This is a genomic window from Pseudomonas sp. PME37.24/025 (assembly GCF_055556615.1).
The window spans coordinates 225421-281048 of the sequence record NZ_JBVHNK010000010.1 but is presented as its reverse complement, the minus strand read 5'-3'; the positions used below and the strand labels follow the sequence as shown (position 1 = coordinate 281048).

The 55628-nt window shown below is 59.4% G+C and carries 56 protein-coding genes (2 of these 56 only partly in view); 29 read left to right on the top strand and 27 right to left on the bottom strand.

What is annotated here, in order from left to right; genetic code table 11:
* The 9 genes from secY to bfr form a co-directional block, all read left to right on the top strand.
* Positions 1-1204, top strand: the 3' portion of a protein-coding gene (secY, locus tag ACZ3HH_RS19775; protein ID WP_003228718.1) for a preprotein translocase subunit SecY. 125 nt of this gene lie to the left of the window's left edge; only the last 1204 of its 1329 coding nucleotides appear in the window; its start codon lies beyond the left edge, outside the window; its stop codon occupies positions 1202-1204.
* 27 nt (positions 1205-1231) lie between these two features.
* Positions 1232-1348 (top strand): 50S ribosomal protein L36, encoded by a 117-nt coding sequence (gene rpmJ, locus ACZ3HH_RS19770; RefSeq protein WP_002555468.1) that lies wholly within the window; start codon positions 1232-1234, stop codon positions 1346-1348.
* 130 nt (positions 1349-1478) lie between these two features.
* Entirely contained in the window at positions 1479-1835 is a 357-nt protein-coding gene (rpsM, locus tag ACZ3HH_RS19765; RefSeq protein ID WP_003186020.1) for a 30S ribosomal protein S13, read from the top strand.
* A 30-nt stretch (positions 1836-1865) separates the two neighbouring features.
* Positions 1866-2255: a 30S ribosomal protein S11 gene (rpsK, locus tag ACZ3HH_RS19760; protein WP_002555466.1), complete on the top strand. Its 390-nt coding sequence runs from the start codon at positions 1866-1868 to the stop codon at positions 2253-2255.
* Positions 2256-2273: 18 nt separating this feature from the next.
* Entirely contained in the window at positions 2274-2894 is a 621-nt protein-coding gene (rpsD, locus tag ACZ3HH_RS19755; RefSeq protein ID WP_003176404.1) for a 30S ribosomal protein S4, read from the top strand.
* A gap of 22 nt (positions 2895-2916) precedes the next feature.
* Positions 2917-3918, top strand: a complete 1002-nt coding sequence (locus tag ACZ3HH_RS19750) for a DNA-directed RNA polymerase subunit alpha (RefSeq protein ID WP_003186012.1) — start codon at positions 2917-2919, stop codon at positions 3916-3918.
* A 42-nt stretch (positions 3919-3960) separates the two neighbouring features.
* The gene (gene rplQ, locus ACZ3HH_RS19745) at positions 3961-4347 is read left to right on the top strand and encodes a 50S ribosomal protein L17 (RefSeq protein ID WP_007924175.1); all 387 of its coding nucleotides are present in this window, start codon (positions 3961-3963) and stop codon (positions 4345-4347) included.
* 239 nt (positions 4348-4586) lie between these two features.
* The gene (locus ACZ3HH_RS19740; RefSeq protein WP_465806924.1) at positions 4587-6035 is read left to right on the top strand and encodes a catalase; all 1449 of its coding nucleotides are present in this window, start codon (positions 4587-4589) and stop codon (positions 6033-6035) included.
* Positions 6036-6190: 155 nt separating this feature from the next.
* Positions 6191-6655, top strand: a complete 465-nt coding sequence (bfr, locus tag ACZ3HH_RS19735) for a bacterioferritin (protein WP_123359019.1) — start codon at positions 6191-6193, stop codon at positions 6653-6655.
* A gap of 141 nt (positions 6656-6796) precedes the next feature.
* Here the strand turns inward: bfr and uvrA are convergent, their stop codons facing one another.
* The gene (uvrA, locus tag ACZ3HH_RS19730; RefSeq protein WP_465806921.1) at positions 6797-9631 is read right to left on the bottom strand and encodes an excinuclease ABC subunit UvrA; all 2835 of its coding nucleotides are present in this window, start codon (positions 9629-9631) and stop codon (positions 6797-6799) included.
* A 180-nt stretch (positions 9632-9811) separates the two neighbouring features.
* On the opposite strand from uvrA, the gene ACZ3HH_RS19725 reads away from it, so the two are divergent.
* Together ACZ3HH_RS19725 and ACZ3HH_RS19720 are read left to right on the top strand one after the other, a co-directional pair.
* On the top strand, positions 9812-11209 hold the full coding sequence (locus ACZ3HH_RS19725; protein WP_465806919.1) for an MFS transporter: 1398 nt from the start codon (positions 9812-9814) through the stop codon (positions 11207-11209).
* A gap of 9 nt (positions 11210-11218) precedes the next feature.
* A complete protein-coding gene (locus ACZ3HH_RS19720; protein ID WP_007896798.1) occupies positions 11219-11743 on the top strand; it encodes a single-stranded DNA-binding protein in 525 nt (174 codons plus the stop codon).
* A 65-nt stretch (positions 11744-11808) separates the two neighbouring features.
* Here the strand turns inward: ACZ3HH_RS19720 and ACZ3HH_RS19715 are convergent, their stop codons facing one another.
* The 10 genes from ACZ3HH_RS19715 to ACZ3HH_RS19670 form a co-directional block, all read right to left on the bottom strand.
* A complete protein-coding gene (locus tag ACZ3HH_RS19715) occupies positions 11809-14013 on the bottom strand; it encodes an OsmC domain/YcaO domain-containing protein (protein ID WP_465806916.1) in 2205 nt (734 codons plus the stop codon).
* A gap of 108 nt (positions 14014-14121) precedes the next feature.
* Positions 14122-15279 carry a glutathionylspermidine synthase family protein gene (locus ACZ3HH_RS19710; RefSeq protein WP_465806914.1) on the bottom strand — a complete coding sequence of 386 codons (1158 nt, stop codon included), beginning with the start codon at positions 15277-15279 and terminating at the stop codon, positions 14122-14124.
* A gap of 12 nt (positions 15280-15291) precedes the next feature.
* Positions 15292-16017, bottom strand: coding sequence for a DUF1190 domain-containing protein (locus tag ACZ3HH_RS19705; protein WP_465806912.1), 726 nt, complete (start codon positions 16015-16017; stop codon positions 15292-15294).
* Positions 16018-16036: 19 nt separating this feature from the next.
* Positions 16037-16465 (bottom strand): DUF350 domain-containing protein, encoded by a 429-nt coding sequence (locus ACZ3HH_RS19700; RefSeq protein ID WP_465806910.1) that lies wholly within the window; start codon positions 16463-16465, stop codon positions 16037-16039.
* A 14-nt stretch (positions 16466-16479) separates the two neighbouring features.
* Positions 16480-17154, bottom strand: a complete 675-nt coding sequence (locus tag ACZ3HH_RS19695) for a DUF2491 family protein (RefSeq protein WP_465806908.1) — start codon at positions 17152-17154, stop codon at positions 16480-16482.
* Positions 17141-18175 (bottom strand): ion channel, encoded by a 1035-nt coding sequence (locus ACZ3HH_RS19690; protein WP_465806907.1) that lies wholly within the window; start codon positions 18173-18175, stop codon positions 17141-17143. Before ACZ3HH_RS19690 ends, ACZ3HH_RS19695 begins: the two co-directional genes overlap by 14 nt.
* 71 nt (positions 18176-18246) lie before the next feature.
* Positions 18247-18810: a rhomboid family intramembrane serine protease gene (locus ACZ3HH_RS19685; RefSeq protein WP_465806905.1), complete on the bottom strand. Its 564-nt coding sequence runs from the start codon at positions 18808-18810 to the stop codon at positions 18247-18249.
* 145 nt (positions 18811-18955) lie between these two features.
* Positions 18956-19654: a PspA/IM30 family protein gene (locus ACZ3HH_RS19680; protein ID WP_465806903.1), complete on the bottom strand. Its 699-nt coding sequence runs from the start codon at positions 19652-19654 to the stop codon at positions 18956-18958.
* A 24-nt stretch (positions 19655-19678) separates the two neighbouring features.
* Complete coding sequence (locus ACZ3HH_RS19675) at positions 19679-20260, bottom strand: YjfI family protein (RefSeq protein WP_465806901.1); 582 nt, start codon at positions 20258-20260, stop codon at positions 19679-19681.
* A 363-nt stretch (positions 20261-20623) separates the two neighbouring features.
* Positions 20624-21172, bottom strand: coding sequence for a cysteine hydrolase family protein (locus ACZ3HH_RS19670; RefSeq protein ID WP_465806899.1), 549 nt, complete (start codon positions 21170-21172; stop codon positions 20624-20626).
* Between the two features lie 102 nt (positions 21173-21274).
* On the opposite strand from ACZ3HH_RS19670, the gene ACZ3HH_RS19665 reads away from it, so the two are divergent.
* The 3 genes from ACZ3HH_RS19665 (at position 21275) to ACZ3HH_RS19655 (ending at position 24436) form a co-directional block, all read left to right on the top strand.
* Positions 21275-22291, top strand: a complete 1017-nt coding sequence (locus ACZ3HH_RS19665) for a GlxA family transcriptional regulator (RefSeq protein WP_465806897.1) — start codon at positions 21275-21277, stop codon at positions 22289-22291.
* 287 nt (positions 22292-22578) lie between these two features.
* Positions 22579-23688, top strand: coding sequence for a DUF3182 family protein (locus tag ACZ3HH_RS19660; protein ID WP_465806895.1), 1110 nt, complete (start codon positions 22579-22581; stop codon positions 23686-23688).
* Positions 23678-24436, top strand: a complete 759-nt coding sequence (locus ACZ3HH_RS19655; RefSeq protein ID WP_465806893.1) for an alpha/beta hydrolase family protein — start codon at positions 23678-23680, stop codon at positions 24434-24436. The genes ACZ3HH_RS19660 and ACZ3HH_RS19655 overlap by 11 nt, the downstream gene beginning before the upstream one ends.
* A 123-nt stretch (positions 24437-24559) precedes the next feature.
* On the opposite strand, the gene ACZ3HH_RS19650 is transcribed toward ACZ3HH_RS19655, so the two are convergent.
* The 5 genes from ACZ3HH_RS19650 to ACZ3HH_RS19630 form a co-directional block, all read right to left on the bottom strand.
* Positions 24560-25546: a lysylphosphatidylglycerol synthase domain-containing protein gene (locus ACZ3HH_RS19650; protein WP_465806891.1), complete on the bottom strand. Its 987-nt coding sequence runs from the start codon at positions 25544-25546 to the stop codon at positions 24560-24562.
* On the bottom strand, positions 25543-26829 hold the full coding sequence (gene clsB, locus ACZ3HH_RS19645; protein ID WP_465806889.1) for a cardiolipin synthase ClsB: 1287 nt from the start codon (positions 26827-26829) through the stop codon (positions 25543-25545). The genes ACZ3HH_RS19650 and clsB overlap by 4 nt, the downstream gene beginning before the upstream one ends.
* Positions 26826-27623: an endonuclease/exonuclease/phosphatase family protein gene (locus ACZ3HH_RS19640; protein WP_460144402.1), complete on the bottom strand. Its 798-nt coding sequence runs from the start codon at positions 27621-27623 to the stop codon at positions 26826-26828. The genes clsB and ACZ3HH_RS19640 overlap by 4 nt, the downstream gene beginning before the upstream one ends.
* Positions 27620-28546, bottom strand: coding sequence for a DUF72 domain-containing protein (locus ACZ3HH_RS19635; protein WP_465806886.1), 927 nt, complete (start codon positions 28544-28546; stop codon positions 27620-27622). Before ACZ3HH_RS19635 ends, ACZ3HH_RS19640 begins: the two co-directional genes overlap by 4 nt.
* Positions 28547-28833: 287 nt before the next feature.
* Positions 28834-33150 (bottom strand): Lhr family helicase, encoded by a 4317-nt coding sequence (locus ACZ3HH_RS19630; RefSeq protein ID WP_465806884.1) that lies wholly within the window; start codon positions 33148-33150, stop codon positions 28834-28836.
* A gap of 340 nt (positions 33151-33490) precedes the next feature.
* Here ACZ3HH_RS19630 and ACZ3HH_RS19625 point away from each other — a divergent pair, with 340 nt between their 5' ends.
* Together ACZ3HH_RS19625 and ACZ3HH_RS19620 are read left to right on the top strand one after the other, a co-directional pair.
* Positions 33491-34375, top strand: coding sequence for a sugar nucleotide-binding protein (locus tag ACZ3HH_RS19625; protein ID WP_465806882.1), 885 nt, complete (start codon positions 33491-33493; stop codon positions 34373-34375).
* Complete coding sequence (locus tag ACZ3HH_RS19620) at positions 34368-35297, top strand: NAD-dependent epimerase/dehydratase family protein (protein ID WP_465806880.1); 930 nt, start codon at positions 34368-34370, stop codon at positions 35295-35297. Before ACZ3HH_RS19625 ends, ACZ3HH_RS19620 begins: the two co-directional genes overlap by 8 nt.
* A gap of 178 nt (positions 35298-35475) precedes the next feature.
* On the opposite strand, the gene ACZ3HH_RS19615 is transcribed toward ACZ3HH_RS19620, so the two are convergent.
* From ACZ3HH_RS19615 to ACZ3HH_RS19595, 5 genes are all read right to left on the bottom strand, one after another.
* Positions 35476-36174, bottom strand: coding sequence for an OmpW/AlkL family protein (locus ACZ3HH_RS19615; RefSeq protein WP_465806878.1), 699 nt, complete (start codon positions 36172-36174; stop codon positions 35476-35478).
* 277 nt (positions 36175-36451) lie between these two features.
* Positions 36452-36970 carry a DUF3299 domain-containing protein gene (locus ACZ3HH_RS19610; RefSeq protein WP_123720598.1) on the bottom strand — a complete coding sequence of 173 codons (519 nt, stop codon included), beginning with the start codon at positions 36968-36970 and terminating at the stop codon, positions 36452-36454.
* 11 nt (positions 36971-36981) lie between these two features.
* On the bottom strand, positions 36982-38247 hold the full coding sequence (locus ACZ3HH_RS19605) for an ABC transporter permease (RefSeq protein ID WP_149630359.1): 1266 nt from the start codon (positions 38245-38247) through the stop codon (positions 36982-36984).
* Between the two features lies 1 nt (position 38248).
* On the bottom strand, positions 38249-38959 hold the full coding sequence (locus ACZ3HH_RS19600; RefSeq protein WP_465806876.1) for an ABC transporter ATP-binding protein: 711 nt from the start codon (positions 38957-38959) through the stop codon (positions 38249-38251).
* Positions 38960-39130: 171 nt separating this feature from the next.
* Complete coding sequence (locus ACZ3HH_RS19595) at positions 39131-39727, bottom strand: DUF2796 domain-containing protein (RefSeq protein ID WP_465806874.1); 597 nt, start codon at positions 39725-39727, stop codon at positions 39131-39133.
* Positions 39728-39861: 134 nt separating this feature from the next.
* Between ACZ3HH_RS19595 and ACZ3HH_RS19590 the strand changes: the two genes are divergently transcribed.
* Positions 39862-40209 carry a hypothetical protein gene (locus ACZ3HH_RS19590; RefSeq protein WP_465806872.1) on the top strand — a complete coding sequence of 116 codons (348 nt, stop codon included), beginning with the start codon at positions 39862-39864 and terminating at the stop codon, positions 40207-40209.
* 119 nt (positions 40210-40328) lie between these two features.
* Here ACZ3HH_RS19590 and trxA read toward each other — a convergent pair whose 3' ends face one another.
* From trxA to ACZ3HH_RS19575, 3 genes are all read right to left on the bottom strand, one after another.
* A complete protein-coding gene (gene trxA / locus ACZ3HH_RS19585) occupies positions 40329-41201 on the bottom strand; it encodes a thioredoxin (protein WP_007906841.1) in 873 nt (290 codons plus the stop codon).
* A 201-nt stretch (positions 41202-41402) separates the two neighbouring features.
* Entirely contained in the window at positions 41403-42056 is a 654-nt protein-coding gene (locus ACZ3HH_RS19580) for a class I SAM-dependent methyltransferase (protein WP_465806869.1), read from the bottom strand.
* The gene (locus ACZ3HH_RS19575; RefSeq protein WP_460144412.1) at positions 42053-42517 is read right to left on the bottom strand and encodes a YbaY family lipoprotein; all 465 of its coding nucleotides are present in this window, start codon (positions 42515-42517) and stop codon (positions 42053-42055) included. The genes ACZ3HH_RS19580 and ACZ3HH_RS19575 overlap by 4 nt, the downstream gene beginning before the upstream one ends.
* 117 nt (positions 42518-42634) lie before the next feature.
* Between ACZ3HH_RS19575 and nrdR the strand changes: the two genes are divergently transcribed.
* From nrdR to ACZ3HH_RS19515, 12 genes are all read left to right on the top strand, one after another.
* Entirely contained in the window at positions 42635-43099 is a 465-nt protein-coding gene (gene nrdR / locus ACZ3HH_RS19570; protein ID WP_007906838.1) for a transcriptional regulator NrdR, read from the top strand.
* On the top strand, positions 43096-44229 hold the full coding sequence (ribD, locus tag ACZ3HH_RS19565) for a bifunctional diaminohydroxyphosphoribosylaminopyrimidine deaminase/5-amino-6-(5-phosphoribosylamino)uracil reductase RibD (protein WP_465806866.1): 1134 nt from the start codon (positions 43096-43098) through the stop codon (positions 44227-44229). The genes nrdR and ribD overlap by 4 nt, the downstream gene beginning before the upstream one ends.
* Positions 44230-44276: 47 nt before the next feature.
* Positions 44277-44939, top strand: coding sequence for a riboflavin synthase (locus ACZ3HH_RS19560; protein ID WP_465806864.1), 663 nt, complete (start codon positions 44277-44279; stop codon positions 44937-44939).
* A gap of 31 nt (positions 44940-44970) precedes the next feature.
* Positions 44971-46062, top strand: a complete 1092-nt coding sequence (ribBA, locus tag ACZ3HH_RS19555) for a bifunctional 3,4-dihydroxy-2-butanone-4-phosphate synthase/GTP cyclohydrolase II (protein ID WP_038981347.1) — start codon at positions 44971-44973, stop codon at positions 46060-46062.
* Positions 46063-46153: 91 nt separating this feature from the next.
* Positions 46154-46630 (top strand): 6,7-dimethyl-8-ribityllumazine synthase, encoded by a 477-nt coding sequence (ribH, locus tag ACZ3HH_RS19550; protein WP_003228649.1) that lies wholly within the window; start codon positions 46154-46156, stop codon positions 46628-46630.
* On the top strand, positions 46627-47127 hold the full coding sequence (gene nusB / locus ACZ3HH_RS19545; protein ID WP_038981348.1) for a transcription antitermination factor NusB: 501 nt from the start codon (positions 46627-46629) through the stop codon (positions 47125-47127). The genes ribH and nusB overlap by 4 nt, the downstream gene beginning before the upstream one ends.
* Before the next feature lie 27 nt (positions 47128-47154).
* Positions 47155-48120: a thiamine-phosphate kinase gene (thiL, locus tag ACZ3HH_RS19540; protein WP_465806860.1), complete on the top strand. Its 966-nt coding sequence runs from the start codon at positions 47155-47157 to the stop codon at positions 48118-48120.
* A complete protein-coding gene (locus ACZ3HH_RS19535; protein WP_008073949.1) occupies positions 48117-48620 on the top strand; it encodes a phosphatidylglycerophosphatase A family protein in 504 nt (167 codons plus the stop codon). The genes thiL and ACZ3HH_RS19535 overlap by 4 nt, the downstream gene beginning before the upstream one ends.
* Before the next feature lie 23 nt (positions 48621-48643).
* Complete coding sequence (locus ACZ3HH_RS19530) at positions 48644-49381, top strand: substrate-binding periplasmic protein (RefSeq protein ID WP_465806858.1); 738 nt, start codon at positions 48644-48646, stop codon at positions 49379-49381.
* A gap of 210 nt (positions 49382-49591) precedes the next feature.
* Entirely contained in the window at positions 49592-50209 is a 618-nt protein-coding gene (gene ribA, locus ACZ3HH_RS19525; RefSeq protein WP_007906827.1) for a GTP cyclohydrolase II, read from the top strand.
* The gene (locus tag ACZ3HH_RS19520; protein WP_367373122.1) at positions 50206-50625 is read left to right on the top strand and encodes an MFS transporter; all 420 of its coding nucleotides are present in this window, start codon (positions 50206-50208) and stop codon (positions 50623-50625) included. The genes ribA and ACZ3HH_RS19520 overlap by 4 nt, the downstream gene beginning before the upstream one ends.
* Positions 50625-51425 (top strand): cobalamin-binding protein, encoded by an 801-nt coding sequence (locus ACZ3HH_RS19515; protein WP_465806855.1) that lies wholly within the window; start codon positions 50625-50627, stop codon positions 51423-51425. The genes ACZ3HH_RS19520 and ACZ3HH_RS19515 overlap by 1 nt, the downstream gene beginning before the upstream one ends.
* Positions 51426-51533: 108 nt before the next feature.
* Here ACZ3HH_RS19515 and ACZ3HH_RS19510 read toward each other — a convergent pair whose 3' ends face one another.
* From ACZ3HH_RS19510 to ispA, 3 genes are all read right to left on the bottom strand, one after another.
* A complete protein-coding gene (locus ACZ3HH_RS19510) occupies positions 51534-53417 on the bottom strand; it encodes a TonB-dependent receptor domain-containing protein (RefSeq protein ID WP_465806853.1) in 1884 nt (627 codons plus the stop codon).
* A 167-nt stretch (positions 53418-53584) separates the two neighbouring features.
* Positions 53585-55483: a 1-deoxy-D-xylulose-5-phosphate synthase gene (dxs, locus tag ACZ3HH_RS19505; protein WP_465806851.1), complete on the bottom strand. Its 1899-nt coding sequence runs from the start codon at positions 55481-55483 to the stop codon at positions 53585-53587.
* A gap of 91 nt (positions 55484-55574) precedes the next feature.
* Positions 55575-55628, bottom strand: the 3' portion of a protein-coding gene (gene ispA / locus ACZ3HH_RS19500; protein ID WP_465806849.1) for a (2E,6E)-farnesyl diphosphate synthase. 834 nt of this gene lie beyond the right edge of the window; only the last 54 of its 888 coding nucleotides appear in the window; its start codon lies beyond the right edge, outside the window — the gene reads right to left on this strand; it ends in the stop codon at positions 55575-55577.

Below are 55628 nucleotides of genomic sequence, written 5' to 3'. Positions count from 1 at the left end.
TATCAACCCGGACCGACTCGCGGACCTGTTTCGACAGAATGAGGGGACCATTCTTAGCTTGTTCAACATGTTTTCCGGCGGCGCGCTGGAACGGATGAGCATCTTTGCACTGGGGATCATGCCGTACATTTCGGCATCGATCATCATGCAGTTGATGACCGCCGTCAGCCCGCAGCTGGAGCAGTTGAAGAAGGAAGGTGAAGCTGGCCGTCGCAAGATCAGCCAGTACACCCGCTACGGCACTGTCGTCCTCGCTCTCGTTCAGGCAATTGGCATGTCCATTGGTCTGGCGGGGCAGGGCGTTGCGTTCACTGGTGACTTTGGCTTCCATTTCGTCGCGGTATCCACTTTTGTGGCTGGTGCGATGTTCATGATGTGGCTGGGTGAGCAGATTACTGAGCGTGGTGTTGGCAACGGTATCTCGATGTTGATTTTTTCGGGTATCGTCGCCGGTCTTCCGAGAGCGATTGGGCAGTCTTTCGAGTCTGCGCGTCAGGGTGATATCAACATCTTCGCCCTGGTTGCCATCGGTTTGCTGGCAGTAGCGATTATCGGTTTCGTGGTGTTCATTGAGCGTGGTCAGCGTCGTATTGCTGTTCACTACGCCAAGCGTCAGCAGGGCCGTAAGGTCTTCGCTGCGCAGACCAGCCACTTGCCGCTGAAGGTGAATATGGCCGGTGTTATTCCGGCTATTTTCGCGAGCAGCATTTTGCTGTTCCCGGCTTCGTTGGGTGCCTGGTTTGGTCAGTCTGAAGGTATGGGCTGGTTGCAGGACATCTCGCAGTCGATCGCTCCTGGTCAGCCGTTGAATATTCTGCTGTTTAGTGCAGGGATTATTTTCTTCTGCTTCTTCTATACGGCGTTGATGTTCAATCCGAAAGACGTAGCGGAAAACCTGAAGAAGTCCGGTGCCTTTATTCCGGGCATCCGTCCAGGTGAGCAGTCTGCGCGCTACATTGATGGCGTTCTGACTCGCTTGACCATGTTCGGTGCTCTTTACATGACGGCCGTCTGCCTGTTGCCCCAGTTCCTGGTGGTTGCAGCAAACGTACCGTTCTACCTTGGCGGGACCTCGTTGCTGATCGTGGTCGTGGTTGTGATGGACTTCATGTCTCAAGTACAATCGCACCTCGTTTCGCACCAGTACGAATCCCTGATGAAGAAAGCCAACCTGAAGGGTTACGGCAGCGGCATGTTGCGCTGAGTACCCATAAGGTTCGAGGAGTTGGTGATGAAAGTTCGTGCATCGGTGAAAAAGCTGTGCCGTAACTGCAAGATTATTCGCCGCGAAGGTGTTGTTCGAGTAATTTGCAGCGCGGAACCGCGTCACAAACAGCGCCAAGGCTGAGTGTGATTGTGCTTCAAGCCCGGCAGCTAGTGCGCTGCCGGGTTGATTATTTGTTATTACAGCGATATTATCTCGCGCCCTATTTCTTGGCTTCCGGGGCGTAGGTAGCTGTCAATTGGAGTCCCACTGAATGGCCCGTATTGCAGGCGTTAACATTCCAGATAACAAGCATACTGTTATCTCGCTGACCTACATCTATGGTGTTGGTCGCACTACTGCACAGAAGATTTGTGCAGTGACTGGGGTAAACCCAGCCGCAAAGATCAAAGATCTGAGCGACGAGCAGATTGAACAGCTGCGTGGCGAAGTGGCGAAGTTCACCACTGAAGGTGACCTGCGTCGCGAAATCAACATGAAAATCAAGCGTTTGATGGACCTCGGTTGCTATCGCGGTCTGCGTCATCGTCGTGGTCTTCCAGTGCGCGGTCAGCGTACCAAGACTAACGCGCGTACCCGTAAAGGTCCGCGTAAGCCGATCCGCAAGTAATCGCCCCAGCGAATCGACAGGAAATTAATCATGGCTAAACCTGCTGCTCGTCCTCGTAAAAAAGTTAAAAAGACAGTGGTTGATGGCATCGCCCACATCCATGCATCTTTTAACAACACAATCGTGACCATCACCGACCGTCAAGGCAACGCTCTTTCCTGGGCTACCTCCGGTGGTTCGGGTTTCCGCGGTTCCCGCAAGTCCACCCCGTTTGCTGCTCAAGTAGCTGCTGAACGTGCTGGTCAAGCTGCGCTGGAATACGGCCTGAAAAACCTCGACGTTAACGTCAAAGGTCCAGGTCCAGGTCGTGAATCTGCAGTCCGCGCTTTGAACGGCTGTGGCTACAAGATCGCCAGCATCACCGACGTGACGCCAATCCCGCACAACGGGTGCCGTCCGCCGAAGAAGCGCCGCGTGTAATCCAGGAGATTGTAAAGAATGGCTCGTTACATTGGTCCAAAATGCAAACTCGCTCGTCGCGAAGGCACCGATCTCTTTCTGAAGAGCGGCGTGCGCGCGATCGAATCGAAGTGCAACATCGAAGCAGCACCTGGTATCCACGGCCAACGCCGCGGTCGCCAGTCCGATTACGGCACCCAACTGCGTGAAAAGCAGAAGGTCCGTCGTATCTACGGCGTTCTCGAGCGTCAATTCAGCGGCTACTACAAAGAAGCTGCTGGCAAGAAAGGCGCAACTGGCGAAAACCTGTTGCAGCTGCTCGAATGCCGTCTGGACAACGTTGTATACCGTATGGGTTTTGGCTCTACTCGTGCCGAATCCCGTCAGCTGGTATCGCACAAGTCGATCAGCGTTAACGGTCAGACCGTAAACGTTCCGTCTTACCAGGTTCGTGCTGGTGACGTGGTCGCAGTTCGCGAGAAAGCAAAGAACCAACTTCGCATTGTCCAAGCTCTCGATCTGTGTGCCCAACGTGGCCGCGTAGAATGGGTAGAAGTAGACACTGAGAAGAAGTCGGGCGTTTTCAAGAACGTTCCTGCTCGCAGTGATCTGTCCGCCGACATCAACGAAAGCCTGATTGTCGAGCTCTACTCCAAGTAAGGGCTAGAAAATAGGTGCATCCATGCAGATTTCGGTAAATGAGTTCCTGACACCCCGCCATATTGATGTGCAGGTTGTCAGTCCAACCCGCGCCAAGATCACTCTCGAGCCTCTCGAGCGTGGTTTCGGCCACACCCTGGGCAACGCGCTGCGCCGCATCCTGTTGTCCTCAATGCCCGGCTGTGCAGTAGTCGAGGCCGAGATTGACGGTGTACTCCATGAGTACAGCGCCATCGAAGGCGTACAGGAAGACGTAATTGAAATCCTGTTGAACCTTAAAGGTCTGGCTATCAAGCTGCACGGTCGTGACGAAGTTACGCTGACCTTGTCGAAGAAGGGTTCGGGGGTGGTTACCGCTGCCGATATTCAGCTGGATCATGATGTCGAGATCGTTAATCCCGATCACGTAATCGCTAACCTGGCGTCTAACGGCGCCCTGAACATGAAGCTCACCGTAGCTCGTGGTCGTGGTTATGAACCGGCAGACTCGCGTCAGAGCGATGAAGACGAAAGCCGCAGCATCGGTCGCTTGCAGCTTGACTCTTCGTTCAGCCCGGTTCGCCGTATCGCATACGTGGTGGAAAACGCCCGTGTCGAACAGCGTACTAACCTGGACAAGCTGGTTATTGATCTGGAAACCAACGGTACCCTGGATCCTGAAGAGGCTATCCGCCGTGCTGCAACCATTCTGCAACAGCAGTTGGCTGCGTTCGTCGACCTCAAAGGTGACAGTGAGCCAGTGGTTGTTGAGCAGGAAGACGAGATCGATCCGATCCTGCTTCGCCCGGTTGACGATCTGGAACTGACTGTACGTTCGGCTAACTGCCTTAAGGCGGAAAACATCTACTACATCGGTGACCTGATTCAGCGTACCGAAGTAGAGCTGTTGAAGACTCCGAACCTTGGCAAGAAATCCTTGACTGAAATCAAGGACGTTCTGGCCTCCCGCGGTCTGTCCCTCGGCATGCGCCTCGACAACTGGCCGCCTGCAAGTCTTAAGAAGGACGACAAGGCGACTGCCTGATCGTCGTAATCACCGAACGTTGTGTTTGGTAAGGAATGAACCATGCGTCATCGTAAAAGTGGTCGTCACCTGAGCCGCACCAGCTCGCACCGCAAGGCCATGTTTCAAAACATGGCGGTGTCGCTGTTCGAGCACGAGCTGATCAAAACTACACTGCCAAAAGCCAAAGAACTGCGTCGCGTTGCTGAGCCGCTGATCACTTTGGCCAAGACAGACAGCCTGGCTAACCGCCGTCTGGCTTTCGACCGTACTCGTTCGAAAGCTATCGTTGGTAAGCTCTTCAACGACCTGGGCAAGCGTTACGCTACCCGTGAGGGTGGCTACCTGCGCATCCTCAAGTGCGGTTTCCGCGCTGGCGACAACGCGCCTATGGCGTATGTCGAGTTGGTTGATCGTGCTGTCGGCGGTGAAGCTGTATCCGCTGAGTAAGACGTCAGTCTGAAACAAGGAACCGGGCCTAGTGCCCGGTTTTTTGTGCGTGTAAGAAATGCACTGTTTGTACAAGCTTCCTTGCGGTTCATGCCTTCAGTATATGAGGGGGATTGTTGGTAGTATTTTTCTATTGATATCTGCAAATTAATGAATTTGTAGGTGTCATGATGGATGGTCAATACTCCCTCCCACGCCGATTAGCCGGCCGTATCAAGACTGACAAAGGATGAGATCGCATGAGCCAGAACAAAACGCTTACGACCGCCAGTGGCGCTCCTGTCGCCGACAACCAGAATTCCCGCTCCGCCGGCCCTCGTGGCCCTTTGCTGCTCGACGATTTCCACCTGATTGAGAAGCTTGCTCATTTCAACCGTGAAAACATCCCTGAGCGTCGTGTACACGCTAAAGGTTCGGGTGCCTACGGTACGTTCACCGTGACTCGCGATATCACTCAGTACACCAGTGCCAAGCTGTTTGAGTCTGTCGGCAAACAAACCCCGACATTCTTGCGATTCTCCACCGTGGGCGGCGAACGCGGTTCGGCCGACACCGAGCGTGATCCACGCGGTTTTGCCCTGAAGTTCTACACCGAAGAAGGCAACTGGGACATCGTCGGTAACAACACGCCAGTGTTTTTCATCCGTGATCCGCTGAAATTCCCTGACTTTATTCATACCCAGAAACGCCTGCCGCAGAGCAACCTGAAAAGTGCGCAGATGATGTGGGATTTCTGGTCACACTCGCCTGAGGCGTTGCACCAGGTCACCATTCTGTTTTCGGACCGCGGCATCCCTGATGGTTATCGTCACATGCACGGCTTTGGTAGCCACACCTACAGCCTGATCAACGCCAATGGCGAGCGTCACTGGGTGAAGTGGCACTACAAAACCAAACAAGGGATCAAGAACCTCGCCCCGGCAGACGCGGCTCGCCTGGCGGGTACCGATCCGGATTACGCACAACGTGATCTGTTCGGCGCCATTGAACGCGGTGATTTCCCGAAATGGAGTGTCAATATCCAGATCATGACCGAGGCCCAAGCCGAGGCTCATTACGAGAACCCGTTTGACGTGACCAAAACCTGGTCGCAGAAAGAATTCCCATTGATCGAAGTGGGCGAGCTTGAACTCAACCGTAATCCGTTGAACTACTTCGCTGAAGTCGAACAGGCGGCGTTCGGTCCGAGCAACATGGTTCCAGGTGTCGGTCTGTCGCCTGACCGCATGCTCCAAGGTCGTGTGTTCGCTTACGCTGATGCTCACCGGTACCGTGTGGGGACCAATCACCAGCAACTGCCGGTGAACGCGCCACGCAGTGCGGTCAATACTTACCAGCGCGATGGCTCCATGGCGTTTGGCGCCAATGGCGGTGCAGCACCGAACTACGAGCCGAACAGCTACGTAGAATCACCGAAACAGGCTCCGCGCTACTCGGAACCTGCTTTGGCCTTGAACGGCGCGGCTGATCGTTATGATCATCGCGAAGATACTGACTACTACAGCCATGCCGGTGCGCTGTTTCGCTTGATGAGTGACGAGCAGAAAAGCCTGCTGGTCAACAACATTGCTGGCGCAATGGCTGGTGTTTCCAGCGATGTGGTTGATCGTCAATTGCAGCATTTCTTCAAGGCCGACCCGGCGTACGGAGAAGCAATCGCAAAGGTACTCAACGTACAGCTTAACTAAGTCTAAACGATAAGCAGAACCGCCCTCATTTGGGCGGTTTTTGCGTTATTTAAACCGCTTTTCTCAGAGTATCTTCGCTTTTGTTGCGTCGGACGAGTGACCTTCCGATCAGGTTGGTTCAAACTGCAGACTTTCAAGCAGGGAGATGTAGGGCGATGCAAGGTCACCCAGACGTAATCGATTACCTCAACACGTTGCTGACAGGCGAACTGGCAGCCCGTGATCAATATTTCATCCATTCGCGGATGTACGAGGACTGGGGTTTCACCGAGCTCTACGAACGTATCAATCACGAGATGGAAGAAGAGGCGCAGCACGCTGATGCTCTGATGCGTCGGATCCTCATGCTCGAAGGCACCCCGCGTATGCGTCCGGACGATCTGGATGTCGGCACCACCGTGCCTGACATGCTCGCCGCTGACCTGCGTCTGGAATACAAAGTTCGTGCAGCTCTGTGCAAAGGCATCGAGCTTTGCGAGCTGCACAAGGATTACGTCAGCCGCGAGATTCTGCGCATTCAGCTGGCCGATACCGAAGAAGATCACACCTACTGGCTCGAGAAGCAGTTGGGTCTGATCAAACTGATTGGTCTGGAAAATTACCTGCAATCGCAGTTCTGATGCTGCTGTTCTGTAGGAACGCGACTTGCCGGCGAAGGCGTCCTTGAGATCGCTATCGCCAGCAAGCTTGGCTCCTACAGGACAGGCACAAAAAAGCCCCTGTCACTGGTGAAGTGACAGGGGCTTTTTCGTGGGCCTGAATCAGGCCCTGTCGCGAGCCAGCAGCGGTTTGAGATAGAAGCCAGTGTGAGACTGCTTCATCTCGGACACTTCCTCCGGTGTACCGACGGCAATGATCTGTCCGCCTTTGGAGCCACCTTCCGGCCCCAGGTCCACCAACCAGTCAGCTGTCTTGATCACGTCCAGGTTGTGCTCGATCACGACCACGGTATTGCCGTGGTCGCGCAGACGATGCAACACGTCGAGCAGTTGCTGGATATCCGCAAAGTGCAGTCCGGTGGTCGGCTCATCGAGGATGTACAGGGTCTTGCCGGTATCGCGCTTGGACAGCTCGCGGGACAGCTTCACCCGCTGGGCTTCACCACCGGACAGCGTCGTCGCCGATTGCCCCAGCTTGATGTACGAGAGGCCTACGTCCATCAGCGTCTGAAGCTTGCGCGCCAAGGCTGGAACGGCGTCGAAGAATACCCGGGCTTCCTCGATGGTCATCTCGAGGGTTTCGTGGATGCTCTTGCCCTTGTACTTGATCTCCAGCGTCTCGCGGTTGTAGCGCTTGCTCTTGCAGACGTCGCACGGGACATAGATGTCTGGCAGGAAGTGCATTTCCACCTTGATCAGGCCATCACCCTGACAGGCTTCGCAGCGTCCGCCCTTCACGTTGAAGGAGAAACGCCCCGGTCCGTAACCGCGGGATCGGGATTCCGGCACACCGGCGAACAACTCGCGAATCGGCGTGAACAGACCGGTGTAGGTCGCCGGGTTAGAGCGCGGAGTGCGACCGATCGGGCTCTGATCAATGTCGACGACCTTGTCCAGATGTTCCAGGCCTTTGATGCTGTCGTGAGCTGCAGCTTCCAGGGTCGTTGCGCCATTGAGTGCCGTAGCGCTCAAAGGAAACAGCGTATTGTTGATCAGCGTCGATTTGCCCGAGCCGGACACGCCGGTGACACAAGTCAGCAGGCCAATCGGAATCTCCAGGTCCACGTTGCGCAAATTGTTGCCGCGAGCGCCTTTGAGGGCCAACGACAACTTCTTGTTACGCGGCGTGCGTTTGGCTGGAACTGCGATCTTTACCCGGCCCGACAAGTACTTGCCGGTCAGCGAATCAGGGTGAGCCATGACCTCGGCCGGCGTGCCTTCGGCGACGATATGCCCGCCGTGCACACCCGCGCCCGGGCCGATATCCACCACATAATCGGCCAGACGAATCGCGTCTTCGTCGTGCTCGACCACGATCACTGTGTTGCCGATGTCGCGCAGGTGCTTGAGGGTGCCCAGCAACCGGTCGTTATCGCGCTGGTGCAGACCGATCGATGGCTCATCGAGAATGTACAGGACCCCCACCAGGCCGGCGCCAATTTGACTGGCCAGGCGAATCCGCTGGGCTTCGCCGCCGGACAGCGTGTCGGCACTGCGATCCAGTGACAGGTAGTCCAGGCCGACGTTGACCAGAAACTGCAGGCGCTCGCGGATTTCCTTGAGAATCTTGTCGGCGATCTCGCCACGGCGGCCGGTCAGTTTCAGCACGCCGAAATATTCACAGGCGTCGCCGATCGGCAGATTGGTCACCGCCGGCAAGGTCTTCTCGCCAACCCACACGTGCCGCGCCTCGCGACGCAGACGGGTGCCGCGGCAATCCGGGCAGGGTTGGGTGCTGAGGAACTTGGCCAGTTCTTCACGGACCGAAGCCGATTCGGTTTCGCGGTAACGGCGTTCCAGGTTCGGCACGATGCCTTCGAACGGGTGCGAACGTTTGACGATGTCGCCACGGTCGTTCAGGTATTTGAAGTCGACGTTCTGCAAGCCACTGCCATGCAGGATGAACTTTTGCTGATCGGCCGGCAGGTCGTTGAACGGCACTTCAAGGCTGAACTTGTAGTGCGAGGCCAGTGATCCGAGCATCTGAAAGTAATAGACGTTACGCCGGTCCCAGCCGCGAATCGCGCCTTCGGCCAGCGTCAGCTCGCCATTCACCAATCGCTTGATGTCGAAAAATTGCTTAACACCCAAGCCATCGCAGGTCGGGCAAGCACCGGCCGGGTTGTTGAAGGAGAACAGCTTGGGTTCCAGCTCGCTGATGGCGTGGCCGCAGATCGGGCAGGCAAAGCGCGCGGAGAAGATGATTTCTTCGCCGGGCTCGTCGTCCATCGGTGCGACCAGTGCAATGCCGTCCGCCAGTTTCAACGCAGTCTCGAACGACTCAGCCAGACGCTGTTGAAGATCGGCGCGGACCTTGAAGCGGTCGACCACGACATCGATCGAGTGCTTCTTCTGTTTATCCAGCTTCGGCAACTCGTCCAGCTCACAGAGCCGGCCGTTGACCCGGGCCCGCACAAAACCCTGAGCGCGCAGTTCTTCGAAGACTGAGAGGTGCTCGCCTTTGCGCTCGCGGATCACCGGGGCCAGCAGCATTAACTTGCTGCCCTCCGGTTGTGCCAGCACCAGGTCGACCATCTGGCTGACGGTCTGGGCTTCCAGCGGAATGTCGTGGTCCGGGCAGCGAGGAATACCAACGCGAGCGTAGAGCAGGCGCAGGTAATCGTAGATTTCGGTGATGGTGCCGACCGTCGAGCGCGGGTTGTGCGAGGTCGACTTCTGTTCGATGGAGATCGCTGGCGACAGACCTTCAATGGTGTCGACGTCGGGTTTTTCCATCATCGACAGGAACTGCCGGGCGTAGGCTGACAGTGATTCGACATAGCGGCGTTGGCCTTCGGCGTACAGCGTGTCGAAGGCCAGGGACGACTTGCCGGATCCGGACAGGCCGGTGATAACGATCAGTTTGTCCCGTGGCAGGGTCAGGTCGATGTTCTTCAGGTTGTGGGTTCGGGCCCCACGAATCAGGATCTTGTCCAAAGTGGCCTCGCTCGGCGGGCGTCGAAAACGTAGGAGTATACGGCCAAATACTGGATGGATGCACACTATCGAATGAGGGCGTTGCAGTCATACATGAAAGCTGCGCGTCAAACCGTCGCGATGTACCCCGTCAATCGATGGGACTGGTAGAATCGCCGCCGGTTCACATGAGGTTTTTCCATGCACGATCCCCACAGCGAACGCATGAGTGGCAGTGAGACCCGCGCAGCAAGCGGTCTGGCCCTGGTGTTCGCCTTCCGTATGCTTGGCATGTTCATGGTGTTGCCGGTTCTGGCGACCTATGGGATGGACCTGGCAGGAGCGACCCCGGCCCTCATCGGGTTGGCGATTGGCGCTTATGGCCTGACCCAGGCGATCTTTCAGATTCCTTTTGGCTTCATTTCCGACCGCATCGGTCGACGTCCGGTGATTTATCTGGGGCTGATCATCTTCGCCTTGGGGAGTGTGCTGGCGGCCAATGCTGATTCGATCTGGGGCGTCATCGCCGGACGCATCCTACAGGGCGCCGGGGCGATTTCCGCGGCGGTCATGGCGTTGCTGTCAGACCTGACTCGGGAACAGCATCGGACCAAAGCCATGGCCATGATCGGCATGACGATTGGTCTGTCGTTCGCTGTCGCCATGGTGGTAGGACCATTGCTGACTCGTGTCTTTGGCCTGTCCGGGTTGTTCTTCGCCACCGGTGGCATGGCGCTGGTCGGCATCGTCATCGTGATGTTCATGGTGCCGCGCGCAACCGGGCCGTTGCAGCACCGCGAGTCGGGCGTCGCGCGTCAGGCGCTGATACCGACACTCAAACATCCGGACCTGCTGCGCCTGGACCTGGGCATTTTTGTGTTGCACGCGATGTTGATGTCGAGCTTCGTTGCATTGCCCTTGGCCCTGGTCGAAAAAGCCGGGCTGCCCAAAGAGCAGCACTGGTGGGTGTACCTGACCGCGCTGCTGATCTCCTTCTTCGCCATGATCCCGTTCATCATCTACGGCGAGAAGAAACGCAAAATGAAACGAGTTTTATTGGGCGCAGTGCTGACGCTGATGCTCACTGAGCTATTCTTTTGGCAGTTCGGCGATAGCTTGCGGGCTCTGGTGATTGGTACGGTGGTGTTCTTCACCGCGTTCAATCTGCTGGAAGCCTCCTTGCCATCGCTGATAAGCAAGGTTTCACCAGCAGGCGGCAAAGGCACGGCAATGGGGGTTTATTCCACCAGCCAATTCCTTGGTTCGGCACTGGGCGGGATCCTCGGCGGCTGGATGTTCCAGCACGGCGGTTTGTCGGTTGTATTCCTCGGATGCGCCGGCCTGGCTGCCCTCTGGCTGGCCTTTGCTGTTACCATGCGCGAACCACCTTACGTCACGAGCCTGCGCTTGCCGTTGTCGCCCGAGGCGATCCGCGAAGCGGGTCTGGTCGAGCGCCTGAAGGCCGTCGTAGGGGTAACAGATGCGGTGATCGTTGCTGATGAAGCGGCGATTTACATCAAATTGGACACAGAACTATTGGATCGCACCACCCTTGAGCGCCTGGTGAACAACCCGGCCGAGGCAGCGTGCGTAGCCTAGGAGAACGTTATGGCCCGTGGGGTTAACAAAGTCATATTGGTCGGCACTTGCGGCCAGGATCCCGAAGTTCGCTACTTGCCTAACGGTAACGCCGTGACCAACCTGAGTCTGGCGACCAGCGAACAGTGGACCGACAAGCAAACCGGTCAGAAGGTCGAGAAGACCGAATGGCACCGTGTGTCGATGTTCGGCAAAGTTGCCGAAATTGCCGGTGAATACCTGCGTAAAGGTTCGCAGGTGTACATCGAAGGCAAGCTGCAGACTCGCGAGTGGGAAAAAGACGGTATCAAGCGTTACACCACTGAAATCGTGGTCGACATGCAAGGCACCATGCAACTGCTGGGCGGCCGTCCGCAACAGGGCGACCAACAAGGCGGGGGCAATAACTACCAGCAGTCCGCCCCGGCCCCACGCCAACAGGCTCCGCGCCCGCAGCAGTCGGCACCGCAACAGTCGCGTCCGGCTCCACAGCAGCAGGCCGCTCCTCAGCCGGCTCCGGATTTCGACAGCTTTGATGACGATATCCCGTTCTAAAAAGCGGCTATCCAGTCAGTAACAAAAAAGCGAAGCCATCTGGCTTCGCTTTTTTGTGGGCGCTGTTAACTGAATAAAGTGGTCACATTGGCCCGTGCCGAGTGCAGTTTCTTGTAGCTATCGATCAACCGCAGGTGCCTGTCGAGCCCCTCCAGTTTCATGCTGGTCGGCGTCAAGCCATGGAAGCGCACGCTGCCGTCCACCGATCCGATCGCTGCATCCATCCGTTCGTTGCCAAACATCCGGCGGAAATTGGCCTCGTAGTCTTCCAGTTCCAGATCTTCGTCCAGCTTCATCTCCAGCACCACATTGACGGCCTGGTAGAACAAGCCACGCTCAACCGTGTTGTCGTTGTACTGCAGGAACATTTCCACCGCCTCTTTCGCCTCTTCAAATTGCTGCAAGGCGAGATAAATCAGCAGCTTCAACTCCAGGATCGTCAGCTGACCCCAAGCCGTATTGTCGTCAAATTCGATGCCAATCAAGGAGGTGATGTCGGTGTAGTCGTCCAGCTCACTTTCCACCAGGCGCTCAACCAGCGCTTGCAGTTCGTCTTCGTCCAGGCGATGCAGGTTGAGGATATCGGCGCGGAAAAACAGCGCTTTGTTGGTGTTATCCCAGATCAGATCGTCTGTCGGATAAATTTCCGAATAGTCCGGCACCAGGATGCGGCAGGCCTTCGCGCCGATGTGCTCGTAGACGGCCATGTACACTTGCTTGCCCATGCCTTCGAGAATGCCGAACAAGGTCGCGGCTTCCTCGGCATTCGAGTTCTCACCCTGGCCAGAGAAGTCCCACTCCACGAATTCGTAATCCGATTTGGCACTGAAGAAGCGCCACGACACCACGCCGCTGGAGTCGATGAAGTGCTCGACGAAATTGTTCGGCTCGGTTACTGCGTGACCTTCAAAAGTCGGCTGCGGCAGATCGTTGAGGCCTTCGAAGCTGCGGCCCTGCAGCAATTCGGTCAGGCTGCGTTCCAGCGCCACTTCCAGGCTCGGATGCGCGCCGAACGAGGCAAACACACCGCCGGTACGAGGGTTCATCAAAGTGACGCACATCACCGGGAATTCACCGCCCAAGGACGCATCTTTAACCAGCACGGGGAAACCTTGCTCTTCCAGCGCCTTGATCCCGGCCAGAATCCCGGGGTACTTCGCCAGCACTTCGGTCGGCACATCCGGTAGTGCAAATTCACCTTCGATGATTTCGCGTTTTACCGCGCGTTCGAATATCTCCGACAGGCACTGCACCTGGGCTTCGGCCAGCGTGTTACCGGCGCTCATGCCGTTGCTGAGGAACAGGTTTTCGACCAGGTTGGACGGGAAATACACCACCTCGCCATCCGACTGGCGCACGTACGGCAGCGAGCAGATGCCGCGCTCTTCATTGCCGGAGTTGGTGTCGATCAGATGGGAGCCGCGCAGCTCGCCGTCACGGTTGTAAATCTTCAGGCAGTATTCGTCGAGAATTTCAGTCGGCAGCTCATCTTTACGGCCAGGCTTGAACCAGCGTTCGTCCGGGTAGTGCACAAACGCTGCGTTGGCGATGTCTTCGCCCCAGAACTGGTCGTTGTAGAAGAAGTTGCAATTGAGTCGCTCGATAAACTCGCCCAGCGCCGACGCCAGCGCGCCTTCTTTGGTCGCGCCCTTGCCGTTGGTAAAGCACATCGGCGAGTGCGCATCGCGGATATGCAGCGACCACACATTCGGCACGATATTGCGCCACGAAGCGATTTCAATCTTCATGCCCAGGTCCGCCAGAATGGCCGACATGTTGGCGATGGTTTGCTCCAGCGGCAGATCCTTGCCCGCGATATAGGTGCCCGTCCCGGAATTCGAAGCGGGCATCAATAACGCCTGGGCATCGGCGTCGAGGTTTTCCACCTCTTCGATCACAAACTCAGGCCCGGCTTGTACCACTTTTTTCACGGTGCAACGGTCGATGGAGCGCAGGATGCCTTGGCGGTCCTTGTCGGAGATATCCGCCGGCAACTCGACCTGGATCTTGAAAATCTGGTTGTAGCGGTTTTCCGGATCAACAATGTTGTTCTGCGACAGGCGGATGTTATCCGTGGGAATACTGCGAGTGTCGCAGTACAACTTCACGAAATAAGCCGCACACAACGCCGACGAAGCCAGGAAATAGTCGAATGGACCAGGTGCCGAGCCATCGCCCTTATAGCGGATAGGTTGATCGGCCACCACCGTGAAGTCATCGAACTTGGCTTCAAGCCGAAGGTTGTCGAGAAAGTTGACCTTGATTTCCATGGGGGGATTACCAGAATAACGGGCTAGACGATTTGGCCGCCATTATCCGGTATTTCAGCCGTAAGTCTTGCGGGCATCTTATTTATGTCCATACCGGCGATGGATGGGTCAGTCGAGTATCAGGTGCGGCAAGAAACGGCTCGAATCCTTGGTGATCAAGCTGTTGTCTTCTCGCACGCCAATACCGGCCGCCTGATCGCCGATCACCCAAGAGCCAACCAGCGTAAAGCTGTCGCCAAACTTCGGCAGTGGGGCGAACTCCTGAAGGATAAAAGGTGCGTCGGTGTAGGGGCCGTCCTCTTTCACGATCAGACCCTCAGCCGTTTGCAGTTCGATGTTGGCACCTTCCCGGGAGAAGAATGGTTTGCGCACCCAACCCTTAGGCACTGCTTTGCTTGGGTCGACATCCAGGTGCGCCGCGAGCAGGTTCGGGTGACCTTTGTTGAACTCCCACAGCAGCGGCAGGATGCCCTTGTTGGAAATGATCGATTTCCAGGCCGGCTCGAAAAACTGTGTGTCGCTCTGAGCAATCGCTGCACCGAAGGGCTCGTGGAAGATAAATTCCCAGGCATGCAGCTTGAACAGGTGAGGAATCCAGCGATCTTCTAAATCGACGAAACGTCCTTCGTTGGTGAGGCCGATGTCCTCGATATCGATGTGTCGCGATTCGATGCCGACCTTTTCCGCGATCAGGCGCAAGTAGTCGGTGGTGCCTTTGTCTTCGACCGAGTCTTTCATCGAGGCGAAATAGAAGGGATGTTTGAGCTGCAGCTGGGCAAAGGCCTGATGCAGCTTGGTGTCGATGCTGTTGAACTGGTCGGCATGTTTGGGCAGCAAGCCGCGTTCGATGCATTGCTCCAGCCAGCCCCACTGAAACGCGGCAGCCTCATACAGGCTGGTCGGCGTGTCGTAGTTGAGTTCCAGCAACTTGGCCGGCCCGCTGCCGTTGTAGGAGAAATCCATGCGCCCATACAGGTGCGGGTGGCCTTCGAGCCATGAAGTGCGAACCATGTCGAAGAAGGGCGCGGGAATGCTCAGGCGCTCCAGCAGCTCCTCGCTCTGAACCACGCGGGCCACCATGTCCATGCACATTTCATGAAGCTCGGTGGTCGGGTCTTCGAGATCGTTCTCGATCTGTTTGAGCGTGAACTGGTAATACGCGCTCTCGTCCCAATAGGGTTCGTCGTCGATGGTATGGAACAAAAAGCCGAGACTTTCGGCGGTCTGTTTCCAGTCATGACGCTCGGCGCAAAGGATTTTCTTCATGGCCCTGTTTCCTTAACTGCTCGAACCGCCAAAACTCTTGCTTGATCCACCCCAACCACTGCGTGCACTGGCCTGGCTGCCGAAGCCGCCGCGAGAGGTGGCCGAGGCAACAGACGCCGCCTTGCTGCGGGTGATGGTGTCGCTATAGCTGCTGGTGCCGTACCGCACCTGATTGGACCTGTTGAAGGTCGAGCCCGTCGAGACCCTCTGGCTGAGTGTCGAGGACGAGTAGCTGCCGCGATCATCGCGATAGCGGTAGACCGGTTCGGAGTAGTAACTGTTGCGGTTGTTACTGAGCATATTGCCGATCAGCAGGCCGGTCAGCAGGCTGCTGCCAGAGAAGCCCGACCCTGCGGCGCTCGCTTCCGACGCGGGCAGTTTGGCCTTGGCCGCGTCCACTTCGGCTTGTGTCACCTCGCCATCGGCGTTCAGTTCGAAACCGCCGAGTTTGGGGATGAACTTGCCGGCGGAGTCCTGCTGGCACCAGTCGGCAACAAAGTCGGCGTCACAATCAGCCTGGCTGTCGTACACCGGCGCAATGCGGCGATGCTCGGCCATGGCCTTCATGTAGGCGTCAGAACAGATATCGACCGGGAGCTTTTCATCCGCGCACTGCTGAACGGACTGGAAGTTGTATTTTTTGTGTATCTCGTAGGTTTTTTCCGTTGGCCCGCAGCCTGAGATCGCCATGGCGACCGACGCGGCCAGGGAGAGCTGAACGTACTTGCTTCGTTTCATCGGGATCTCCGTGGCGCAATCAGTTCTGGGAAGGGGTCATGCACGCGGCGTTCAACATGCCGACGCTGATGGCCACTGCCGCGACATAGATACCCGCAGCGATTTCGCCCTTTTTAATGCGTTCAGAGACGCCTTTGAGCACCAGGCTGGTCATCAGGAACGCCAGCAGTTGTACGAAAGCGGCGATCACTGCCCAGACGACGAAATCCAGAAGGCTGATCGAGTAGGCAATCACATTGCTGGCCGGAATGGCGAAGCCGATGATGGCGCCACTCAGCGCGATCGCGGCCGCAACGTTGCCCGAACGGATCAGTTCGAACTCTTTGTGCGGCGTGATTCGGGTGTAGATGAACTGGAACAGCGCGAACAGCACGGCGGCGCCGAGGATGTACGAAACAAACCCGAGCACAGCGGCTTTATTCAGGGAGATGGAGAGCGCTTCAAGCATGGACTTCTTCCTTTTTAAAAAGTGTTCAGGTCAGTGGTGTACAGCGAAATGCCCAGCGAAGTGCTCAAGCTGATGGTGCCTTCGGCGTCCTCCTCGACGGAAAACAGCAGGAATTCCCGGCGATCGGTCAGGCCGGTTTCGCGGGCGTACAGCATCGAACGGTGCTCGATTCTGTAGGACTCATCCGGGTTTTTCAGGTGTTCGCTCAGTGCAACCAGTTCTGTCTGGCCGTTCTCGGTGCCCCATTCGCGGGTGTATTCGACACCGTTGTGGGTGTAGGTCGGCAGGCCGATCAGGCTTTGAGGACCGGCCAGCCGACGCAGCTCCGATTCACTGTTGATGGTGACGTAACTGAGGTAATTGAACAGGATCACCGATTCGACCTGTCCGGCGATATCGCCGGTGGTGTGCACTTGCAGCCAATAGTCTTCGTCGTTCATGTAATAGCGTGACAGCCAGTTCGACTGCCCGAGATCAACAGTGCCAGCACTCCAGATCTGTTGGGAGCCAGGGATGACCACGGTGGTGTTGCCGTCGAGCAACAATTTCAGGGTGGTGTCGAACATCACCTCTTTGCCCAATGCCAGGCCCAGCGGACCGATGGCGGGCAGGGTTTCGTTGGCTGTCCATTTCGATTCCGTAGTCGCTTTCGGGGCCTCAAGCCCCATCAACTGTTTAAACCATCCCATTGGTGATTTCCTTGAGGCGAGTGGAGGCGATGTAGAAGAGTTCGCCGCCCTCAACGCGAGTGGCGCCGGGCGGGTTGATCGAAGGCTGTCGGGCGCCTTTGGCGCGGTAGCCGATAAGGGTAGCGTTGTGGCGCTCTTTCATCTGTGCGTACAGATCGCCGAACGTTGCTTCAAAGGTCTCAGGCAGTCTCATCAGGTATTGGGTGGCGCCTTGACCCACGCACAGCAATTCATTGATGACCACAGACGAGCCCGGATCCTGAGAGGCGCGCACCAACATCTCGATGGCCATGCTTGAGGTGCATTCCAGGCTGGGCGCGTAGGCGCTGGCGAGCGCAGCGATTTCACTTTCATTGAAGTGGGCGACCACATGCCCGACAGGGCTCAGTTGATTGACCGCCAGCACGGTGGCCAGGGTCAGATCGTCTGAGTGGGTTCGCACCAGAACGCGTTCGGCACCGGGAACGCCGGCCCGCAGCAAAAGCGCAGCAGAGGACAGGCTTTCACCTTTGATAAAGTCCGCTTTGCCCGGCATAGGGTTTTCTTCGAGGTCGCAATCGCAAATGACGATCAGGTTGTCATTGGAGGTTTCGTCCTGCAGCAATAATTCAATGACCCGCTCGCTGGACGCGCCTTCCCAGCCGATGAGAACGGTATGGCCGACCTTGCCGGTGAAATCGCCTTTGCCCTTCATGCCTTTTCTCCATACATCGATGACACTGCTGGTGGTTTTGCCGATGGCTGCCGTCAGCAGCGCTATGCCCCCGAGCATGACCCAGGTAGCCACGAAAATTCGTCCCGCCGATGTCTGTGGCGCGAGATCGCCATAGCCGACGGTGAGCGTGGTGGTGAGATAGAAGTAGGTAAACGTGGCGGGGGCGGTGAGGTGTTGTTCGCCCAGAAGCACCAGGCCGATATAGGCCGTGCTCAGGTGTATGCCCAGCGCAATGGCCAGGCCTGCCCAGCCGAACCGATGGAAGAAGGACGCGGCGTAAGTACGCAATAAAAGGAAAATCGACATTACATCCCTGACTCCATGGGGGCTCATTCCTGGCGACGTAATCGCTCTGGCGTCTGAGTGCTCAAATGCGGTTACCGGGCGGCATTAAACCTGCTGTGCGGCGTAGATAACAGTACCTTGGCTGCAATAAATCCGGCGATCGCACCAAAGATGTGCCCTTCGAAGGACATGCCCTGGCGAGGAAAGAAGCCAAAAATCAGGCCGCCATAGAGCAGGACCACGACACTGGCCGTTATCAGGTTGCTCCAGCTCCTCTGGAACCAGGCGCGCGACAGGAGGTACGCCCATAGCCCGAATACCCATCCGCTGGCACCGATGTGTACGCCTGCAAAACCGAACAGCCAGACCAGCGTACCGCCCAGCAGAATAATGATGGCGCTGACGGCGATGAACCGGCTGAGCCCTTCGACAATGACCAGGGTACCCAGGATCAAAAACGCAATCAGGTTGGTGCTCAGGTGCGCAAAGGACCCGTGCAAGAAAGGCGAGGTGATGATGCCGACCAGTCCCTGCAGTGTTCTCGGCACCAGTCCGAAGGCAATAAGGCTGTAGCCGGTCGCAACATTGAGCAGTTGCAGCGCGACCATGAAGAGGGCCACGCCTGCGATTGTCTTGAAACCCTTCAGGGCATCCATCCTTGACCTCGACTCAACTGAAAGAAGGGCAATCCATGTGGGAGCGGGCTTGCTCGCGAAAGCGGTGGGTCAGGTAACATTGATGTCGACTGACACTCCCTCTTCGCGAGCAAGCCCGCTCCCACAGGTTCCGCGGCTTGGCGAATTACTCAGCCGATTTTTTCTTCAGGCGTTCCAGAATCGCATTGGCGCTGCCTTCGTTCGGCGTGATGCCGGCTTCGCGCAGCTTGCGCTCCAGGTCGGTGCCGGTCGACGCATCGGCCAGTTGGTCCTGAGCTTCCAGTTCAGCGGCGCGTTGTTGCTGCTTGGCTTGCAGGCGGTTCAGAGTACCGACGGCAGTTTCCAGCTTGCCGTTGGCGCCGCCACTGGCGATCGAAGCACTGACCTGGGCTTTCTGTACGCTTTCACGCGCCTTGGCCATGTCCACTTGCTGACGCAGGCTTTTGATGCGGCTTTCAGCCTTGGTGATGTCTTTGCGCATGTTGTCCGCGTAACCGCCGAATTCGGTGGCCTGCTTTTGCTCGACATCCAGTTCATTGGTCAGGGTCGAAATGGCTTCGGCCACTTCCAGTGCCAGGTCTTCGCGGCTGGCCTGGATCGCGGCCAGGGCCTTGGATTCCAGGTCCTTGATCTTGGCGTTGTACTCGCTGACGCGATCAGCCGACAGTTTGTGCTTGGCCATGATGGTAACCAGCTCACGCTTGGCGTTGGCCAGCGCGCTGTCAGCATCACGAATTTCCTGGTCGAGGATGCGCAGGGCCTGTTGGTCGACGATCGATTCGCCGACTTCGTTGGCACCGCCACGCAGCGCGGTGAACAATTTGCTCCAGATGGACTGAGTCATTGGATATTTCCTGTTCCCGAAAAATTAGATGAAGAAACGTTCAAAGGCTTCGCTGGCGCGCTGGACGTTGTCGACGAGGGTTTTGACCTCGGTCACGACGTTGGTCAGGCTGGAGTCGGAGCTCAGAGCGCCGAACATGTTGTAAACGATCTGCCCGTTGGGCATGGACTCGATACCGATCGAAGACAGCGGGAACATTTCCCGGCTGCGCAGCACGGCATCATTGAATGCCGGTACGTCGTTGATGGACTCGAGATCGACCAGGACGGTATCGACGATGACCTGATCGCCAACCACGGCGATGTAAATCGGCAAGCCACCGAAATCGTTCATTTCCAGCTTGATGCTGGACTCGGAGCCTTGAACGAGGGAGAGGGTGATGTCGTTCGAAACCACTTCGTCGAGGGCCTGAAGGGCGCTGTAGAGGCGATCGATGTTCCAGTTATTACCTGCGCTCATGTAATTCTCCGACATGAATGAGCCAGCCAGAATCGGTTGGCGTAGCTGTTTCTCCATCTGCTTGAGCAGGCTTCGGTTTTCGGGAAGCACCCAAGTCTCGTGTTTCACATACCCGGCGGCACCCAGGCCCGCGCGCATCTGCTTCATGTAGAAGCTAGATGGTTTTTTTGCGGACGGTTTCGAGCGCTCTCCCTTTTGGCTCGATGAATCGGTAACAGATCCGGCAGGCGGATCTGATGGAGAGCTGCTTTTCATGATGCTGACCCCGTTGTGAAAAACTCACGCGTGAGAAACACTACAGGCAATTTTTGCGGACCTCAATAGCTCACGCGTGAGATTTTTTCGACTGTTGCACAGGTGTATGACAGAAGAAGGTCCATCACTCAATGCCAGTCAGTTAAGCGCAATCCTGTGGGAGCGGGCTTGCCCGCGATAGCGATGCAACAGTCAACAAAGATGTTGGATGTGATGGCCTCATCGCGGGCAAGCCCGCTCCCACAGGTTCCTCACTTAACCAGCCAGAAAGTCGTCAGTGGACACCACGTTTGCATAGGCAAAACCCAGGGCCGCCATGAAGGCGGCATGAACGTGGGCGGCCGGGACGGTGATGCCGTTGAATTCCAGGTCACGGGTGGCACAGGCGTCGTGAATCACCGTGACGGTGTAGCCCAGGTCGGCAGCGGCGCGGGTAATGCCGTCGATGCACATGTGGCTCATGCTGCCGACCACCACCAGGTTCTCGATGCCTTGCTGGTCGAGGATGGCCTCCAGTTCGGTCTCGCGGAACGAGTTGACGAAATGTTTGAGCACCACCGGCTCGTCGGCGCGGTTGAGGACTTTGGGGTGCAGCTTCGCGCCTTCGGAGCCCGGAGTGAAGAACGGTGCGGCGTCGGAGGTGAATTCGTGGCGGATGTGCACCACCGGATCGCCGGTCTCGCGAAACGCCTGAATCAACCGTGCAGCGTTGTCAGCTGCGGCATCGGCGCCCACCAGCGGCCACTTGCCCTGGGGGAAGTAGTCGTTCTGGATATCGACTACGATGAGTGCTTGCTTGGCCATGGGTGTTTCCTCGAAGTGTGTGTTGGGTGTGGAATCAAGTATTGGGTTTCGCGGGCTGTGCGAGGATTGGCCGCACCGACAATAGAAGGGGGAAAACTGACAATGGGTGTAGAAAGGGCAGTCGCCGAACTGGGGGTGCTGATCTATCCCGGTGCGCAGATGGCGGCGGTGCATGGGCTGACGGACCTGTTCGGCGTGGCCAACCGGATCGCCGCCGAGCATCAGGCGGCGCAGCTACCGTTGCTGCGGGTCAGTCACTGGCAGGTCGATGGCGATCAAGTACCCGAGCGTGTTTATGACACTCATCCTGGCCCGACTGGCGCGTTGGTCGCCGTGTTGATCCCGCCTTCGATCGGAGGGTTTTCCGAGGGGCAGGCGCCCAAAGAGTTGATTCGCTGGCTTCGTCAGCAACATGGCAACGGTGCGACCCTCGGCGGGGTCTGTGTAGGTTCTATTTTGTTGGCCGAAAGCGGCCTGCTCGATGGCCGTAGCGCCACCACCCACTGGACCTCGGCCAAGGCCTTCGCCGAGCGTTACCCGGCGATCAAGCTCAAGGCCGACACGCCGATTGTCGACGATGGTGACCTGATCACCACCGCCGGCTTGATGGCCTGGTCAGAACTGGGATTGCGGTTGGTGAACCGCTTGCTCGGGCCGAGCATTGCCACCGGCACGGCGCGGTTTTTGGTGGTGGAACACAGCGACAGTGCGAGCGAGTGCGGCAGTAATTTTTCACCGATTCTCAACCATGGCGATGCGTCGATTCTCAAGGTCCAGCATTGGCTGCAAAGCACCGGCGCGACTGATGTCTCGTTGACGGCAATGGCCGAGCGGGCGGGGCTGGAAGAGCGCACCTTTCTGCGTCGTTTTCGTGCGGCAACCGGGTTGAAACCCACCGAGTACTGCCAGCACCTGCGGGTCGGCAAAGCCCGGGAAATGCTCGAGTTCACCAACAGCACCATTGATCACATTGCCTGGACCGTGGGTTACCAGGACCCGAGTGCGTTTCGGGCAACGTTCAAAAAGATTACCGGGCTGGCGCCGAGTGATTACCGGGGGCGGTTTGGTGTGTCTGCGACCGCGGCAACGACTCGGTCGCAAGCATCACCACAGATCTGAAAATGTGGGAGCGAGCCTGCTCGCGATAGCGGTGTGTCATTCAACACAAATATGGAATGTCAGGCCGCCATCGCGAGCAGGCTCGCTCCCACATGGGTTAGGCGGCAGGTTTGAATCGTGCAAAATGCCGGGAGTATTGAAAGGTGTCGTGCAGAATAAAACAGGCCTTGTGCTATCGCGTATTTCGCAACCGGCTGATTTGAAACCCGTTTCACTCCAGCCGCCGTTGGCCTGATCTCTGCACCGCCTTCAGCTACATTTATCAAGCGCAGATTGAAGGGGAACGCATGACCCCAACAAACCGCAAGAAACTGGTGCTCGCCCATTCGGTGCGTCCCGACGCCTCGCTGCACGAAGTCGAAACCAATCGTGCGCTGGCCCGTTGGCTGGCGCAGGTCGTCGGGCTCGAGTACGGCGGCAGTTATGACTTGGAACTGCATAGCGGCCGTGATGTTTATCTATTGCCGACCCAGACGCTGGTGGGCGTTGCTGCCGCCCGGCGGTTGGGCGTCAAAGGGCCGGAGGATTTTTGGGGCGGTTACGTCGACCACGATTTCATTTGCACCAAGGCCATTAGCCATGGGCTGTTGAATCGCTATGCGTTCGCGCCCGAAGGCTGGTCGCCGTTGTTTTCAGAACGGGTGCGTAGCGTTGTGCTCAATGGCCTCAGCGTGTTCTCCCTGGACGATGCTCGCCCGGCGGCAGAGCACCTGCTCTACAGTGGTCCGATCCGCATGAAGCCTATTCATGCCTGCGCCGGACGCGGTCAGGAAGTGATCAAAAGCCTCGACCAGTTCGACGCCATCCTCGCTCGTCCCGATGCCAAAACATTGTTCACCGAAGGCGTGGTGCTGGAACAAGACTTGACCGAGGTGGTCACCCACAGCGTCGGCCAAAGCTTCATCGGCGATAACGTGCTGAGTTATTGCGGTGATCAATACTTGACCGAAGATGGTCAGGGCGAGAAGGTTTATGGAGGGTCCAATCTGTTGGTGGTGCAGGGTTATTACGAGGACCTGCTGGCGCTGGAACTACCGGACGACACGCGGCTGGCGATCCAGCAAGCGCAGGTATTCGACAGCGCGGCCGATGAAGCTTACCCCGGTTTCTACGCCTCGCGGCGCAATTACGACATCGCCCAAGGGTTGGATTGCGATGGCACACAACGCAGCGGCGTGCTCGAACAATCCTGGCGCCTGGGCGGTGCCAGCAGTGCTGAAGTCGCGGCGCTGCAGAGCTTCGTCAACAACCCCGGCTTGCGCGCGATTCACGTGTCGTCGGTCGAAACCTATACCGATCAACCGCTGCCGACCAATGCCATCGAGGTCTACCGCGGGCCGGCGGAACACAGTGACTTTCTTCTCAAGTACGTAACGGTCAAATCCTATGACGGCTAGAAGCGAAACCATTGCGATCGACATCGATGATGAACAGATGAGCGGAACCTTCCTCAGCCCCAAATCGAAAGTCCCGGGTGTGCTTTTCGTTCATGGCTGGGGCGGTAGTCAGGAGCGCGATCTGGAGCGCGCCAAAGGCATCGCCGGGTTGGGTTGCGTGTGCCTGACATTCGACTTGCGCGGCCACACCGGCGGGACCGGTATTCCGTTGTCCCGGGTAACCCGCGAAGACAACCTGCGTGACCTGCTGGCGGCCTACGACCGCCTGCTCGCGCACCCGGCGCTCGACACGTCTGCGATCGCCGTGGTGGGTACCAGTTATGGCGGTTATCTGGCGGCGATCCTGACCTCCTTGCGCCCGGTGCGTTGGTTGGCGCTGCGGGTGCCGGCGTTGTATCGCGACGACTTCTGGCACACGCCCAAGCGTGAGCTGGACAAGCTCGATTTGCGCGATTACCGCAGCACGCGGGTCCACGCCGACAGCAATCGCGCGCTGCATGCCTGTTCGCAATTTACCGGGGATGTGTTGCTGGTGGAGTCGGAGACCGACGCCTATGTGCCCCACGCGACCATCATGAGTTACCGCGCGGCGTGTCAGCAGACCCACTCGCTGACTCACCGGATTATCGATGGTGCCGATCACGCCTTGAGCGAGCCTGTCTCGCAACAGGCGTACACCTCAATCCTGGTGGGCTGGATCACGGAAATGGTGGTGGGCGAGCGGTTGAGCATTATTCAGTCGACATGAGATTTGCGGTGTTCTTGCGATCATTCGCGAGCAAGCCCGCTCCCACATTGGATTTGTGTGCACCACCGATCCCTTGTGGGAGCGAGCCTGCTCGCGATGGCGGCATCCGCTTCGCCATCATTCTCAAGAAGGTTTTTTCGAAATCCGCAACGATTTCGCCTTGGCCTCCACCACCAGGTACATCACCACGGTAATCAGCAGCGGCAGGAGGAAATAGATCGCCCGATAAGCGAGCAACCCCGCCACCAGGCTTCCCCGCGAGACCTCATGTTGCAGCAATGCCACGAACACCGCTTCCAGCACGCCGAGCCCGGCCGGAATGTGGGTGATGACCCCGGCAATGGCGCTGATCAGCAACACGCCAAGCACCAACGGATAGTCCAGCTTGCTCGGCAGCAGAGTGAAAATCACTGCCGCCATCAGCGACCAGTTCAGCGCGCCGAGGGCCAGTTGCAGGACCGCCATGTGCAACGACGGCAGGTCGATTTCCACGCCGCGAATCGACCACTCCCGCCGGCTGGAAAACCGGCAGGCCGCCAGATACCCCGCACTCAATAGCAGCAACAACACGCCCACGCCTTGCAGGGCATCACTGCTCAGTTTCCAGCCTGGCGGCATTCGCACCAGCCCGCTGCTGAACACCGTGCCGGCAATCACCATGTAGCCGAACCAGTTAGTCGCCAGGCTCAGCCCGAGGATTTTCGCGATGTTGCTTTTGCTCACACCGAGCCGTGAATACAGCCGATAACGCATGGCGATGCCGCCGACCCAGGCGCTCAGGTTGAGGTTGAAGGCGTAGCTGATAATCCCTACCGGGAGGATCTGCCGCCAGGTCAGGTTCTGCCGGATGTAGGTGCGGCCGATCAGGTCGAAACAGGCATAGACCAGAAAACTCATCAGCGTCACCCCGGACGCGATGATCAGTGTGCGCACCTTGAAATCGGCCAGGGTATCGAACACTTCGCCCCATTCGATGCGTTGGGCAAGCATCGTGAACAGCACGATCAACGCCAGAAAAAACAGCATCGTCAGCGGCTTTTTCCAGCGGTGCCAGTGGGATTTTCGCGGCGTGTCGGAGTGAGGGGCAGGCCGTGCATCGGAATGGCTCATGCCTTATCGCTCCCGGTCGGATGGATGAACGGTTTCAGGCGCGGTTTATGCGCCGGCAGCCAACCGGCCCACGCCGGGAAATGCTGCAGGAAGTGAAACACCAGAAGACCGATGGTCATATGCCAGACCCGCCCGCGAGGGGCCTTGTCTGCCGACATGATCTTGCAGTGGTTGCTGCTCAATTCGTCGAGACGTTCGAACAGGTCTCGGTTGAAGGCACGGTCACGGATCAACACATTGGCTTCCAGGTTCAGGGACAGGCTCAGCGGATCAAGGTTGCTTGAGCCGACAGTGCTCCAGTCCTCGTCGACCAGGGCGACTTTGCCATGCAGGGGACGGTCGCAATATTCGTAAATCGCTACCCCGGCCCGCAGCAGATAGTCGTAGGTCATGCGCGCGGCGAGCCGGGCCACGCGCAAATCCGGCTGCCCCTGAAGAATCAGGCGCACCTCGACCCCTCGGCGCGCCGCGTTGCGGATCTCCCGCAGCAGCCGATAGCCTGGAAAGAAGTAGGCATTGGCGATGACCACGCGATGCCGGGCGCCGCGCAGTACCCGCAAGTACACCTCTTCGATATCGCCGTGGTGTTCGCCGTTATCGCGATACACCAGCCGTACCTGACCATCATGATCGCTGACCGCCAGTTCCGCGCGCCTCTGTCTGCGGCGTTGCCACCAGTACTTGGCCCGGGCCGGGCGACCGCTTTGCAGCAAGGCGAAATGATGAATATCGGCCACCGCCGGGCCTTGCACTTCAACCGAATAATCCTGTTTGGCCTCGGGGCCGAAGTCGGCCAAATGGTCGGCGGAAAAGTTGATTCCGCCGAGGAACGCAATCGTGCCGTCGACCACCACAATCTTGCGGTGCAGGCGGCGGAACCAGTTGGTGCGGATGCCGAAGTGACGCGGGGCGGGGTCGAATATTTGCAGGCGCACACCGGCATTGCTCAGGGCGGCGAGGAACTCCGTACTCAATTCGCCACAGCCAAAACCGTCGAGGCTGACGGTGATGCGCACGCCGCGTTGAGCCGCTTCAATCAGGATTTTTTGCAGCTCATTACCGACCTTGTCCTCGAACACAATGAAGGTCTCCAGCAGGATTTCACTCTGGGCCTGACGCAGCGCTTCAAACACTCGTGGAAAGTATTCTTCGCCGTTCTCCAGCAATTCGACGCGATTGTTACCGTGCCAACCATATTCGACGTCAACCACTGCGGGCTTGCGCACCGGCGGAGGCGCGGAGACGTGTTCGATCGTGGTTTTTTCCATCAGTGGGCCGGTCATAGCTCGATCTCCACCGATAGCGGTGCATGGTCGGAAAGGTGTGACCAGGGTCGTGCCGCCAGTACTTGCGGATGGCTGGCCTTGAGGTTGCGCACGTAGATGCGGTCCAGGCGCAACGCCGGCAAACGCGCCGGGAAACTGCGTGCTGGTTTGCCATGCAACTCAGCGAACACCTCACGCAAGCCGCAGGGCTTGAGCAGCGCATCGGCGCGCAGGCGCCAGTCGTTGAAGTCGCCGGCGACCACCACCGGGGCATCCTCCGGCAACTCTTCCATACGTTGGCTCAGCAGCTTGAGTTGTGCCTTGCGGTGACTTTCGCGAAGCCCCAGATGGACGCAAATGGCATGCACTTCGCGGCCATCGCCGGGCATCCGTAGCACGCAATGCAGGATTCCACGGTTCTCATGCCCGTGGATGGAAACGTCGAGGTTGTCGTGGCGAATGATCTGGAATTTCGACAACAGCGCATTGCCGTGATCGCCCGCCGGGTAGACCGCATTGCGGCCATAGGCAAATTGCGGCCACAACGTATCGGCAAGGAATTCGTACTGGGGCATCGCCGGCCAATTGAGGTAGCGCTGTGGATGATGTTCGTGGGTGCCGTGGACTTCCTGCAAAAACACCACGTCAGCGGACACACTGCGTACCGCTTCGCGCAACTCGGGCAGGATAAAGCGTCGGTTGAGCGCGGTGAAACCCTTGTGGGTGTTGACCGTCAGCACGGTAAAACGACTCACGGTGCTGATGATGGGTTGCTGTTCATCCGTGGTGCCGACCGGTTCGGGAATGCTCATGGCAGCACTCCTTCGGCAACCGGCTCGCCGGGGGCGGTGGCGAGCTCTTTGTCGAGATGCAAACGCTCAAGCAGGCGGCGGGCATCGAAGGGCGCGCAGACTTTGATGTCGTTGTCGAAATAGCAGAATACTTCCCGGGATTTGCGGATCTTGGGTTTTTGCCGAGGCGCGATCAATTGCGGATCCGCCGGTTGCTGTCCGTGATACCAAGCCTCGATCCGGTCACCCCAGCGTTTCAGTGCTTGTGGGGTGTAACCGCTGGCGTAAAGCTCTTCGGCACCGTGCAGGCGCAGATAGACGAAATCACTGGTGAGGTCTTCGCGATACGGCCATTTGCCGGCGGTGTCGGCGATGACGAGCGCAGTGTTGTAGCGTTTGAGCAGACGGACGAAGGCGGGATCGACGAAGCTGTCGTGGCGAATTTCCACGGCATGGCGCAGCGGTTTTTTGCCGTAGGCCTTCATGCTGGCGTGACCATTCAGGCGCGGCTCATGTTGGCGGGCGAGGGTGGCGGCCTGTTCCGTGTCGTGGGGTAATTGTTCGAGAAAGCTTTCGAACAATTGCGGGTCGAATTTGAAGTTGGGTGGAAACTGCCAGAGGATCGGGCCGAGTTTTTCCTTGAGTTCCAGCACCCCGGAGGCGAAGAAATTCGCCAAGGGTTTGTGGATGTCCCGCAGGCGCTTGATATGGGTGATGAAGCGCGGCGCCTTGACGCTGAACACGAAGCCCGCTGGGGTTTCGTCGTACCACTGCGCATAACGTTCTGGCCGTTGCAGGGCGTAGAACGATCCATTGATTTCGATGCTGTTCACTGCCCGTGAAGCGAATTGCAATTCGCGCTTCTGGGTCAGCCCCTTCGGGTAGAACTCCCCCCGCCAAGGCGTGTAGCGCCAGCCTGAAATACCGATATGAATCGCCGCCATGTCGCCTCCCGTCTATGTAGCCCTCGGACAGCCTCTGTCTTTTGATGACTGCCGGGCGTACGAGAAAGTTTCGACGGGGCTACGGACGGTAAAAATTCAACAAAACTCCTCCATTCAAGCGGGTTTGTTCGCGATAGCGGTGTATCTGTCACTTCGATGCCGGGTGTGCTGACCTCATCGCGAGCAGGCTCGCTCCCACATTGACCGGTGCGATGTCAGGAATTTCAGCATCATGCAAATCCCCTGTGGGAGCGAGCCTGCTCGCGATGAGGCCGGACCAGACCACATCAATGCCGGATCAGTTTGCTACGCACCTCGGTACTGGCTTGCTGATCCAGCTCCAGCCAGAACTGCTGCTTGCCGGCGATCTCGGCGGCGGCCGGTAGGCCGTCGCGATACACCAGTCGATTGCTCGCCAGCGCCGGCACTTTCGCGCCAGGCAACAGCGTGCCGGCGAGGTTCAGCGGATCCACCCCACACACCGCGATCAGACTCCCGTCACAGGGGCGTCGTCTGACTTCGCGCAGCAATGGAATCGCCTCCGGCAGCGCAAACTGCTCCCCCGCCAGACCACTGACAAACCTCCCGCCACGAATCTCGCCCCGGGCCTCGAGCCGATGGAACGTGCGCAGCAATTCCCGCCAACTCGGCAGCCAGTCCGCCTCACGCTCCAGCAAGCGCCAGAACACCACGCCGTAACGGCGCAGCAAGGTCATGGCAATGTGTTCCAGGGTTTCGCTGGGCGTAGGCGCCGGCCGTTGTTTATCCACAACCGGGGCGGCAGCACCGCGGCGTAGCAAGGCCCAGCGTCCGGCATCGTCCATCCCGCCGACAAACGCTCCGCGCCCGCGTCGGCTGCTGCGATTCTGGCGTTTGCTGGCCGGGGTAATCAGCGCCCGCAGGCCGGCGAAGCTGTCGGCGTTTACCAACCCGGCACCGACCAGTTCCTGCAAGGCGATTTCCAGTTCCGAGCGCAGCAGATGGGCTTCGTGAATCAGTTCATCGAAAAACAGTGCGCCGTGCTGACTGAGCGCTTCATGGACTTTTTGGGTTTTAGGCGACAGTTCGCTGACCGGTGTCTGCTCGGTCAAGCTGCTCCACAGCCCGACCTGACTGCGCGGTAGCAATAGAATCGGCGTGCTGCGTAATGCGGTGCTGGTGCTCTTGTTGCGCGTGGTCAGGCGGGTCCACACCAGTTTGCCGCTGCGGCATAACTCATCCAGCCAGGTCGCCGAATAATCTTTGAGCCGCGCCGGCAGAATGTCGCTGTCCCACGCCGAAGCGGCGGCGGGGTAGCCTTCGAACTGGCTGATGATCGCCGGCAACACCGCGCGGCCCTGACCTTGGCTCGCGGCGGAAAGATGCTGCCAGTCGAACAGAAAACGCATGAAATCCTGCAACGCCACCGGCTCGATTTCCCGTCGCAGCCGTTTGACCGTGTAGCGATGAATCCGCGCCAGCAAATGCCGTTCACACCATTCTTCTTCAGGGGCGCCTGGGGTGAATTGCCCGCGCAGTACATAGCCTTCGCGCTCCAGTTGCGCCAAAGCCTGAGTGACTTGAATCGCCGGTAACCCAAGCGGTTCGGCAATCGCTTTCAGCGGCAACGGACCAAACGCGCTGAGCCGCGCACGAATCAGTTCCAGCACTGCTTCGTCCGGCTCCCAGGTCTCATCGAAACCGGGCAATGCCTCCAACGGTGGAACCAATATGGCTTGTGGATAAATTGCCCGCAGGCAGGTCAGCCGTTCGAGTGCCAACCACAGCGATTGTTCGGCGTTGATCTGCAAACGGCTGGCACGGCCACTGTCGGCCAAGGCATTCAGCCAATCGAGCCAATTCGGGTTGGCCTGAGCCTCGTTATCGGCGATGCACGCCAGGCTCATCAGCGCTTCATGCATTTCATCAATGCCAGTGGGTGTTGGCCAGGCTTCATCACGCACCGCGGTAATTGCCTCGGCGTCCAGCGCACCGAGATCATCGGTGGACTGCGGATCACTCCAGCGGCGGCTGAGCACTGCCTGAGTGCGGCGCTCTTCCAGCGGTGCATCGTCGAGAAAGGTGTAGGGGCGGGCGCTGAGAATCTCCGCCGCCAGTGGCGAGGGCGCCGGCAAATCGCGGCTGATCAGGCGGATGTCGCCCTGTTCCATACGCCGCAACAACGCCAGCCAGCCTTCGCTGTCCATGGCTTCGTGCAGGCAATCGTCGAGGGTTTGCTCCACCAGCGGATGATCGGGAATCTCACGCTCGCCGGCGAGATTTTCCACGCAGGCGATCTGATCGGGAAACACGCTGGCGATCAGGTCTTCGCTTTTCATCCGCTGGATCTGCGGCGGTACTTTGCGTCCGCCGCTGTAGCGCGGCAGCGCCAGGGCGACCCCGGCGTTCCAGCGCCAGCGCACGCCGAACAGCGGCGCCTCGAGCACCGCTTGAATCAAGGTATGTTCGGCACTGTTGCTGTGCAGATAACGCCAGACGTCCTCCAACTCGAAGCTGTGACCGGTGGACAGCGACAGTACGATGGCGTCCTCGCTGGCGGCGGCCTGCAATTCGAAGTTGAAAGTGCGGCAGAAACGCTTGCGCAGGGCCAGGCCCCAGGCGCGGTTGATGCGGCTGCCGAATGGCGAGTGGATGATCAGCTGAGTACCGCCGGACTCGTCGAAAAACCGCTCCATCAGCAGCGTGTCTTGCGATGGCAAGGCGCCGAGGGTCTGACGCGCCCGGGCCAGGTAATCCACCAGTTGCTCGGCACTGGCGAGATTCAAGCCGAGTACGTCGGTCAGCCAGTCGACGGCTGGCTGCAAGTTGCCGGGTGTGGCGCCGAGTCGCTCATCGAGTTGCGCTTGCAGGCGGGCCACGGCGAACGACAGTTCATCACTGCGCCCCGGTGCTTCACCGAGCCAGAACGGAATGGTCGGTGGCTGACCCTGAGCGTCTTCGACCCGGACTTTGCCGGTTTCGACCCGCAGGATTCGATACGACGTATTGCCCAGCTGAAAGATATCCCCGGCGATGCTTTCCACCGCGAAGTCTTCGTTGACGCTGCCGATGTTCAGCCCTTGAGGCTCCAGCAGAACGCTGTAGTCGGCGTTGTCGGGAATCGTCCCGCCGCTGGTCACGGCAGTCAGCTTGGCGCCTCGACGGCCGCGCAGGGTGCGGCTTACGGCGTCCCGGTGCAGGTAAGCGCTGCGAATACCCAAGCGTCCGTTGTAGCCCTCGGCGAGCATTTGCAGCAGTGCCTGATAGTGCTTTTCGTCGAGCGTGGCGTAAGGCGAGGCGTTGCGCAGCATGTCCAGCAGCGCCTGTTCCTGCCATTCCTGGCAGCTGACCTCGGCGATGATCTGCTGGGCCAGCACGTCCAGCGGCGCTTCGGGGATCAGCAATGTGTCGAGTTCGCCACGGCGGACGCAATCGAGCAGGGCGGCGCATTCGATCAGGTCGTCGCGGGTGGTGGCGAATAACCGGCCCTTGGGTGTGCCGCCGACCTGATGCCCGGAACGGCCGACCCGTTGCAGAAACCCGGCAATCGAGCGTGGTGAAGCGATCTGGCACACCAGGTCGACGTCGCCGATATCGATCCCCAATTCCAGCGAAGCAGTGGCGATCAGCACTTGCAGCTCGCCGCGCTTGAGCCGTTGCTCGGCGTCCAGGCGAAACTCCTTGGCCAAGCTGCCATGGTGGGCGGCAACGGCCTCTTTGCCGAGGCGTTCGCTCAAGTGTCGACTCAGGCGTTCGGCCAGGCGCCGGGTGTTGACGAAAATCAGCGTGGTCCGGTGTTCACGGGCGAGGGCGGCGAGTCGGTCATAGACCAGTTCCCAGACGTCGTTGGCCATTACCGCCGACAACGGCACGGGCGGCACCTCTATATCGAGATCCCGTGGGCGGGCGTGGCCGATGTCGATGATGTCGCAGTCGCGATCACGGCCGACCAGATAACGCGACACCGCTTCGATGGGTTTTTGCGTGGCGGACAGGCCGATACGCACCAGCGGTTGTGCGCAAAGCGCCTGCAAACGCTCCAGGCTCAGGGCCAGGTGGCTACCGCGTTTGCTGGCGGCAATGGCGTGGATTTCGTCGACGATCACTGTGTGGGTGGTGCCGAGCATTTGCCGGCCGGAGTCGGAGCCGAGCAGCACGTAAAGGGATTCCGGAGTGGTCACCAGAATGTGCGGTGCGGTTTTGCGCATGGCCGAGCGGTCTTTTTGCGGTGTATCGCCGGTGCGCACGGCGGTGCTGATCGGCACATCGGGCAGGCCCATCACCCGCAACTGTTCGGTAATGCCGGCCAGCGGGTTTTGCAGGTTAATCTGGATGTCGTTGGACAGCGCCTTGAGCGGCGAAACGTAGACCACCAGGGTCTCGTCCGGCAGGCCGTCCGGGCTCTCCAGGCCACGATGGACCAGATCGTCGAGCACGGCCAGAAACGCAGTAAGGGTTTTGCCGGAGCCGGTGGGCGCGGCGATCAGGGTCGAACGGCGCTGGCGGATCAACGGCCACGCCCGGGCCTGGGCGGCGGTGGCCGTCGCGAAGGTGTTGCTGAACCAGGCGCTGACGGCGGGGTGAAAGCCTGCCAGTGCAGCGTCCGTGGGGATGGGCAGATTCATGTCCTGATTTATGCGGGCGAGTCGGGGAAGATGCAAGTACCGCTCACGACCTTTGCCGGCCTTTAGGGCCCTATCGCGGGCAAGCCCGCTCCCACAGTCTTCTCTGTTGTTCACAAATATTGCATTCACAGAAGATCCCTGTGGGAGCGGCGGTGCGACGATTCGACTTGCCCGCGATGAGGCCAGTAGCAGCGCCACAAATCCCCGGGATCTACACTTTACGGATGACGGTTGCGCACTAAACCCGCAAAATGCAACGATTCCGGCAATTATTGAGGACATCGCCTGCGGGCGTTGTCGATAAAGCCATCGTTCCAATCAGACTGGGCCTGCTGACTCTATGCGAATGCGCCTTATGTTACTGGGCGGCGGAAATGCCCTTGGGCAGGCGCTGATTCGCCTCGGTGCGGAGGAAGACATCGGTTTCCTCGCCCCCCGCCCACCACAAGACGGCTGGGACGCCGCGAGCCTGACGCAACTGCTCGACGATACCCGTCCGGATGCGCTGATCAATCTCGCCTATTACTTTGACTGGTTCCAGGCGGAGACCGTCAGCGAGCAGCGTCTGGCCGGGCAGGAGCGAGCCGTCGAGCGGCTGGCCGAGCTGTGCCAGCATCACAACATCGTGCTGCTGCAACCGTCGAGTTATCGCGTGTTCGATGGCTCCCGGGCGACCGCCTACAGCGAAAAAGACGAACCGGTACCGCTGGGCCTGCGCGGTCAGGCCTTGTGGCGAATCGAGCAAAGCGTGCGCGCCACTTGTCCGCAGCACGTACTGCTGCGTTTTGGCTGGCTGCTCGATGACAGCCCCGACGGTACCCTCGGGCGATTCCTGAGCCGGGCCGAGAAAGCTGAAGAACTGCTGATGGCTGATGATCGTCGCGGTAATCCGACGCCAGTGGACGATGCCGCCCGGGTGATCATTTCGGTGCTCAAGCAACTCGATTGCTCCGCGCCGCTGTGGGGCACTTACCACTACGCCGGGCATGAGGCGACCACGCCGCTGGCACTGGGGCAGGCGATTCTTACCGAAGCACGGGCCCTGCATCCGCTGGCCATCGAAACACCGACCGCCCAGGCTCACGCCGCGCGGCCCGACGCCGCCGAAGAACCGCAACACGCGGTGCTGGCCTGCAAGAAAATTCTGCACACTTTCGGGATCAAGCCTCGCGCCTGGCGTGCGGCACTCCCGGGCTTACTGGATAGGTTCTATCGCCATGGCTAACGGCCCTGTTTTAATCACCGGCGGTGCCGGTTTCATCGGTTCGCACCTGACCGACGCGTTGCTTGCCAGAGGGCATTCGGTGCGCATTCTCGATGACCTCTCTACCGGCAAACGCAGCAACTTGCCGCTGGATAATCCCCTCGTCGAACTGATCGTGGGCGACGTCGCCGATGCCGCACTGGTGGCACAGGCGATGGTCGGTTGCAGCGCTGTGGCGCACTTGGCCGCGGTCGCCTCGGTGCAAGCTTCGGTGGATGATCCGGTGAAGACTCACCAGAGCAATTTCATCGGCTCGCTGAATATCTGCGAAGCCATGCGTCAGGCCGGCGTCAAACGGGTGCTGTACGCTTCCAGCGCAGCGGTTTATGGCAACAATGGCGAAGGTGAGTCGATTGACGAAGACACGCCCAAGGCACCGTTGACACCATACGCGGCGGACAAGTTGGCGAGCGAGCATTACTTCGATTTTTATCGCCGTCAGCATGCTCTGGAACCGGTGATTTTCCGCTTCTTCAACATCTTTGGCCCGCGCCAGGATCCGTCCTCGCCGTATTCCGGGGTGATCAGCATTTTCAGCGAGCGCGCGCAGAAAGGCTTGCCGATCACCGTGTTCGGCGATGGCGAGCAGACTCGCGATTTTGTCTATGTAGAGGACCTGGTGGACGTGTTGGTGCAAGCCATCGAGAAGCCGCAGGTCGAAGTCGGCCCGGTGAATGTCGGCTGGAATCAGGCGACGACCCTCAAACAAATGCTTGCAGCCCTTGAAGCGGTGGTCGGCAAGCTGCCGCCCGTGAGCTACGGCCCGGCGCGTTCCGGTGACATCCGCCATTCCCGCGCGAACAACCGACGTTTGCTGGAGCGGTTTACCTACCCGCAGCAGACACCAATGAGCGTCGGCCTGGCGCGGTTGCTGGGACGCTGACGTTTTACACAGCCATGAAAAAGGCGCCTTTGAAGGCGCCTTTTTTGTGGCTGATGCAAAACCCGTGGCGAGGGAGCTTGCTCCCGTTCGACTGCGCAGCAGTCGCCATCACTACTGGGTCTGCTTCGCAGCCCAGCGGGAGCAAGCTCCCTCGCCACAAAAGCCGATCAAGTGTTGCTTAAAACTTGTAACCCAAACCAACCATGTAAATAAACGGGTCCACATCCACGTTCACCCGTGCGCGGGTGCCCGGCGCGACGGCGTTGTTTTCCACGGTCGCACGGGTATCGATGTCGATGTAGCGCACCTGGGCGTTGATCATTACGTTGTCGGTCAGCATGTAGTCGGCACCGACTTCCCAGGCCAGGCCCCAGGAGTTTTTCGCCTTGAAGTTGCTGAAGCCATTGGCGCTGGCTTCGCTGCCGACGTGTTCGTCGTAGATCCAGGTGTAATTGATACCGCCGCCGATGTACGGCTGGAACGCGGACCTGGCGTCCAGCGGGTAGTAGACCAGGCTCAGGGTCGGCGGCAGGTGTTTCAGGGTGCCGAGTTTGCCGTTGGCGGCGCCGAGGGCGGTGCCTTTGAGTTTCACGTCATGCTCGAACGGCGAGGCCGCCAACAGTTCGATCCCCAGATGGTTGGTGATCATGTAGGCGAAGTTCAAGCCCAGTTGCGTGTCGCTGCTCATGGTGGCCTTGCCACCCAGATCGGCGCCCTTCAGCGGGCCCTGATCGACCTTGACGCTGGAGCTGTCGGCTTCCGGGTTGACGGTGATTGCACCGGCCCGAACGATGATGTCACCGGCGGTGTGAGCATGGGCGAGCGGGGCGGCGAGCGCGAGGGCGAACAGCGAAGCGCAGAGCTTGGACTTGTGCATGGGGGCTCCAAAGGACGTTAAAAATGTTCGATGTCCAATGGTAGGGATCCAACTGATACGGTCTTTTGATTCAGCTCAATGAAACAGTGATGGGCGGGTTTTAGTGGAATCTTTGATGGCCTCATCGCGGGCAAGTCGAATCGTCGCACCGCCGCTCCCACAGGGATCTTCTGTGAATGCAACATTTGTGTACAACAGAGAACACTGTGGGAGCGGCGGTGCGACGATTCGACTTGCCCGCGATGGCGATTGAACAGATAACACAGAATCACCGGATTCACTCCGGCAATTCATACACATAAATCTTGTCCGCCTCCATCTGATACCCGGCATCCGCCAACTCGCTGGTGGACGCCTTGACCTGTAACGCACCTTCGATCCAGTACGGCTGATACAGCTCATCAAGCTTCACGCCGACTTCGCTTTTGACATGCACGATCTGGTTCGACGGTGGAGGCGGTACATGGATGCAGGCGCCGAAATACGGCACCAGCAGAAACTCCGTGGTGCGGCCTTCTTCACTGACTTCCAGTGGCACGATGTACCCCGGTAAACGAATGTTCTTGCCGTCGAGGCTCTTCACCACCGGCGCGTTCGGCATGTCCTGTTTGGCCGCTGGAGCCGACTCCGCGGACAACGCGTCGCTCATCTTCGACAGGTCATGCAGCGGCGTCATGTTCGGCACTTCTGGCGCAGCATCCGGCGGGATCATTTCCGACCAGGTCAGGTCCTTCGGCTCGGCCGCCCACAACGGAAGGGCAACCAGCATCAATAGCGCAAGCACAGCGCGGGGCATCATTAATGTCCTCATAGTCGGATCGACAGGCCATCGGCCAGGGATTGGCGATAAGCACGCCATGCCGGCACGCTGCCCATCAACAGCGCGGCGATCAGGATGCCACCGAGCAGCGTCCATTCATATTCGCTCGGCCAGGCCAGCGGCAGGTACAAGCCGTAATTCGCCTGCACGTAACCCTGAGCCGCGGCAATGCCCACGTACAGCAGCGCCACACCGGCAATCACTCCGGACAACGCCAAGGCAAATGCCTCCAGCACCAACAAGGTCGCGATGTGCCACGGCCGAGCGCCGACCGAACGCAGAATCGCCATCTCGCGGCGCCGCTCGTTGAGGCTGGTGAGAATCGCCGTGAGCATACCGATCAACCCGGTCAGCACCACGAACAGCGAGACGACGAACAAGGCTTTTTCCGCCGTGCTCATCAAACTCCACAGCTCCTGCAATGCCACACCCGGCAGGATCGCCAGCATCGGTTCGCCACGGAATTCGTTGATCTCCCGTTGCAGCGCAAACGTCGAAATCTTGCTGTTGAGGCCGAGCATGAACGCGGTGATCGCTTGCGGCGTCAGGTCCATGTTGCGCGCCTGGTCGGCACTGATCCGGCCGTTACCGCGTGCTGGCACGCCGTTGTGCCAGTCGATGTGGATCGCCTCCATCCCGCCGAGGCTGATGTGCAGCGTGCGGTCCACCGGAGTGCCGGTGCGTTTGAGAATGCCGACCACGGTGAATGGTTTGTCGTCGTGTTTGACCAGGCTGATCACCGCCACGCCATGGGCCAGCACCAGTTTGTCGCCGAGTTTGTAATGCAGCGCATCGGCCACTTCGGCACCGAGTACCACTTCAAACGGGTCAGTGGCGAAGGCGCGGCCGTCGGCCAGTTCCAGGTGTTGCTGATGACCGTATTGGTAGTGCTCGAAGTACGCCTCGGTAGTGCCCATCACTCGATAACCGCGATGGGAATCGCCGAGGGACATCGGGATCGCCCACTTCACTTTCGGGTTGTTGGCGAAATGTTCAAAGCTGTCCCAGCGGATGTTGTTGGTGGCGTTGCCGATGCGGAACACCGAATACAACAGCAGGTTCACCGAGCCGGAGCGCGCGCCGACGATCAGGTCGGTGCCGCTGATGGTGCTGGCGAAACTGGCTTTGGCTTCGGTGCGCACCCGCTCCACCGCCAGCAGCAGGCAGACCGACAGGGCGATGGCGAACGCGGTGAGAATCGCGGTGAAGCGACGGTTAGCCAGGCTGGCCATGGCTAGACGAAACAAATACATCTCAGACCTCGGACGGGGTGGCGGCGCGATTGAGATCGGCCAGCGACAGGTGGCGATCGAACAGCGGCGCGAGGCTCTGGTCATGGCTGACAAACAACAGGCTCGACCCGGCTTCACGGCATTCGGCAAACAGCAGGCGAATGAAGTTCTCGCGGGCGTCGTAGTCCAGCGCCGAGGTCGGTTCGTCGGCGATCACCAGTTCCGGCTGACCGATCAACGCGCGAGCGGCGGCGACCCGTTGTTGCTGGCCGATGGACAGCGAATCGGCGCGGCGGCTGAGGATGCTTTCATCCTTCAGGCCCAAGTGGGCGAGCAGGGTGGCCGCGGCCTGATCGACGCTGCCGTGGCGCTGTTTCGCCCGCTCGGCACGCAGTTTCGAGAAGTGGCAGGGCAGTTCGACGTTCTCGCGCACCGAGAGAAATGGCAGCAAGTTGAACTGCTGGAAGATGTAGCCGGTGTGATCGACGCGGAAGTGGTCGCGGGCGCCGGCGGAGAGTTCGGTCAACTCCTGGCCGAGCAGGCGGATGCTGCCGCGATCGGGCTTTTGCACGCCACCGAGCAGGCCCAGCAGGGTGGTCTTGCCACTGCCGCTGGGGCCTTTGAGGAACAGGGTTTCACCTGGCATGAGGCGAAACGCCGGGATGTCCAGCAGTGGCGGATGACCGGGCCAGCTGAAGCCCAGGTCGGACAGTTCGATGAGTGCTTGGGTCATAGCGCCGATTTCATGGGTGTCGAGTATTTGGGTCAGTCACACATTCAAATTTCAATACAAAATCCTGTGGGAGCGAGCTTGCTCGCGATAGCGGTCTTTCAGACGACAACTTTGTTGAATGTGTCGACCTCATCGCGAGCAAGCTCGCTCCCACATGGGTTGTGTGTTGAGTCAGAATTTCAGGGCGGCAGCCTTGGCCGTCACTTCAACCCCTTGCTGCCCGCTCGGGCTGATCAGTTGTACCTGAATCTTCTGGGTGGCCGGGAATGTGTTGAAAATATTCGCCAGATCCAGGGTCTTCAGCGCGCCCGGGGCCGAGCAGCTGAATTGGTAATGGGCGTGGATTTCGCTGTGGTCATGGTGATGTTCGTGACCGTCCTTGGCCGCCTCGTGATCATCTTCGTCATGGTCGTCGGCATCCGGCTTGTCACCGAACAACGGGCTTTCCAGTTCCTGAGTCGCGACCACGCAACTGGCGGCTTTCGGCAGGTTGAACAGCTCCAGTGGTTTTTCCAGCTGCGCGCGCACGGTGGCGACTTTGGCCTTGTCGGCGTCGGTGGTGGCGGCGTGTTCGAAACCCACCAGGTTCATCGCCGGGCTTTCCAGCTCCAGCTCCAGCGTCTGGCCATCCAGCGCCGCATTCAGGCGACCGACGCCGTGTTCGTGGGCGCTGAGGCTGCCATGTTCATCATGATCATGCTCGACCGCCGCATGGGCGACAGCCAGCGGCAACAAGGCAAACGGCAAAGCGAGCAGCAGACGGCGCATGGAGGTCTCCGAAAAGTAAAATGAAAAATTTGTTATGTAATCTTATAACGAAAGTGCGGAGAGTTTGACCGTCTGCTTGGCGTTGCGCAAGACCCATGGGAGCATGCGAGTCAGGTATGTGCAGGAGCAGACTTATGTTGCGAATACGCGGAAGCATCGGCGACTGGCCGGTGGATTTGACGCTGGAGCTGGATGAGGGCGACTGGGCGCAGCTCGGTGCGCAGTTGCAGGCAGCAAAGCCCGAGGTGAGTGCTACGCCCGCCAAACCGGTGAATCAGGACGATGCGCTGTGGCAGATCGCACAAGGGCTGCTGCGCAAGGCCGGGCAATTGAGCGGGCCGGATCTACTGGAGCAGCTGGAAGGGCTGACCGGCAGCGCAGCGGCGGGCAAGCGCTTGTTGGTGCGCTTGCGCCACTGCGCAAACGTCAAAGTGGTGAGCGGCGGGGATACGCCGCTGTACAGCTGGATCGAGCCAGCGTAGGAATCGGGTTCACACGGACGGATCGAGTAAGCCACAAAAAAGATCGCAACCTGCGGCAGCTCCTACACGGGATTTGTATTTCCCCTGCAGGCGCTGCCGAAGGTTGCGATCTTTTGATTTTAATAAAGCGCAGCAAACAACTTGCGACGGTACGTGGTCACCAGTGGGTGATCGTTGCCCAGCAGTTCGAACACTTGCAGCAAGGTCTTGTGCGGCAAGCCTTCGCTGTAGCTGCGATTGCGGATGAACAGCTTCAGCAAGGCATCCAGCGCCGCGTCGTATTGCTGACGGGCCAGTTGCTGGATCGCGAGCTGATAGACCGCCTCATCGTCCTGCGGATTTTTCGCCAGACGCGCTTTCAGGTCTGCCGCATCCGGCAAATCCCTGGCCTGACCGAGGAACTGGATCTGCGCCTTGGCGCCGGCCAACGCAGCCTTGTGCTCATCGGTCTTGACCGCGTCGAGCACGATTTGCGCTTCACCCAGCTCGCCGCGCTCAGTCAGGCAGCGGGCATAGAGGATCAGCGCCTTGGCATTGGTGTTGTCTTCAGCCAGCAGCACTTTGAGTGTGGCTTCGGCGTCGGCGTAACGGCCGTCATCAAACAGCGCCTGAGCCTGTTCGAACGGGTCGGCCGCAGCGGGCGGCGGCATTTGCACGTGGGGTTCGAGCATCGTGCGCACAGCCGATTCCGGTTGTGCACCGGCAAAACCGTCCACCGGCTGACCGTCCTTGAACAGCACCACGGTCGGCAGGCTGCGAATGCCGAAGCGCGCAACAATGTCCTGCTCGATGTCGCAGTTGACCTTGGCCAACAACAATTCGCCCTGATAGCTCTCGGCGATGGTTTGCAGCATCGGCATCAAGGCCTTGCACGGCGCACACCATTCGGCCCAGAAATCCACCAGCACCGGTTTGTGAAAAGAGTTCTCGATCACCGACTGGTCGAAATCGGCAGTCGTGGCGTCGAAAATGTACGGCGTTTCCTGACTCATGGGGGATCTCGTAAAAGCGTGAATGTGGTCACTATAAGGCTTGGTGGGGGGTGGCTGAAAGCGGGGTGACAGTTAGTCTTCTGGTGCCTGATAAGCCGCCATCGCGAGCAGGCTCGCTCCCACAGGGGATCAACGTCGTCCGTGAAATTTGTGCTCCATACAAAACCAATGTGGGAGCGAGCCTGCTCGCGATGCTTTTAGCTAGCGCCGCGCGTGATAGAGGCTCACATACCGAAACTCTTCAGGCTCGGCCAGATCCGGCAAGGTCATCGCTTCCAGCATTTCAATGCGCCGATACAACGGATGGCGAAAATCCCTCACGCGCGAATCCGCCACCAACGCTTCCCGGCCACGGCTGAGAAACTCGTCGAGCAACGGCAGATTCGCCCGGTCGTACAACACATCGGCCACCAGAATCAGATCAAACCGATCGGCCTCGGCGAAAAAGTCCGTCGAGTAGCTGAGTTGCACGCCATTGAGTTCGGCATTCGCCCGACACGCGGCAATCGCCAACGGGTCCAGGTCACAGGCCACCACTTCCAGTGCCCCGGCTTTCACCGCTGCAATCCCGGCGACCCCTGAGCCGGCGCCGAAATCCAGCACCCGTTTACCTTCGACCCATTGCCGGTGCTCGGCGAGATAGCGAGCCACGGCCAGCCCACTGGCCCAGCAGAAACTCCAGTACGGCGGCTCATGGAGAATCCGCCGGGTTTCTTCCGGGCTGAAGGCACGGTCCATGTTGTCGCCGTCGATCAGCCAGAGTTTCAGCTCGGTGCCGGGTAACTCGCAGGCTACAAGCTGTGCATCGCCGAGCAGTTCACCTAACGCCTGTTGCAGGTCGAGCGGTGCAATCATGGCGCTTTGACGAATTGCAGCTGACCCAGTGCCTGGGTGGTTGGCTGTGTGATGGTTTGCGCCGGCAGATGCAGAATCAACTGCCCGGACTGGCTGGCGCGGCCACGAAGCTCGACGCGGGCACCGGCCGGAAAGGACTCGGGGTTGAAGCGCAGGCGAAACGGCAACACTTGATTGGTACCGATCAGGTTGGAACTGGCGAGCAATAGTTGCGGACGATCCTTTTCGTCGATCACCAGCAGCGCCAGTTCGACTTCGGCACCGGCCGGCACGCCCTGCAGGGTGCCGCTCAATTCACGTTGATAAGCCGGCAGGGGGCCGAGCTCGGCCGACGCCTTGGCTTTCTTCTGCGCCTGTTGCGGTGCAGGGCCGGGCGTTGGCGGCTGGGGCTTGGGCGCATCGCTGCCACAGGCCACCAACAGGCTGAAAAGACTGAGCAAAATGAGTGGTCGTAAAGACATTGGCGGCTCCAGCAAGCGAAATCCATATACAGCCAGTCTGTATACCGCAAACCCTATGGCTTGTCTTGCCACCGGGATGCGCTACCATGGCCCTCCCATTTTTTGTTGCCTGCCACCATGCACTGTCCCTTCTGCGGTGCCAACGACACCAAGGTCATCGACTCGCGTCTGGTCGCCGAGGGCGAACAGGTGCGCCGCCGGCGTGAATGCCTGGCCTGCGGCGAACGTTTCACGACGTTCGAAACCGCTGAACTGGTGTTGCCGCGCCTGATCAAAACCGACGGCAGTCGCCAGCCGTTCGACGAAGAAAAACTCCGTGCCGGCATGCAGCGGGCGCTGGAGAAGCGCCCGGTGAGTGTCGAGCGCCTCGAATCGTCGCTGGTGCACATCAAACACAAGCTGCGCGCCACCGGTGAACGCGAGGTCAAATCCCTCGTGGTTGGCGAACTGGTGATGGCCGAGCTGAAGAAGCTTGATGAAGTCGCCTATATCCGCTTCGCTTCGGTGTACCGACGCTTCCAGGACCTCAACGAGTTCCGCGAAGAGATCGATCGCCTCGCCCGTGAACCGGTGAAAGAATGACCACACCTCCCGAACAAGCCATCCTCGACGCGCATTACATGGCCCTGGCCCTGGAACTGGCGCGCAAAGGTCATTACACGACGCATCCCAACCCCCGGGTTGGCTGCGTGGTGGTGCGTGACGGGCAGATTGTCGGCGAAGGCTGGCATGTGCGCACCGGCGAACCCCACGCCGAAGTTCATGCCTTGCGCGCCGCTGGCGACAAGGCGCGGGGCGCCACGGCTTACGTGACCCTCGAACCTTGCAGCCACCACGGCCGTACGCCGCCCTGCGCCGATGCGCTGGTGAATGCCGGTGTGGCGCGCGTCGTTGCGGCGATGCAGGACCCGAACCCGGAAGTCGCCGGTCGCGGTCTGCAGCGTCTGGCCCAGGCCGGTATCGCCACTGAAAGCGGCGTGCTGGAGGGCGAGGCGCGCAAGCTCAATCAAGGCTTCCTCAAACGCATGGAACACGGCTTGCCGTTCGTGCGGGTCAAGTTGGCGATGAGCCTCGACGGTCGCACGGCGATGGAGAGCGGCGAGAGCCAGTGGATCACAGGTACAGCGGCGCGTTCGGCGGTACAGCGTTTGCGCGCCGAGGCCAGCGTGGTGCTGACCGGCGCCGACACGGTGCTGGCGGACAATGCGCGTTTGACCGTACGTGCCGACGAGTTGGGTCTGGACGCTGAACAAACGGCCTTGGCCATGAGCCGTCCGCCGCTTCGCGTGCTGATCGACGGTCGCCTGCGGGTGCCGCTGAATGCACCGTTCTTCAAGGCCGGTCCGGCACTGGTCGCCACGTGTGTCGCGGTGGAAGAACAGTACGCCAACGGCCCGGAATGCCTGATCGTGCCGGGCGACGATGGTCAGGTCGATCTGCATCAGTTACTGGTCGAACTCGCCAACCGTGGCGCCAATGACGTGCTGGTCGAAGCCGGCCCGCGACTGGCTGGCGCGTTTGCCCAGCTCGGGCTGGTGGACGAATTCCAGATCTTCATCGCCGGCAAGTTTCTCGGCTCTTCGGCCCGACCCTTACTGGACTGGCCACTGGCGCAGATGAAAGACGCGCCCGAGCTCAAAATCACCGAAATTCGTGCGGTTGGCGATGACTGGCGAGTCACTGCCATCCCTGTGCCATCGGCGAGCGTATAATTCCTGGCCATTGCTCTAGCGCTGGCTCTGTTCTCGAGGAGGACTCCATGTTTACCGGCATCATCGAATCCATCGGCAGTATTCGCGCATTGACCCCAAAAGGCGGAGATGTGCGGGTTTACGTAGAAACCGGCAAGCTCGACCTGAGCGATGTAAAGCTGGGCGACAGCATTGCCGTCAATGGCGTGTGCCTGACCGCGGTTGAATTGCCGGGCAATGGCTTTGCGGCAGATGTCAGTCGCGAAACCCTCGACTGCACCGCAATGAATGACCTCAAAAGCGGCAGCCCGGTCAATCTGGAAAAAGCCCTGACCCCGACCACTCGCCTCGGCGGGCATCTGGTCAGCGGCCACGTCGATGGCGTGGGCGAAGTGGTTGCCCGCACCGAAAATGCCCGCGCCGTGGAATTTCGCATCCGTGCCCCGAAAGACCTGGCCAAGTACATCGCCCATAAAGGCTCGATCACCGTCGACGGCACCAGCCTGACCGTGAACGCAGTCGATGGCGCCGAGTTCTTGCTGACCATCATTCCGCACACCCTGAGCGAAACCATCATGGCGTCGTACCAGCCGGGTCGCCGGGTGAATCTGGAAGTCGACTTGCTGGCCCGTTATCTGGAACGCCTGTTACTAGGCGATAAAGCCGCAGAGCCAACCTCCAGTAACATCACCGAAAGCTTTCTGGCCCAAAACGGCTACCTCAAATCCTGAAGCTCAAATTTCGAAAGAAGGGGGGTGCCTTGTGGCGCTCAATAGCATCGAAGAACTGGTTGAAGACATCCGCCAAGGCAAGATGGTCATCCTCATGGATGACGAAGACCGCGAGAACGAAGGCGACCTGATCATGGCCGCCGAGTGCTGCAAGCCTGAACACATCAACTTCATGGCCAAGCACGCCCGTGGCCTGATTTGCATGCCGATGAGCCGCGAGCGCTGCGAACTGCTCAAGCTGCCGTTGATGGCGCCACGCAACGGTTCCGGTTTCGGCACCAAGTTCACCGTGTCCATCGAAGCCGCCGAAGGCGTGACCACCGGTATCTCCGCGGCCGACCGTGCGCGCACCGTGCAAGCCGCTGCCGCCAAAGACGCCAAGGCTGAAGACATCGTCAGCCCCGGCCACATCTTCCCGCTGATGGCCCAGGCCGGCGGTACGCTGGCCCGCGCCGGCCACACCGAAGCTGCTTGCGACCTGGCGCGCATGGCCGGTTTCGAGCCGAGCGGTGTGATCTGCGAAGTGATGAACGACGACGGCACCATGTCCCGTCGCGCCGAACTCGAAGCCTTTGCCGCCGAGCACAACATCAAGATCGGCACCATCGCCGACCTGATTCACTACCGGATGATCCACGAACGTACCGTTCAGCGGATTGCCGAGCAGCCGCTGGACAGCGAATTGGGCCAGTTCAACCTGGTGACCTATCGTGATTCGGTAGAAGGCGATGTGCACATGGCCCTGACCCTGGGCACCGTGTGCGCCGAAGAGCCGACGCTGGTCCGGGTTCATAACATGGACCCGCTGCGTGACCTGCTGATGGTCAAGCAACCAGGCCGCTGGAGCCTGCGCGCCGCCATGGCTGCGGTTGCCGAGGCTGGCAGCGGTGTGGTGCTGTTGCTTGGTCACCCGCTCGATGGCGACGTGTTGCTGGCGCATATCCGCGAAACCGCGGATCACAGCGCAGTGAAAAAACCGACCACTTACAGCATCGTCGGTGCCGGTTCGCAGATCCTTCGGGACCTGGGCGTGCGCAAAATGCGCCTGATGAGTGCGCCGATGAAATTTAATGCGATATCCGGTTTCGATCTGGAAGTTGTAGAATACGTGCCCTCCGAATAATGACCGGCAATTTGCGGGCCTGTATTCGCGGTTAACACATCACTGAGGGACGCGTAGAAAACGCGTCCCGGCTCTTTAAGAGATCTAACGAATGACCCTGAAGACCATCGAAGGTACCTTCATCGCCCCTAAAGGCCGCTACGCTTTGGTAGTGGGCCGTTTCAACAGCTTCGTCGTTGAAAGCCTGGTCAGCGGTGCAGTTGATGCCCTGGTTCGCCATGGCGTGAGCGAAAGCGACATCACCATCATCCGTGCGCCTGGCGCCTTCGAAATCCCGCTGGTTGCGCAAAAAGTCGCTCAGAAGGGCGAGTTCGCGGCAATCATCGCCCTGGGCGCAGTCATTCGTGGCGGTACTCCGCACTTCGAATACGTGGCTGGCGAATGCACCAAGGGCCTGGCCCAGGTGTCCATGGAGTTCGGCGTACCGGTCGCTTTCGGCGTACTGACCGTTGATTCCATCGAACAAGCCATCGAACGTTCCGGCACCAAGGCCGGTAACAAAGGTGCTGAAGCTGCCCTGTCCGCTCTGGAAATGGTCAGCCTGCTGGCGCAGTTGGAGGCCAAGTGATTAGCGACGATAGCGATCGTTTCAACCCGCGCGATCCAAAGCCTGCGGATGCCGGCAAGCCATCGAAAAGCGTCAAGCGTCGCGAAGCCCGTCAGCTCGCGACTCAGGCGCTGTACCAATGGCACATGGCCAAGCAGTCTCTGAACGAGATCGAAGCGCAGTTTCGGGTCGATAACGATTTCAGCGATGTCGACGGCGCCTACTTCCGTGAAATCCTGCATGGGGTTCCGGCACAGAAGGACCGGATCGACGCCGCACTGGCGCCATGCCTGGACATCACCATCGAAGAGCTGGACCCGGTTGAACTGGCGGTTTTGCGCCTGTCCACCTGGGAGCTGCTCGAGCGCGTTGATGTGCCGTACCGCGTTGTGATCAACGAAGGTATCGAACTGGCCAAGGTCTTCGGTTCCACCGACGGCCACAAGTTCGTCAACGGCGTGCTCGACAAGCTGGCCCCGCGTCTGCGTGAAGCTGAAGTGAAGGCGTTCAAGCGCTGATTGGCGCTTGAATACTTTGTCTCAGCCATGGGCGAGTTTGAGCTGATCCGCAATTTCTTCGCCGCCGCGCCTTGTGCGCAGGGCGGCGAAGGCGTTGCCCTCGGGATCGGCGACGACTGCGCCTTGCTGGCTGTTCCCCCCGGGGAGCAGTTGGCGATTTCCACCGACACGCTCGTGGCCGGTGTGCATTTCGCAGACCCTTGCGACCCGTTTCTGCTCGGTCAGCGCTCGCTGGCTGTGGCTGTCAGTGATCTGGCCGCCATGGGTGCCACTCCCATTGCCTTTACCCTTGCCCTGACTTTGCCGACGGTGACCACCGATTGGCTGGAAGCTTTCGCTCGTGGTTTGAACCTTATGGCGCAAAATTGCGGTGTGGCGCTGGTGGGTGGCGATACCACTCGCGGGCCGTTGAGCCTGACCATGACTGTGTTCGGTCGGGTGCCAACCGGTCTGGCGTTGACCCGCAGCGGCGCACAGCCGGGCGATTTGCTCTGCGTGGGCGGTGAGCTGGGTAACGGCGCGGGCGCGTTGCCTTTGGTGCTCGGCCAGCGAATGGCTGATGCGGCCATCGCTGATCCGTTGCGTGCCCATTACTGGTCGCCGCAACCGCAGTTGGGGCTGGGCATGGCGTTGCGCGGCAGAGCCACGGCGGCGCTGGACATCTCCGACGGCCTGCTCGCCGACTGCGGGCATATTGCCCTGGCGTCGAAAGTCGGGGTTCAGGTAGAGCGCAGTAAGCTGCCGCTGTCGAAGGCGCTGCTGGCCTTCCTCGGTCAGTCTGGCGCTGAGCAAGCCGCCTTGAGCGGTGGTGACGATTACGTGCTGGCCTTCACCTTGCCGCCCGCCGAGTTGCCATCGTTACTGGCGGACGGCTGGCCGATCCATGTGCTTGGGCGGGTCGTAGCAGGGCAGGGCGTGACACTGCTGGACGCTGACGGACACGACATCACCCCGCCAATCCGGGGTTATCAACATTTTCGGGAGACACCGTGACAGATCATCCCAAACAGGTCCCGGCGGAGTTCGTACCGCCGTCGGTCTGGCGCAACCCTTGGCATTTCCTGGCGTTCGGCTTCGGCTCGGGCACCCTGCCAAAAGCGCCGGGCACCTGGGGTTCGTTAGTGGCGTTACCCTTCATTCCGTTGTGGCAGATGCTGCCCGATTGGGGTTATTGGCTGATGCTCGGCATCACCATGCTGTTCGGCTTCTGGCTGTGCGGCAAGGTCGCCGATGATTTGCGCGTGCACGACCACGAAGGCATCGTCTGGGACGAAATGGTCGGGATGTGGATCACCCTGTGGCTGGTGCCGGAAGGTTGGTATTGGTTGCTGGCGGGGTTCCTGATGTTCCGCTTCTTCGACATCCTCAAGCCCTGGCCGATTCACTGGATTGACCGGCATGTGCACGGTGGCGTCGGGATCATGCTCGACGATGTGCTGGCAGGCGTATTTGCGTGGTTGGCGATGCAAGGGCTGGTGTGGTTTTTCGTCTGAGGCGTCAAGTGAGAGAACTGCGGATGGCGCGAAGCGGGTTGCTGTTGATGGTTTTTGCGGTGTTTTGCTCGCTCGCCCGGGCCGGGGATGCGCCGACGACGCCGTCTGTGATTCATCTGGCCAGCGAAGCCTGGGAAGACTTCACCAACGCCGATGGTCGTGGTTTGGGTTGGGACGTGTTGCGCGAAGTGTTCGAGCCGGCTGGCGTCAAACTGGATATTCGTACCGAACCTTACACGCGTGCCACGGGCCTGGCACAGCGCGGCGAAGTGGACGCCTGTGTCGGTGCTTATCGGGATGAAGTCAGCGATGTGCTCTATCCGCGCTGGCATTTCGATACCGATCCGATCTATGCATTGGGTCTGACCAGCAATCCGGCGCCGACCTTGCAAACCCTGGGCAACTATCGATTGGCCTGGGTGCGCGGCTACAAATTCCAGGATTATTTACCCAATGTGCAGAGCTATAACGAAATCGTGCGGCGTACCGGAATTCTTTCGATGCTGATTCACAACCGCATCGATTACTACATCGACGCGCTGGACGAGGTTAACTCCATCGTCAACCGAGCCAAGGCCCCGTCGCAATTTCGCCGTACGCACATCGTGGATTTGCCGCTTTATCTGTGCTTCGCCGATACACTTCGGGCCCGCAAGTTGATGGCGCTGTTCGATCAGCGCATGGAAGTGCTGGTAAAAAACGGCCAGCTGAAACCGATCTTCGCAAAGTGGAAGCAGCCGTACCCGTTTGGCACAAACTGAACATAGTCAATGTGGGAGCAACTGTCTTGATGAGCTTTATTTTGAAGGCATATTGATAGACAGCTGAACTCCCACAGGGGCGTTGGCTTGGCCTCTTGATCAAACATTTTGATCGTTATGCCCCATAATTCAGCCTAAGCGTCTGCGGGAACGTGCTGTTACAATGCCGCCTCTGCGAATCTTCAGTACTTATAGATCAGGAGCACACCGGTGCCTGTCGTTTTTGTCGCCGCTTCCAAGCTGCCAACGCCTTTTGCGCAATTCACCATGCATGGCTTTCTCGATGAAGAGAACGGGCGCGAGCACGTGGTGCTGAGCCTGGGTGAGTTCGCCGACGGTGCTCCGGTACTCGGCCGGTTGCACTCCGAATGCCTGACGGGCGATGCCTTGTTCAGCCAGCGTTGCGACTGCGGTTCGCAACTCGAGGCAGCCTTGCAGGCGATCGCCCGTGAAGGCCGTGGCGTGTTGCTCTACTTGCGTCAGGAAGGTCGCGGCATTGGCCTGTTGAACAAGATCCGCGCCTATGAATTGCAGGATGGCGGTGCCGACACCGTTGAAGCCAATGAGCGTCTGGGTTTCGCCGCTGACCAGCGCGACTACGCCATGTGCTTGCCGATGCTGGAGCACCTGGGCGTGAAGTCCCTGCGTCTGATGACCAACAACCCACGCAAGGTCAAAGCCTTGACCGACATGGGCATTGTGGTTGCCGAGCGCGTGCCGTTGCACACCGGGCACAACCCGCACAACAAACTCTATCTGGCGACCAAGGCCAGCAAGCTCGACCACATGATGGGTAACGAGCATCAGGGCGAGGTTGACCGGGCGTGACCCGCGGTCAGGTACGGCGGCGACTCTCCGTCAACTGGTGGCAATACCTGGCGCTGGCCTTGCTGCCGCTGTTCGTGATCAACGGTGTATTCGGCAAAAGCGAGGCGATTCTGCCGGTGCTGGCCATGCCGTTATTCATCGCCGGTGTGGCCTCGATGTTTGTCAGCCTGAAGTTCTTTGGCGGCTACAAGCACGCGCTGATCGCCACCCAGAAAGCCCTCGACACCCCTGAAGAACCCGACGCCTGGATCGCCCTGGCCGCGAAACGCCGTGCCGCGTTTCTGGTGGCCGGCCTGCCCGCCTGGATTGGTGCGCTGGCGGTATTCGTTGGGCTTGAAGCTGTGCCGCTGGTGCTGCTGGCGCTGTCGACCACGGTGCTGTTCTACCTCTACCGTATCCCGCGTCAACTCGGCTGATGCGCAGCATCTGGCTGGCGGTGTTGCTGCTGGCCGTCAGCGGTTCGGCGGCTGCAATTGAACGGGTCGTCAGTCTGGCGCCGTCGCTTTCTGAAATCGTCGTTGAGCTGAACTCGGCTGACCTTCTGGTCGGTATGCTGGATGCCGGCGAACGTCCCGCTGAACTCAAAGACATTCCTTCCGTGGGCAGCTACGGCCAGTTGGACATGGAACGACTGCTCAGCCTCAAGCCCGATCTGTTGCTGCTATGGCCGGGCAGTGTGGGGCCGGCTCAGCGTGAGCAGCTCAAACGGCTGAACATTCCCACCTATGTCGCCGAACCTCATAACCTCGAACAACTTACCGCCCAGATTGAAGCGATTGCTACGCAACTTGGCAGAGCGGAGCGTGGTGTTTCATTGGCCGAAAATCTGCGTCAACGACTCGATTCCCTGCGCCAGCGCTATCGAAGGGATGAGCCGATACGGGTGTTTTATCAAGTCTGGGATCGGCCGCTGTACACCGTGGGCGGCGGGCAGATCATCAGCGATGCGCTGCAGGTCTGCGGGGCGCGCAATGTATTTGCCGACCTGACGCAGCCTGCCCCGCAGGTTAGTGTGGAGGCGGTGTTGCAGCGCAATCCCGAGGTGATTCTGGCCAGTGATCAGGCGCAGCTCGATGCATGGAAGACCTGGCCTCAGGTAACGGCGGTGGCACAGGGGCAATTACTGCTGGTGACGGACAAAGGCCTGGAGCGGCCGAGCGGGCAGATGATCGAAGCGACTGCCAAGTTGTGCCAGATTATCGCGCCCGACCATTAAGACCGAGGCGCATTCATCGCGGGCAAGCCCGCTCCCACAGGTTCAGTGTGATCTCTGTGGGAGCGGGCTTGCCCGCGATGAGGCCGGCTCAAACACCACAATCTCTGGTCAAAACCCCGGCGTCCAGGTCACCCCGAACATCCACGCCCGGCCTTCTTCGCGATACCCATACTGACTGCCGTCATGGCTGTACAACGCCCGGCTGTAGCCCTTGTTCAGCAGGTTATCGACCTTCAACTCCAGCTTGATCTCGCGATTCAGCGCCCAGCTGCTACGCATCCCCAACAACGCATACCCGCCTAACGGCTGCTGGTTGTTCTCGTCGTCATAACTGCTGCTCACCGCTTGCCAACTGGCACCGAGGCCCAGTCGATCAAACTGTCGATCCAGGTCCAGGCTCAAAGTCCGCCGTGCACGACGGGCGAGGGTGTGGCCGCTGTCGCGATCCCGTGGGTCGATGATCGCCACGCCGAGATTGCTCTGCCAGCCGAATAGTTCTTGTTTCAATGCTGCTTCAAAACCGTTGATGCGCGCCGAAGCGACATTCGCCGGGCGGTTGTTGCTGCCGAAAATAATCGCGTCTTCAAGATCAGTGCGGTACAGCGAAGCTTCCAGGCGACTGCTCTGCGTCAGCTGACTGCGCCATTGCAGCTCATAACTTTTCGAGGTCTCGGGTTTCAAATCCGGGTTGCTGAAGTCCGGGTAGTACAGGTCGTTGAAGGTCGGCGCGCGAAAGCCTTCGCTGTAGGTCAACAGCACATCGTTGTCCAGGTTCAGCGGCAGGGTGAACGTGCCGCTCCAGCTGTTCTGGCTGCCGAACTGCTGGTTCTGGTCGCGACGCAGGCCCAGTTCGGTAGAGAAACTGTCGGCCTGATAGCGATGCTGGATAAACGCTGCACGGTTCCAGCGGCTGTCTTCGTCGAACGCTGTGCTGCTATTGATTCGGTCTTCGTACCAGTCGCCGCCGAGGATCAGGCTGTTGCGCTCATCCAGGGTCAGGTCGTTCTGCCAATTCACCGAATCGCGGTAAGTGTTGAACACGCTGCGCTCGTCGCTGAGCTTGTCGAGCGTCTTCTCGCGGTTTTCGCTGTGGCCGAACTCGACGCGGGTTTTCCACCGGTCATTGATCCGCGCGTCGACATAAGTGCTGACGCTGCTCACAGAGAACTCGCTGTAGGGCTTCTGCTGGACCGATTCGAAGGTGTTCATATCGAAGCGACCGAGCGGGTTGTCGAACGCGCTTTTACCTTGGTTATCCAGCAGGTTGGCGCCGACTTCGATGTTGTCGGTGAGCGCGTGACTCAGGCTTAAGCTGACCGACTTATTGCGGTATTCATCGTGATCGCCATCACTGGGGTAAGACTCGTGGGTGCGATTGATGCCTGCCGTTTCATCAAGGCTGGCACCGAGATTGAAGCGTGTCTGCGCGTTGCCGCCGGACAATCCGAGGCTGCGCTCCCAGGTCTGGTTGCTGCCAACCCCCACGTGCATGCGTGGTTGCAGGCCTTGTTCGTCGCCACGGCGAGTGAAGATCTGGATCACCCCGCCAATCGCATCGCTACCGTAAATCACCGAGCGTGACCCACGCAGCACTTCTACGCGCTCGACCTGTTCGATGTTGATGTGCTGCAGGTTGCTGTCGCCGGAGGTCGAGTTGCCGATGCGCTGGCCGTCGACCAGTACCAGGCTTTGCGCCGACTTGGTACCACGAATGTAGATCCCCGGCAGACTGCCACGCCCCCCGGTTTGCCCGACCTGTACACCCGGTACACGGCGCAGCAAGTCAGTGACGCTGCTCGGTTGCAGACGGTCGATGTCTTCGCGGGTGAACACCGTGTTTGCAGCGCTGCTGTCGTTGCGCGCTTCGACCTGACGGTTGGCGCTGATCAGCACGTCGGGCAGTTTCAGGGCCTGCTCGCGTTCGAAGGTGTCGGCCAAGAGTTGGCCGGCCGGCAGGAGGGTCAGCATCAGGGCAAAAGGGGAGAGTTTCATGAGCAGTCCGTTGACACTTTAAAGCGAACACATTCTGAAGGTTGCATAAAACCAATGTGGGAGCGGGCTTGCCCGCGATGACGGTGTGTCAGTCAATGAATAAGTTGACTGTCATTCCGCTATCGCGGGCAAGCCCGCTCCCACAGGGTTTTGTGTATATCTAATGTTTAGATATTCAGCAGCTGCAGGCGCTGACGCACCGCGTCTTCGATCCCAACCTCATCCAGCCCGCATTCGGCCAGCATTTGCGCAGGCTTGGCGTGCTCCACATAGGTGTCCGGCAAGCCCAGGTGCAGCACCGACTTGAGGATGTTTTCGCGGGCGAGGAACTCGCTGACCGCGCCGCCGGCACCGCCCATGATTGCGTTCTCTTCGATGGTCACCAGCAATTCATGGCTGCCGGCGATTTCGCGAACCAGTGCTTCGTCGAGCGGTTTGACGAAACGCATGTCGACCACGGTCGCATCCAGCTTCTCGGCGACTTTCAGTGCCTCGGCCAATTGCACGCCGAACACCAGCAGGGCGACTTTGCTGCCCTGACGGCGGACGACACCCTTGCCGATTTCAATCGGTTCGAGGTCTTTAGCGATCGGTGCATTCGGGCCAGTGCCGCGTGGATAACGCACCGCTGCCGGGCCGTTGTACAGGTGGCCGGTGCTGAGCATTTTACGCAGTTCGTTTTCGTCGCTCGGGGTCATCACCAGCATGCCGGGGATGCAACGCAGGAACGACAGGTCAAAGCTGCCCGCGTGTGTCGGGCCGTCTTCACCCACCAGACCTGCGCGGTCGATGGCGAACAGCACGTCGAGGTTTTGCACCGCGACGTCATGAATCAGTTGGTCATAAGCGCGCTGCAGGAAGGTCGAATAGATCGCCACCACCGGTTTTGCGCCTTCGCAGGCCATGCCGGCCGCGAGGGTCACGGCGTGTTGCTCGGCAATCGCCACGTCGAAATAACGCTCCGGGAAGCGCTCGCTGAAGGCCACCAGGTCAGAGCCTTCCTTCATCGCCGGGGTAATCCCGACCAGACGCGGATCGACCGTGGCCATGTCGCACAGCCATTCACCGAACACACCGGAATACTTCGGCCCGCCGGCTTTCTTCGGCGCGGCGGCCGGAGCGTCCACAGGTTCGAGTTTGGTGATGGCGTGGTAACCGATCGGGTCGACTTCTGCCGGAGCGAAGCCTTTGCCTTTCTTGGTGACCACATGCAGGAATTGCGGGCCTTTCAGATCGCGCATGTTGCGCAGGGTGGCGATCAGGGTCGGCAGGTCGTGGCCATCGATCGGGCCGATATAGTTCCAGCCCAGTTCTTCGAACAGCGTGCCGGGAACCAGCATGCCTTTGGCGTATTCTTCGGTGCGACGGGCGATTTCCCAGGCGCCGGGCAGGCGCGAGAGGACCTTTTTGCTGCCTTCGCGCATGCTCGCGTAAGTGCGGCTGGAAAGGATTTTCGCCAGATAGTTCGACAGCCCGCCGACGTTGCGCGAAATCGACATGTCGTTGTCGTTGAGAATCACCAGCATGTTGGCGTCCACTTCCGGCGCATGGTTCAGCGCCTCGAAGGCCATGCCTGCGGTCAGTGCGCCGTCGCCGATCACCGCGATCGCCTTGCGATCACTGTGTTGCAGGCGGGCGGCAATCGCCATGCCCAGCGCTGCGCTGATCGAGGTGCTGGAGTGGCCGACGCCAAAGGTGTCGTACTCGCTCTCGGAACGACGCGGGAAGGCGGCAATGCCGTCCTTCTGGCGCAGAGTGCCCATGCGCTCGCGACGGCCGGTGAGGATTTTGTGCGGGTAGGCCTGATGACCCACGTCCCACACCAGCCGGTCATCCGGGGTGTCGAAGACGTAATGCAACGCGATGGTCAGCTCGATGACGCCCAGGCCGGCACCGAAATGCCCGCCGGTCTGACCGACCGTGTAGAGCAATTCCAGGCGCAACTCATTAGCCAGGGTTTCCAGCTCGGCTTCGCCTAACCGGCGCAGGCCGTCCGGCGTGTTGGCACGGTCGAGCAGGGGCGTGGTCGGGCGCTTGCGGGGAATCTCATGAAACGTCGTGGGCATCAGGCGAATCGTTATAGGTATAAAAGATGCGGCAGTTTACCTGATGCATCGCCCCCTGCCCACGCGTTGGTTTTTTTTGGCGGATACGCCGTCAGCTGCGGCGATCGACGATGTACCGGGCCAGATCGCGCAATGGCTCGGCCGC

Excerpts from the sequence above, each read along its gene's own strand:
- ACZ3HH_RS19670 (WP_465806899.1), bottom strand. The coding sequence starts at position 21,172 with ATGGCCAAGCAAGCACTCATCGTAGTCGATATCCAGAACGACTACTTC.
- ACZ3HH_RS19675 (WP_465806901.1), bottom strand. The coding sequence starts at position 20,260 with ATGAAGCAGATGCGCGCGGGCCTGGGTGCCGCCGGGTATGTGAAACAC.
- ACZ3HH_RS19600 (WP_465806876.1), bottom strand. The coding sequence starts at position 38,959 with ATGACCCAAGCACTCATCGAACTGTCCGACCTGGGCTTCAGCTGGCCC.
- rpsK (WP_002555466.1), top strand. The coding sequence starts at position 1,866 with ATGGCTAAACCTGCTGCTCGTCCTCGTAAAAAAGTTAAAAAGACAGTG.
- ACZ3HH_RS19635 (WP_465806886.1), bottom strand. The coding sequence starts at position 28,546 with ATGGCGGCGATTCATATCGGTATTTCAGGCTGGCGCTACACGCCTTGG.
- ACZ3HH_RS19665 (WP_465806897.1), top strand. The coding sequence starts at position 21,275 with ATGGGTGTAGAAAGGGCAGTCGCCGAACTGGGGGTGCTGATCTATCCC.
- ACZ3HH_RS19715 (WP_465806916.1), bottom strand. The coding sequence starts at position 14,013 with ATGGAAATCAAGGTCAACTTTCTCGACAACCTTCGGCTTGAAGCCAAG.
- ribD (WP_465806866.1), top strand. The coding sequence starts at position 43,096 with ATGACCACACCTCCCGAACAAGCCATCCTCGACGCGCATTACATGGCC.
- ACZ3HH_RS19680 (WP_465806903.1), bottom strand. The coding sequence starts at position 19,654 with ATGACTCAGTCCATCTGGAGCAAATTGTTCACCGCGCTGCGTGGCGGT.
- ACZ3HH_RS19580 (WP_465806869.1), bottom strand. The coding sequence starts at position 42,056 with ATGATTGCACCGCTCGACCTGCAACAGGCGTTAGGTGAACTGCTCGGC.
- bfr (WP_123359019.1), top strand. The coding sequence starts at position 6,191 with ATGCAAGGTCACCCAGACGTAATCGATTACCTCAACACGTTGCTGACA.
- clsB (WP_465806889.1), bottom strand. The coding sequence starts at position 26,829 with ATGACCGGCCCACTGATGGAAAAAACCACGATCGAACACGTCTCCGCG.
- ACZ3HH_RS19660 (WP_465806895.1), top strand. The coding sequence starts at position 22,579 with ATGACCCCAACAAACCGCAAGAAACTGGTGCTCGCCCATTCGGTGCGT.
- ACZ3HH_RS19610 (WP_123720598.1), bottom strand. The coding sequence starts at position 36,970 with ATGCCCCGCGCTGTGCTTGCGCTATTGATGCTGGTTGCCCTTCCGTTG.
- ACZ3HH_RS19630 (WP_465806884.1), bottom strand. The coding sequence starts at position 33,150 with ATGAATCTGCCCATCCCCACGGACGCTGCACTGGCAGGCTTTCACCCC.
- ACZ3HH_RS19725 (WP_465806919.1), top strand. The coding sequence starts at position 9,812 with ATGCACGATCCCCACAGCGAACGCATGAGTGGCAGTGAGACCCGCGCA.
- ACZ3HH_RS19530 (WP_465806858.1), top strand. The coding sequence starts at position 48,644 with ATGGCGCGAAGCGGGTTGCTGTTGATGGTTTTTGCGGTGTTTTGCTCG.
- ACZ3HH_RS19640 (WP_460144402.1), bottom strand. The coding sequence starts at position 27,623 with ATGAGCATTCCCGAACCGGTCGGCACCACGGATGAACAGCAACCCATC.
- ACZ3HH_RS19620 (WP_465806880.1), top strand. The coding sequence starts at position 34,368 with ATGGCTAACGGCCCTGTTTTAATCACCGGCGGTGCCGGTTTCATCGGT.
- rpmJ (WP_002555468.1), top strand. The coding sequence starts at position 1,232 with ATGAAAGTTCGTGCATCGGTGAAAAAGCTGTGCCGTAACTGCAAGATT.
- ACZ3HH_RS19510 (WP_465806853.1), bottom strand. The coding sequence starts at position 53,417 with ATGAAACTCTCCCCTTTTGCCCTGATGCTGACCCTCCTGCCGGCCGGC.
- rpsM (WP_003186020.1), top strand. The coding sequence starts at position 1,479 with ATGGCCCGTATTGCAGGCGTTAACATTCCAGATAACAAGCATACTGTT.
- dxs (WP_465806851.1), bottom strand. The coding sequence starts at position 55,483 with ATGCCCACGACGTTTCATGAGATTCCCCGCAAGCGCCCGACCACGCCC.
- ACZ3HH_RS19615 (WP_465806878.1), bottom strand. The coding sequence starts at position 36,174 with ATGCACAAGTCCAAGCTCTGCGCTTCGCTGTTCGCCCTCGCGCTCGCC.
- ACZ3HH_RS19740 (WP_465806924.1), top strand. The coding sequence starts at position 4,587 with ATGAGCCAGAACAAAACGCTTACGACCGCCAGTGGCGCTCCTGTCGCC.
- ACZ3HH_RS19685 (WP_465806905.1), bottom strand. The coding sequence starts at position 18,810 with ATGGATGCCCTGAAGGGTTTCAAGACAATCGCAGGCGTGGCCCTCTTC.
- ACZ3HH_RS19750 (WP_003186012.1), top strand. The coding sequence starts at position 2,917 with ATGCAGATTTCGGTAAATGAGTTCCTGACACCCCGCCATATTGATGTG.
- trxA (WP_007906841.1), bottom strand. The coding sequence starts at position 41,201 with ATGAGTCAGGAAACGCCGTACATTTTCGACGCCACGACTGCCGATTTC.
- rpsD (WP_003176404.1), top strand. The coding sequence starts at position 2,274 with ATGGCTCGTTACATTGGTCCAAAATGCAAACTCGCTCGTCGCGAAGGC.
- ribH (WP_003228649.1), top strand. The coding sequence starts at position 46,154 with ATGACCCTGAAGACCATCGAAGGTACCTTCATCGCCCCTAAAGGCCGC.
- ACZ3HH_RS19655 (WP_465806893.1), top strand. The coding sequence starts at position 23,678 with ATGACGGCTAGAAGCGAAACCATTGCGATCGACATCGATGATGAACAG.
- ACZ3HH_RS19515 (WP_465806855.1), top strand. The coding sequence starts at position 50,625 with ATGCGCAGCATCTGGCTGGCGGTGTTGCTGCTGGCCGTCAGCGGTTCG.
- ACZ3HH_RS19710 (WP_465806914.1), bottom strand. The coding sequence starts at position 15,279 with ATGAAGAAAATCCTTTGCGCCGAGCGTCATGACTGGAAACAGACCGCC.
- ACZ3HH_RS19625 (WP_465806882.1), top strand. The coding sequence starts at position 33,491 with ATGCGAATGCGCCTTATGTTACTGGGCGGCGGAAATGCCCTTGGGCAG.
- thiL (WP_465806860.1), top strand. The coding sequence starts at position 47,155 with ATGGGCGAGTTTGAGCTGATCCGCAATTTCTTCGCCGCCGCGCCTTGT.
- ACZ3HH_RS19695 (WP_465806908.1), bottom strand. The coding sequence starts at position 17,154 with ATGGGATGGTTTAAACAGTTGATGGGGCTTGAGGCCCCGAAAGCGACT.
- ACZ3HH_RS19690 (WP_465806907.1), bottom strand. The coding sequence starts at position 18,175 with ATGTCGATTTTCCTTTTATTGCGTACTTACGCCGCGTCCTTCTTCCAT.
- nrdR (WP_007906838.1), top strand. The coding sequence starts at position 42,635 with ATGCACTGTCCCTTCTGCGGTGCCAACGACACCAAGGTCATCGACTCG.
- ACZ3HH_RS19700 (WP_465806910.1), bottom strand. The coding sequence starts at position 16,465 with ATGCTTGAAGCGCTCTCCATCTCCCTGAATAAAGCCGCTGTGCTCGGG.
- ACZ3HH_RS19650 (WP_465806891.1), bottom strand. The coding sequence starts at position 25,546 with ATGAGCCATTCCGATGCACGGCCTGCCCCTCACTCCGACACGCCGCGA.
- ACZ3HH_RS19590 (WP_465806872.1), top strand. The coding sequence starts at position 39,862 with ATGTTGCGAATACGCGGAAGCATCGGCGACTGGCCGGTGGATTTGACG.
- ACZ3HH_RS19720 (WP_007896798.1), top strand. The coding sequence starts at position 11,219 with ATGGCCCGTGGGGTTAACAAAGTCATATTGGTCGGCACTTGCGGCCAG.
- ACZ3HH_RS19595 (WP_465806874.1), bottom strand. The coding sequence starts at position 39,727 with ATGCGCCGTCTGCTGCTCGCTTTGCCGTTTGCCTTGTTGCCGCTGGCT.
- ACZ3HH_RS19605 (WP_149630359.1), bottom strand. The coding sequence starts at position 38,247 with ATGTATTTGTTTCGTCTAGCCATGGCCAGCCTGGCTAACCGTCGCTTC.
- ACZ3HH_RS19705 (WP_465806912.1), bottom strand. The coding sequence starts at position 16,017 with ATGAAACGAAGCAAGTACGTTCAGCTCTCCCTGGCCGCGTCGGTCGCC.
- ACZ3HH_RS19560 (WP_465806864.1), top strand. The coding sequence starts at position 44,277 with ATGTTTACCGGCATCATCGAATCCATCGGCAGTATTCGCGCATTGACC.
- ACZ3HH_RS19575 (WP_460144412.1), bottom strand. The coding sequence starts at position 42,517 with ATGTCTTTACGACCACTCATTTTGCTCAGTCTTTTCAGCCTGTTGGTG.
- rplQ (WP_007924175.1), top strand. The coding sequence starts at position 3,961 with ATGCGTCATCGTAAAAGTGGTCGTCACCTGAGCCGCACCAGCTCGCAC.